Consider the following 57,671-nt stretch of genomic DNA (forward strand, 5'->3'; position numbering starts at 1 on the left):
TGCTCAACTCGGCCTAAAGGCATAATAAAAGAGCCTCACACCAATAAAAAAATTGGTGTGAGACTAACTTGGTTGACGGACGACCCAATCCGGGGTTATCTGTGCTAACAATGGGTTAAGGGAAGCGACGCCCCTAACACTTAATAATTACGACAACTTAATGGTATTTCATCCTTTCTGTGTGAAATTTTCAATTAATATGAATCGGCAATTGCATGTACGATCTCGTTTCTTATTTGTGTTACGGTGTTTTGATCATGGAACTGTTTCAAGTAGTCGTGCATACTAATGGGATGGGCAATGCTGGTGTCTACTGAAATGAATCGTTGTGGACCATCATAGTACCCAATGAATGTGAATTTATTTTTACCATTCCGTAAATCAGTTAAAAAGTCGATTGCATCGGCTTCAATAAAAACATCTATTATATGACCGTCAATGTCAAACCACGTTTTTAGGCAGAGAGGGTTGAGTTGTTCAATTTTTAAATCATTACAAAAATTTCCAATTTGAATTTCCATGTTATCACCTCAAAGCAATTATACGAACAAACGTTCGCATAATCAATGGGTAATTTCATTAATAGTTGGATATTAGGTGATTTTGTATTTATTCATGTAATTGTATATAAAGAAATGAATGGAATTTCTTCTATAAAAGTATAGTCAAAATTACCCCTAAAAAATGATGTGCACATTTTTTTCACCAACCCGTCTATTTCTATCGAAAACTAAAAACAGGGAACCTCGCTAAACGTTGATTTAGCGGGATTCCTTAATTTCTGAACGGTGACTAATACACCCATATATGTCACGTGTGAGACTTGAACTCACAACCCTCCGCTTAGAAGGCGGATGCTCTATCCAGTTGAGCTAACATGACAACAACAAGATTTATTATAGATAAGAACGGGGGTGGTGTCAATCTTATTTAGCGTCTAAGTAGCGCTGGCTCAACTCCCGCAAGTCCTTTTTTAATTTATCCGTATCACCACCGGTCAACGCGACGTACATATAAAGATCAATATACAGCCGGTTGCCTTTTTGTGAAACGGCTCGATCCAGCTTCCGTCCTTTTGGCACCCAATTTTCCCGTGGTGCGACCAGCTCAATGATTAAAATATCTTCATTATTACTAAGGCGCTTGATATTGCGCCACGGGATGCGCCTAAAATTACGGGTGATCATCGGAGTTGCGATGCCTTCCGCGTTCACGTTTAAAACTTGGCAATGGCCCTGAAAGAATCGAACTAACATCTGATAAGCCGCAAATAAGCCACCGAACCCGAAGAGGCAGATGCTCAGCCATCCAATAATGTCATTTTCCAGAACGGAGACGTCACCGTATCGAAAACTATGAAACGCCGTGCTGAGCAGCGGCGCACCCCACGAGTCGGTGAGTGAATCAACCGCAAACCACGTAAAACCGGCGGCAATTAATAAGATCAAAATCGTACGGTAGGGGGTGACACGATAAATTAGTGGCCGGGACATTTTGGAACCTCCAGAAAGTTATAGGGATAGATAAAATGGACACTCATATGATTAACGTGCTGTTATTGTTTAAGAAAGTTTAAAGAAGAAGGTAAAAATGCTTAAACTCAAACTTTTTTCTTGAAATATGTTTGTAACAAAACGATAATATAAACGTAACAGGGAAGGAGAATCACTTATGGGTCCAGTATTAGCAATTATCTTAATTTTAGCCATCGCGGGTGGCGTTCAGTACTACTCTAATTTTGTCACAAAAGAGAACGCGGCAAGCAAACATTTCACTGCGTCCCGTAATAACCGTTAGGCCTACGGGAGATTCTTATCAATGCACACATGTGCTTATACAATCAAACTATTAAAAAAGAACTGATCAACAATTGATCAGTTCTTTTTTAATTACTTGATTTTTGGAGTGTGTTCGATGGTTTCAGTCTTACCAGCGGCCCAACGTTGGATCGCTGCAGTTTGCTTTTCGCGACGAATGCGCTTTTGCTTGTCAGCAACTGGCCGACGTGAAGCCCAAGTGTTATATGGTTTTGCAACAACAGTCATAAGAGTATGTCCCTCCTTTGATTAGTCCAATAACGACTATATTAAAACAAGTATAGCGTAAATTGCAACCGAATTTTACGGAAAAGGTGCCTTTCCCTGAAAAAATTGCATTTTCATTATACCCAATCCAACCGAAAGTTGTCAAGGTATTATCCTTTACAGGAAAGCTAATTTAGATCCATTAAGCCCCAAATGATTAACCAAACCGAACGATTAATCACTGGTTATAGACGTTCGCAGTCAAATTGTCCGCCACACGCGGATTGTTAGACACTTTTGGGAAATGATGCTATATTACTTTTAGTTAGAAAGTAGGGAAGTTATCATGAGTCACGATGTTGACCCCCGTGTCGATAAGACGCGCCGGCGTTTACGCCAAGCATTAATTACATTATTACAAACTGAAACCGTTGAAAATATTTCCGTCCAAAAATTAACGAGTACCGCTGCGGTCACCCGCGGAACCTTTTATCTTCATTATAAAGATAAACCTGATTTTGTTGATCAAGCGTTGGAAGACCTTGTCACGGAATTATTTGACCAGGCCGTCGTTACAGTGGGCATCGGGGACATTATTACTAACCCGGTGGACCCCTTACGCCGCGTCCAAGTTCTGTCCTTATCACGGGCATTAGGCTACATTGACCAGCATGCCGATGCGTTTAAGACGCTGCTGCTGGAGCAACGCCAATTGGCCGTTAACCGCCGGATTAATCAGCAACTAACGAAGTGGATGGAAAACTTCTATCACGATTTTGAAGACCAGTTCACCGACCTAGAAGTGCCGGTCAGTATTCAAATCGCGTACTACGTTTCCGCTACCGTTGGCCTGATTACGGATTGGCTCGCCAATGACATGATTTACACGCCGCGTTACTTAACTAAGTGCATTAAAAAGATGCATCATTTGATGACGGCACGCAGCATTAGTTTTACAGATTTCTTTGTCCAATGAAACTCTTACTTGACTATTGCAAAGAAATTTGATAACATTTTCCTGTTGTATTTGTGGACTTCTACAGCTACAACCGCACGAGTTGAGTATTAAGTCCGGCTTACTGGCGCTTAACTTGGCGAGTCTAAGTGATTCATAATTTAAGGAGGTGCACAAACGTGTACGCAATTATTGTAACTGGTGGTAAACAATATAAAGTTGAAGCAGGTCAAGCAATCTATGTTGAAAAACTTGATGCTGCAGCTGGTGACAAGGTTACTTTTGATCAAGTAGTCTTTGTCGGCGGCGACACAACCAAGATTGGTACTCCTACTGTTGATGGTGCGACGGTTGAAGGTACTGTTGAAAAACAAGGCCGTGACCGTAAAGTGGTTACTTTCAAGTACAAGGCTAAAAAAGGCCAACATACTAAGAAGGGTCATCGCCAACCATACACTAAGGTAACGATCGACACAATTAATGCATAATTAAGAAAGTAGGCATTCTTCATGATTCAGGCAACCATTTCTCGTAATCACAACGGTCAGGTGACCGCTTTTAAATTAACGGGACATGCTGATTCAGGTGCTTATGGACAAGACATCGTCTGTGCGGCGGTTTCGGTGTTAGCAATTAGTACGATCAATGGGATCGAACAAGTTGCGCACCTCAAACCCACGGTTCAGAGTGATGAAACTAACGGGGGCCTTTTAATTGCGGATTTTACTAAGCTAGACTTAGGCAATCGACAATTACAAACGTTACTTGCGAGCTTCACACTCGGATTAAACGATGTTGAAGCGAATTATGGTGATTACATCCATGTTCGCGAACAAACACGATAACCACATTCGGAGGTGGACTTTACTATGTTAATGAACTTGCAATTCTTCAGTCACCATAAAGGTGGCGGTTCAACTGCCAACGGTCGTGATTCAGCTGGTCGGCGTTTAGGTGCCAAGCGTGCTGATGGCCAAACGGTTAAGAATGGTAACATTCTATATCGTCAACGCGGAACTCATATTTACCCAGGTGTAAACGTTGGTCGCGGTGGTGACGATACGTTATTTGCAATGGCAGACGGTGTCGTTCGTTTTGAACGTAAAGGTCGCGACAAGCGCCAAGTCTCTGTTTACCCAGCAGAATAATTTTTTGAAGAGCCTCTGCGGGGGCTCTTTTTTTTCGAGAGTGGTTCGGGTCACATTCCGTAGTTTAGCCCTATTTATAACCTCAATTCATCAGTTTTGATAAACTTTGGTATAATGGAGCCTGTAGTATGGATGGGAGTGATTCAGTGTCAAGTCGAATTGAACGATTACAACAAACCTTTGAACAGCTCAAAATTGATGCGTTCTTAGTTTCCAGTGAAGCCAACCTGCACTATTTAACGGGCATGGCTGACATGGCCGGTGATGGTTACTTGCTCGTATTAGCGGACGATGCGTACCTCATTACGGACGCGCGTTATCAGACGGCGTTTGCCGGACAGTATGATGCGGAACACTTAGTCATCACCCGGGACTATCTTGGGGCCGTTTGCACGTTAATTGCGCAAATGCACACCGACGTCATGGGCTTTGAAGATGACTTGCCGTACGCGGCTTACAGTTATCTGGATGAGAACCTTGTCAGTGACTTAGTCGCATTGCCCGCTGTCGTCGATACGTTACGTGTAACGAAGGACGCGAGTGAAATTGCTAAGTTGCGTGCGTCTGCACGACTAGCCGATGCGGGCTTTGAATACGTGACGAGTATCGTCCGTCCGGGCATGCGGGAAATTGATGTCAGCAACTTGCTAGATGCCTTTATGCGCAGCCACGGTGCCAGCAACGCGTCGTTTACAACAATCGTCGTTGGTGGTGCCCGCGCAGCGCTCCCACACGGCACGGCGTCAACAGCGTTACTTGAAGCTGGTCAAATGGTCACGTTGGATTTCGGCTATTTCTTGGATGAGTACACTTCCGATATGACCCGGAATTTTGCATTAGGAGAACCGGATGCTAAGCTAAAGGTGGCTTATGCAGCTGTCAAAACGGCCCAAGACATGGTCGTCTCGCAGGTGCGTCCCGGCGCGAATAGTGCGGAACTAGATGCGGTTGGCCGTGATTTTCTGACGCAAGCTGGTTATGGGGAAGCCTTTAACCACGGCATGGGTCACGGAATCGGGCTAGCCATTCATGAAGATCCGTTAATCTCCAAAAATACAAATAATCAATTAGTTGCTAACAGCGTGGTCACCGTTGAACCTGGGGTCTATTTCCCAGGGTTAGGTGGTATGCGGATCGAAGACGACGTGTTAGTAACACCAACGGGTCACGAACGCTTGACTAAAGCGACCCGTGAATTGCTTATTTTATAGTTAAGACAGTTGTCATGACGGCTCTGTCTTGTTATAGTAATAAAGATATCTTCTAGGAGGACTTAAAATATGATTTCGACTGCAGATTTTAAAAATGGTTTAACCATTGAAGTAGACAACGCAATTTGGCGCATCGTGGAATTCCAGCACGTTAAGCCAGGTAAGGGTGGCGCGTTTGTTCGTTCAAAGCTTAAGAACTTACGGACTGGTGCCGTTCAAGATAAGACTTTCCGTGCCGGTGCGCGGATGGAACAAGCCCCAATCGATAAGAGTACGATGCAGTACCTTTACGAAGATGGCGGTAGCTACGTTTTTATGAACACCGAAACTTACGAACAAATTGAAATTCCTGGGGACCACATTCAAACTGAATTGAAATTCTTGAAGGAAAACATGGAAGTTCAAGTTACGATGTATAACAACGAAGTGTTAGGTATTGATTTACCAAACACGGTTACCTTGGAAGTTTCTGAAACGGAACCCGGCATCAAGGGTGATACTGCTTCAGGTGGTTCAAAACCAGCTACCTTGGAAACTGGTGCGATTATTCAAGTGCCATTCTTCGTTAAAGCTGGCGACAAGTTGATCGTTAACACGGTTGACAGCACCTACGTTTCACGGGCTTAATTCAATAGCTTAGAACCGGCAAACATGGAATTGGAGGAATGTCGACATGGCTGACAGTAGCAATATTACGTTACAAAGTGAAGAACCCAGCTTAGGACAAATTCAAATTGCACCAGAAGTGCTTGAAATAATCGTTGGGATCGCGGTAAGCCAAATTGATGGCGTTAACCGGATGCAAGGAACGATTTCTTCCAGTGTAAATGAGTTGTTCGGTCGTAAGAAGAGTCTTGGTAAGGGTGTTAAGTTGACGATCGTTGACGACCAAATCAGTGTGGATGTCTATGCGTACTTGAACTACGGCGTGTCCGTACCAAAAGTGGCATTGGCCATTCAAGATAAGGTCAAACAACAGATTTTGTTCATGACCGATTTGGCGTTGAGCGAAGTTAACGTGCACATTACCGGGATCGTTACCGAAAAGACGGAGAGTGCCATTGATCCGAACAATCTTTTTGGCGATGAAGACCCCGAAGCTGATCAAAATGAAGATGGTGAAGAATCTTGAGTTTAACGCGTCATGAAATTCGGGAAAAAGCCTTTCAAGCTTTATTTGCCTTGAATGCTAACCCGGACGCTGATGAAAATCAGCTATTCCAACAGTTATTAAACCCGGACGAAGCGGATGAAATTGAAATCCCAGCTTACCTGAGTACGCTAGTAACTGGTGTTCGTGAACATCAAGCGGAATTGGACGCCCAGATTCAGTCATACCTAAGTAGCACGTGGTCGTTAGACCGGTTGGCAAAAACCGATTTAATTGTTCTACGTATTGCATTCTTCGAATTGAAGTACGTTGATGCCGTTCCTGCAAAGGTGGCCGTCAACGAAGCAATCGAATTAACCAAGGCTTTCAGCGATGATCGTTCACGGAAGTTCGTTAGCGGTGTGCTGGGTAAGACCGTTAAAAACGAATCTATTTAGTCTAAAACCGAACAATTATATGTTCAACCCTAAAAGTCTGGCGTTTTGCCAGACTTTTTTTAATAACTTATCATTCTACTGACTACTTTTTTTGCTGGGGATTATGCTAAAATAAAACCAGACAAAGAGAGGGAGCGTGGCACGCGTGACAAAGATTATTGATGGTAAGGCAGTCGCCAAGCAAGTCAACGAAGCAACTGCAAAGCAAGTTGCAGAACTCGTTGCCCAAGGCGTTCAGCCTGGAATTGCAGTTATTATCGTGGGGGAAGACCCTGCTAGTCAAATTTATGTGCGTAATAAGAACCGCAAGGCAACCAAATTAGGAATGCATTCGATTGTTCGTCAATTGCCAGCAACGACGACGCAAGAAGAATTATTAGCCATCATTGCTGATTACAACGCCGATGATCAGATTCACGGTATCTTAGTCCAGTCACCACTACCCAAACAAATTAACGAACCATTGATCACGATGGCGATTGACCCGCAAAAAGACGTGGATGGTTTTCACCCGGCCAATGTCGGCAAACTTGTCACTAATTTTCCCGGTCACTATCCAGTTGCCAACACGCCCCGCGGCATTATGACGATGCTCAAGGCCTATGATGTAAATCCTGCTGGTAAAACGGCGGTCGTGATTGGTCGGAGCACCATCGTTGGTAAGCCCATGGCGGCGTTGCTGACCAATGCGAATGCCACGGTCACGGTGGCCCATAGTCGGACGCGACATTTGAAAGACGTCGCTAAGACGGCGGACATTTTAGTCGTGGCGACGGGAATTACCCATCTGATCAGTGGTGAGGACATCAAGCCCGGCGCAACGGTTATTGACGTTGGTATGGACCGTGATGAAAATGGCAAGTTAACGGGTGACGTGGACTTTGATTCAGCGCAAGGCGTTGCCGGATTGATCACACCAGTACCTGGTGGGGTTGGTCCAATGACGATTGCAACCTTAATGCAAACCACGGTTGAACTCGCAAAATGGAGTGATCGTAAGTGAGTGACAGTCAACAATATTTGACAGTTTCCGCATTAACACAGTATTTAAAACGTAAATTTGAACTTGATCCCTATTTGGGCAAGGTGTTTCTGACCGGTGAAATTTCTAACTACCGGCCCCGACCAAATACGCACCAATACTTTAGCTTGAAGGATGACCACGCAAAGATTTCGGCGATTATGTTTAAATCAGCCTTTGCTAAGGTTAAATTTCGTCCCGAAGAGGGGATGAAAGTATTGGTCGTTGGTCGCATTGGGTTATACGAACCGAGTGGGAGCTACCAAATTTACGTTGAACGGATGGAACCGGACGGCGTAGGCGCGTTATACCAAGCCTACGAACAATTAAAAAAGAAGTTAGCGGCTGAGGGCTTATTTAATGCGCCCAAAAAGCCGCTTCCGCGTTTTCCAAAACGAATCGCCGTCGTGACGAGCCGTAGTGGGGCCGTTATTCGTGATATTATCACGACGGCCCGCCGCCGTTTCCCGATTGCACAAATTGCCCTATTTCCAGCACAAGTGCAAGGGGACGCTGCGGCACCTGAAATTGCGCGGCAAATTGAACGGGCGAACGCCGCCAATAACTTTGATACGTTGATTATTGGCCGTGGGGGTGGTTCGATCGAAGACCTTTGGCCATTCAATGAGGAAGTGGTCGCGCGGGCGATTGCGGCCAGCCAGCTCCCCGTTATTTCATCGGTTGGACATGAAACCGATACAACGATTGCTGACCTAGTCGCTGACGTGCGGGCTGCGACGCCGACTGCGGCCGCTGAATTAGCGGTACCGGTTTATAATGACGTGCTGTTGCAACTGAAGCAGGACCAAACGCGGGTATTAAACTCGTTTCAAAATCTTGTCCAGCGTGACCGTCAACGCTTGAACAAGCTCAGTACGTCGTACGTCTTTACGCAGCCTAACCGGTTATATGAGGGCTACTTGCAAAAATTAGACTTCTTGAATGAACGGCTCAAACAGGCCGGACAAGCCAACGTTAACCAAGCTGAGCAACAGTATCAGCGTTTAGCCCAACGTTTGGTGCAACGGACGCCAATTCACCAAGTCAATCAGGCGCAGACGCAACTGACGAACCTGACACAGCGGCTTCAACGCAGTACCCAACTCGTGATGCAGGGTAAGCGTCAACAGCTAACCCAAACGGTACAATCATTGGACTTATTGAGCCCATTGAAGATCATGGGGCGGGGATACGCGTTTGTGACGGCTGATGAACAAGTCGTGCACACGGTCAAGCAGTTAAAGCCGCAACAAGCCGTTGCCGTTCATTTTGCGGACGGCACCGCTCAAGCACAAATTACGAGTACGGAGGAAATCGATAATGGCTGAACAACCAACCTTTGAACAAAATTTAAATCAATTAGAAACCATCGTTAACCAATTGGAACAAGGCGACGTGCCGTTGGAACAAGCGTTAGATCAATTCCAAAAGGGCGTTGCTTTGAGCAAACAGCTGCAAACGACATTGGAAGGCGCTGAAAAAACGCTGACTAAGATGATGGATGAAAATGGTAATGAAGTCCCATTTGAACAAGCAAAGCCGGATGATCAAAATGACTAAGCAGCGGTTAGCTGATTTTGAAGCAACCTGGGTCCCACGGATCAATACCTACTTGGATGAAAATCTACGGGAGGGCAGTGACCGCGAGACTTTGACCGCTGCGATGCGCTACTCAGTACTAGCTGGGGGGAAACGGTTACGGCCACTCTTGACCTTAGCCGTCTTAACGACTTTTGAGCAAGCAATTACGGCTGCCCATTTGCGGTCAAGCGTTGCTGTTGAATTAATGCATACTTATTCGTTGATTCACGACGACCTTCCTGCCATGGACAACGATGCACTACGCCGTGGTGAACCAACGAGTCACGTTAAGTTTGGTGAAGACATCGCCATTTTAGCGGGTGATGCGTTGCAACCACTTAGTTTTCAATGGATTGCCGACAGTGGGTTAGCACCGGACGTGATTGCGCAACAAACGTTGGCCTTAGCGCAAGCGACGGGACCGCGTGGGATGGTTGCGGGACAAGTCGCCGATGTTCAGAATACGGGCCATCAGTTAGACTTACCCGCGTTACAACAGTTGCACCGGGAAAAGACCGGGGCGTTGATCCACTACGCTGTTCAAGCGGGCATTTTACAATCACCAGTCCCAGCTCCCGTTGCTAGCGAGTTATTAAAGTTTGCCGATGCGTTCGGATTAGCTTTTCAGATTTATGACGATATCTTAGATGTGACGAGTACCCCAGCACAGTTGGGTAAGGCGACGCATAAAGATGCCGGTGAACAGAAGAATACTTATCCGGAATTGCTCGGCTTAGCGGGTGCTAACGATGCCCTGAATACGGCGGTTAAAACGGCCCAGACGGCGTTACAAAAGGCGGCTGATCTCAGTCAACGCGACTTTGACCTGTTAGCTTCATTTTTGACGTACTTCACAAATTAGAGGAATTATTTAGATGGAAAAAGAACGAATTGACGTATTATTAGTACAACAGGGTTTATTTGATACCCGAGAAAAAGCGAAGCGCGCAGTCATGGCCGGTGAAATCTTAGGTGTGAATGAAGAACGCCTAGATAAACCTGGAATGAAGATCCCAGTGACAACTGAATTACACTTGAAGGGCAAACCAATGCCCTACGTTTCGCGTGGGGGACTTAAGCTCGAAAAGGCCTTAAAGAGTTTTGACATCGACGTCACGGACCGGACAGTTTTAGATATCGGTTCTTCGACCGGGGGCTTTACTGACGTGATGCTCCAAAGTGGCGCCAAAATGAGCTACGCACTGGACGTTGGTAGCAACCAATTAGTCTGGAAGTTGCGTCAAGATCCACGGGTCGTCGTGATGGAACACACGAATTTCCGCTACAGTAAGTTAGCAGATTTCAAGGAAGGCCAACCAAGTTTTGCTTCCATTGACGTGTCGTTTATTTCACTACACCTGATTCTGCCACCACTTCATGAAATCATTGAAAATGGTGGTGAGGTCGTGGCACTCATCAAGCCACAATTTGAAGCGGGCCGTGAAAACGTGGGTAAGCACGGCATCGTTCGTGATCACGCGGTCCATACGGCCGTTTTGACCGACATTGTCGATTTTGCGGTGGCTGCCGGTTATAACGTTTTAGGGTTAGATTATTCACCAATCAAAGGTGGCGAAGGGAACATCGAGTTCTTAATTCACCTGCAAGCAACTGACCAAACAGCGACAGTGGCACCAACCGTCTCCGTTGAACAGACGCAACAATCCGCATACGACCAATTGAATAAGTAGTGAATTTAAAATCCAGTCTTTCATATTTATGCAAAATGGCTTATGATGTGTTTAAATAGATGTGAATAAGACGCCGGGGGTGATCGGGTGAAAAAGCAAGAGCGCCAGCGCTACATTAAACGATTATTAAGTTCAAACGAAATTGAACGACAAGAAGACTTTGTCAGTTTACTACGTGCCGAAAATATTGAGGTGACCCAAGCAACCATCTCAAGAGACATTAAAGATATGCAACTGGTCAAGGTTCCCTCGGCGACGGGTGGCTACCATTATAGTATGCCGGTCCAAAAGCAAATGGACACAGAAAAAAAGCTCAAGCGGACGCTGAAGGATGCGTACGTTTCCTATGCGACGCAGGATAAGTTCGTCTTGATTAAGGTGTTACCCGGTAACGGTCCGGCGTTAGCGACTTTAATTGAAACGATGCACTATGACGAAGTATTCGGTACGATTGGTGATGACGCGACCGTGCTGATTATTTGTAAATCCTTGGCATTGACCCTCGATTTACAACAGAAAATTCAACGTCTCTTAAGCGATAACTAAGTTTAGTTATTGATCGACCTGTTCACGTTCGTGTCAGGTCGCTTTTTTTAGACGACGACGTAGATTGAACCAGTAGGAAAAACGTTTAATTGAGTTTCAGGAGGGTATCGGTGTGTTACAAGAATTATCAATTACAAATTTTGCTATCATCGAACATTTAGACATTGCATTTGAAAATGGTATGACCGTACTGACCGGGGAAACCGGGGCTGGTAAATCGATCATCATTGATGCGGTCGGTCTGTTAGCCGGCGGTCGCGGGTCCCAGGAATTCATTCGGACCGGCGCCGATAAAGCGGTGCTACAAGGGATGTTTATTTTACCGGCCGATGGCGTTACCGCTAAGATGTTGGACGAAGCCGGAATTGACCATACGGATAACACGGTCATCTTACAACGGGAAATTGCCAAAAGTGGGCGCAACACTTGCCGAATTAACGGGATGTTGGTCAACACGACGACGTTGAAACGGATTGGCGAGACCATCGTCGATATTCATGGCCAAAATGAACACCAAGAATTGATGCAACCGGAAAAGCACCTGGGGTTACTAGATGAATTTGCGACGGCTAAGATTCGTAAGCTCAAACGGCAATATACCGAACAATACCACGACTACCAGCAGTTAAATCAGGAACTCCGCCAAAAAAACGCCAACGAAAAAGAATGGGCGCAGCGCTTAGATATGCTGAATTTTCAGGTGGACGAGATTGCGGCGGCCCAAGTTAAAGTCGGTGAAGAAGCTGAGTTAACAGCCGAACGGGATCGGTTAGATAATTATCAGACCATTAACCAGGCTCTGCAGCAAAGCTATACCCTCCTTGCAGCCGGTGAGGAGACGCAGGGTGCGGTTGACATGGTCGGAACGGCCATGAACGCGTTGGAACCGATTGCGAATTTGGACCCCGCGTTTAATGAAATTGCCATGAACGTTAAGAATGCGTTTTATGGACTCCAGGATGCGTCTGGTCAAATTTCAAACCAATTGGATCTGCAAGAGTTCGACGAGGGGCGTTTAGATGAAATTGAGCAACGGTTAGACGTTCTCAGTCAGCTGAAGCGCAAATACGGTGATTCTGAGCAACAAATTTTGGACTACTATCAAAAAATTGCCGCGGAACTGGCCAAGATGACTGATTCTGAAGAGAACAGTGAAGGCTTGTCTCAGCGGGTTACTGAGCAAAAGCAAGCGTTGCTCAAGACCGGGGAGGCGTTGTCCGATCGCAGACGGACGGCGGCCAAGTCCCTTCAACGGCAAATTCATCAGGAATTAAAAGACCTGTATATGGATAAAGCCGTCTTTGAAGTTCGTTTTAAACCGACGAACGGACAGATTTTTCGGAGTGGCTTGGATAGTGTTGAATTTTATATTCAAACGAACCCCGGTGAAAAGATGCGGCCGCTGGCAAAGATTGCGTCTGGGGGAGAACTTTCCCGGATGATGCTGGCGTTAAAGACGATTTTTTCCGAATCACAGGGGATTACAAGTATTATCTTTGATGAAGTTGATACGGGGGTCAGTGGCCGGGTGGCACAAGCCATTGCTGAAAAAATCAGTGGCATTGCCCGGTTCTCGCAAGTGCTATGTATTACGCACTTACCGCAAGTGGCGGCGATGAGTGACCACCATTACTTTATTGCCAAAAAAATCACGGGTAACCGAACTAAGACGAGTGTGACTAAGTTGACCGACCACCGTCGGGTCCAAGAATTGGCCCGGATGTTAGCCGGAACAAAGGTCACTAAACTATCAGTGGAACACGCTGAAGAACTGTTGCGGTTAGCCAGTGAAGCTAAAGTCGAGTAATTATCCAAAAGAGTGGGGCAAAAGGCGGTCAGTTTGTGAGCATTAACGTAAAATCAGCGATTATTCCTGGGCTTGGAATGGTCGCTGATTTTGGGTTAAGCGGAACAAATTGCCTTTTGTCCCACGTTTCGACCATAGTAATAAGGAAAGCCATTCTGAAATAGTTGATATTTCTGAATGGCTTTTTGCGTTTTGTCTCCCACTCTTTAGTGATTGTGAATATTAGCGCATAAAAAGCAGTTCTGTGCCCGAAATTCCGCATTTACATGGCATGTTGTTTGCAATTTACTTTTAATATACGTTATGCTAATTAGGGTACAGTTTATTAAGTGAACTGAATAAGCAGAAAAATGATTGGAGTGATGAGGTTGTTTCTGACAATGGAACATTTGAACAAGACGTATCCTGGTGGCAAAGTCGCCGTTGAAGATTTTAATCTGGAAATCGAAAAAGGTGAGTTTGTTTGTTTCATCGGGACTTCTGGTTCAGGTAAAACGACGACCATGCGGATGATCAATCGGATGTTAAGTCAGACTTCCGGCACTATCAAGTTAAATGGCGAAGATATCAGTAAGATGGACCCAGTGAAATTACGCCGCCAAATTGGCTACGTGATTCAAAACATCGGGCTGATGCCACACATGACGATTAGAGATAATATCACCTTAGTGCCGCGTTTACTTAAATGGCCACAAGATAAGATGGACGAACGGGCCAAAGAAATGATTAAGCTGGTTGAATTACCAGAAGATTACTTAGACCGCTATCCATCCCAGTTATCAGGTGGGCAACAGCAACGGATCGGGGTTGTTCGGGCGTTAGCTGCGGACCAAGACTTAGTTTTAATGGATGAACCTTTTGGGGCTTTGGACCCAATTACTCGTGAAGCCTTACAAGACTTGGTCAAAGATTTACAGGAACGCTTGGGTAAGACCTTCGTATTTGTGACCCATGATATGGATGAAGCGTTGAAGCTATCAACCCGGATCGTCATCATGGACGGTGGCGAAATCATGCAAGTTGATACGCCAGACGGTATTTTACGCCATCCTGCTAACGAATTCGTTGAGAATTTGATTGGGAAAGACCGGTTGATTCAAGCGCGGCCAAGTATAACGACCGTTGGGCAAGTGATGCTCAAAGACCCAATCGCAACGACCCCGGGCAAGTCTTTGACCGATGCGTTGCGGTTAATGCATGATAAGCGAGTTGACTCACTGTTAGTGACTGACGAAGCGGGCATCTTAAAAGGTGTGATTGGCATTGAAGACGTGGATTATAACTTTAATTCCGCAACCAGTGTCAGTGACATCATGAAGAAGGACCTGTTCTATGTTCAGTCCAATTCATTGATTCGTGATACCGTTGAGCGGATTTTGAAACGGGGCTTGAAAAACATCCCCGTCGTTGATGACAATCACCGGCTAGTCGGAATCGTGACACGGGCAACCTTGGTTGATATCGTGTACGATGCGCTCTGGGGCGATGAAGAGGCAGATGAAGAAACGAACAACATTCACCACGGGGAGGACGAAGACGCCGACTCCGCGCGTGCCAAGGGCGGTGAAGCCTAATGATGAGTTTCTTACAAACTTACGGGGCTCAGCTGCTAGTTAAAACCTGGCAACACCTGTACATCTCGGCTTTTGCGCTGTTACTCGGCGTGATCGTTGCGGTGCCCATCGGGGTCTTATTGACCCGTGCGAATGGGACCGTGGCCAACGTGGTAATGTCGATTGCCAGTATGTTACAAACGATTCCCGCAATGGCGCTATTAGCGTTGATGATTCCGTTCTTTGGGATTGGGAAGATTCCGGCAATCGTGGCGCTGTTCATTTATTCGCTATTGCCGATTTTACGTAATACCTATTTAGGGATGAAAGACGTCGAGCCGGCGTTGATTGATGCCGCTAAAGGGATGGGCATGACGAGTGGTCAGTCGATCATTAAAGTCGAAGTACCCATGGCTGCACCGGTCATCATGTCTGGGATTCGGTTATCAGCAACGTACGTGATTGCTTGGGCCGCATTAGCTTCCTATATTGGTGCTGGTGGCCTTGGGGACTTTATTTTCAATGGTTTAAACCTTTACCGAACTGACCTGATTTTAGGTGGGTCAATTCCAGTTATCATCCTGGCCCTCGTTGTGGATTGGTTACTCGGCAAGCTCGAAGCCGCTGTTACCCCACGGACAACACAGGCGTAAGGGGGATAACGAGATGAGAAAATTTAAAAAATGGATTTTAGGCGTTATCGCGACGATTGCGAGTGGTGTCTTACTTGCTGGTTGCGGTTTCCCTGGTTTGTCGGGGACGTCTTCTGACACGGTTCGAATTGCCTCACAAAATACGACGGAACAACAAATTATGGCGTACGTGATTCAGGATATGATTCAGCACTATTCTAAACTGAACACGACAATCATTAATAACTTGGGTTCTGGGACGGTTAGTTTCAACGCTTTGAAAAATAACCAGGCCGATATTTCATCGATTCGTTTTACCGGGACCGATTTAACGACGATTTTAGGTGAAACCGCCGATCGGGGCAATGTGAAGGCGACTGATGACAAAGTTCGTTCACAGTTTAATTCGAAGTACCACATGACGTACTTCCCATCCTATGGGTTCGCCGATACGTACGCGTTTATGGTGACCCAAAAGACGGCTAAGAAGTACCATTTGAATTCGATTAGTGATATGAAAAAAGTCGCTTCTAAGTTAACGGTCGGGTTGGACCAAACTTGGCTGGAACGGAAGGGTGACGGTTACGACGACTTCCAGAAGTTGTACGGCTATAAATTTGGGAATACTTACCCGATGCAAATTGGGTTAGTTTACGACGCGTTGGAATCTGGTAAGATGGATGCCATCTTAGGTTATTCGACGGATGGTCGGATTGGTAGTTACGATCTTAAGATTTTGAAAGATGATCGTAACTTCTTCCCCCCATATAATGCCAGTGCCGTTGCAACGAACAAAGTCTTAAAAGAACATCCACAATTGAAGCCAATTTTGAGTCGTTTGAACGGTAAAATCGATTTGAAGACGATGCAAAACTTAAACTACAAGGTGGATAACAACTTAGTTGAACCAGAAGTGGTTGCTAAGCAATTCCTAGAACAACATAACTACTTTGAAGGGAGTGACAAGTAATGGCACACATGAATTTGCTGCAGCAATTGGGTTATTACTACCAACAAAACGGTGCGTACGTGCTTAGCCAATTTACCCGTCATTTTCTAATTTCAATTTATGGGGTGTTGTTTGCGGCCATTATCGGGATTCCAATTGGGATCTTTATTGCGCATCACAGTAAGTTAAGTGCGGCGGTCATTGCGATTGCCAACGTGATTCAGACGGTACCGTCGTTAGCGATGCTGTCGATCATCATGATTGGGTTAGGCTTAGGTGTGAACACCGTGATTGTCACGGTCTTCCTATACGCCTTACTCCCAATTATCAAGAACACTTACACGGGGATGCGCAACGTTAGCCCTAGCATTCTTGATTCTGGTAAGGGGATGGGGATGACTCGCTGGCAGATTTTACGCATGGTCGAGTTACCACTCTCACTATCAGTGATCATGGCCGGGTTGCGGAACGCGCTCGTGCTAGCAATTGGGATTACAGCGATTGGGACCTTCGTTGGTGCCGGTGGCTTAGGAGACATCATTATTCGGGGAACTAACGCCACGAATGGTGGGGCCATCATCTTAGCCGGGGCATTACCAACGGCCTTAATGGCGATTATTTCCGATACGGTCTTAGCTTGGATTGAAAAGCGGGCCGATCCAACTCAAAAGTAAGGTAAACAAAAAGATTGATTTACAGGTCACCCACCGTACTCATTCAGGGAAGTAGGGTCGGGCTGTAACATCAATCTTTTTAATTTGCGGTTAAAACACTTCAACCAATATGCAAGGTTGTATTAGCTGAAATTTCATCTTTAACCGCAAGTCATATCATTTTAATTAAGTGGTGCGCGTTTAATATAGCGAATCATCGTTGGTTCAATCAGGTGCGTGACGTGTTGGTGACGGTTGACCAAGACTAACTGGCCACTCGCCAGCGTTTTGAGCACCCCGTGAATATCATAGGGATGAGTCTCCGTTAGGCTGGGTTGCATTTGTAACATGATCCGGTAGTGTTGCGTTTGAGCTTGCTTTAAGAACAAATCCCGCTGGAAAGCCGGCATCGTTGGCAGTAACGGCGCAACGATGGTCGGGGCAGCGATGAAGTCGTCCATAAATTGACGGTAGGAAGCTTGTAAATTTTTGGAAATTAATTTTAAATTAGATTGTTGATTTTGCATGTTGGCCACCTCGAACATTTGTTTGTGTTTTCATTATACGAACAAGCGTTCTAAAATGCAAGTCATAAATGACCAAAAATTTAGATTGGCAGATGTTAATCCGCGCAATCGCTTGATAAAACTTGCAATCTAGGCTCAAAAAGTGCAAAATAATCTTTAAAACATATTTAATAAGGGGAATTTGCGATCATGGCGAAACAAGGCATGTTAATCGTCTTATCAGGTCCTTCGGGCGTTGGCAAGGGTACCGTCCGGAAGGAAATCTTTGACTCAGATGATAACGATTTTCAATATTCAGTCTCGATGACGACTCGGAAAATGCGTCCGGGTGAAGTTGATGGAAAGGACTACTATTTTGTCTCCAAAGATGAATTCGAGGATGAAATTAACAGCGGCGGTATGCTTGAATATGCCAAGTATGTTGACAATTACTATGGAACGCCCTTAAAATATATCAAGCAGTCTTTGGCCGCCGGTAAGGACGTTTTCCTAGAAATCGAAGTTAACGGTGCCATGCAAGTTCGCGAAAAAATGCCTGACGGTGTCTTTATTTTCTTGACACCACCCGATTTAATGGAACTCAAACACCGGATTATTGGCCGGGGCACGGATGACATGAGTGTCATCAATAAGCGGATGGCCAAAGCCGTCGATGAAATCAAGATGATGCGCAACTATGATTACGCGGTAATCAACGACGAAGTGCCGTTGGCTGCAGCGCGGATCAAAGCGATTATCAAGAGCGAACGTTACAGTGTGAAGCGGGTCATGCCCGAGTATGAAGAAATGTTAGGAGATGCGGAATCATGATCTTATATCCATCAGTTGATGACTTATTGAAACAGGTTAATTCACGTTACTCATTGATTATGCTAGCTAGCAAGCGGGCCCATGAATTAGATGCTGGGGCAACCCCAATGCTTAACGAATACAAATCCGTTAAGACGATTGGTCGGGCCTTAGAAGAAATCGCTGCCGGCGATTTAATGATCGACCCCGACGAAACTGACGAAAACTAGTTCCGCTAAATTAGCTGCGTAACCGGTATGGTTATTGTGGCGAGTGTCATAAAGAAATCCCTAGTTGGTCTGCAAAATGGCCAGCTAGGGATTTTTAGTTTGACTACAGGCGGCTTTGAACTACAACTCTGATGTAATTCTTGATACAATTAAACCATGTGTAGTTGCGACCATTAACGTTGTAACGAAAAACGGTTTTATAAATTTGAAAGTTTGGCTGGGAGTTTCGAGTTCGGCCACAAAGGACGTGAAATAGTGGATATTTGGAATAAACGGCACGTAACGGTGGTCATCAGTGGCGGGATTGCTAGTTACAAGGCGTTGCTATTGATTCGGCAATTGATGAAACGGGGGGCGACGGTGCGCGTCGCCATGACGGCCCACGCGGCAGAGTTTGTGACGCCACTGACGTTTCAAACCCTCACGCAACAACCAGTCGTATTAGATGAATTCACCACCACCGATCCTAAACACGTGGTCCACGTCGAGTTAGCTGATTGGACGGAGACCATGATTATGGTACCAGCGACAGCTAATCTAATTGCCAAAGTCGCTAATGGGATTGCAGATGACGCCGCAACGACGACGATTCTTGCAACCACCGCACCTAAGTTTGTGATTCCAGCGATGAATTCGCACATGTACGCCAACCCAGCAACGCAACGGAATTTAAACCAGTTAGTTGCGGACGGTCTGCACGTTTTGACGCCGGCGACGGGGATGCTTGCAGAGGGCTACAGTGGCAAAGGGCGGCTGCCTGAACCAGAAGTCATTATTGATTGGCTAACGGATCAGTTGATCCAATTAACGCCTAACTTACCGTTAGCCCACCAGCGCGTGCTGGTGACAGCGGGTGGCACGCGTGAAGCCATCGATCCGGTTCGATACATTTCAAATCGTTCTTCCGGTAAGATGGGATACGCGGTTGCTCAGGTTGCCCGTGAAATGGGTGCCGATGTGACCTTGATTAGTGCGACGGATCAGCTCGCCGTTCCAATGGGGGTTCACTTGGTTAAAGTCGCTTCGGCTGCTGAGTTGTTGACGGCCGTGAACACGGCGTTTCCGACGACGAACCTGTTAGTCATGGCGGCGGCTGTTTCTGATTATCGTCCGGTTCAGTCCGCCAATCAAAAGATCAAAAAACCAGCTGATCACGGTGACCTGACGCTCCAATTAACGGAAACACCCGATATTTTGAAACAACTAGCGCCGCAAAAAACGAGCCAGTACGTGGTCGGGTTTGCAGCTGAAACCCAGCACTTGCTAACCAATGCGCAACGTAAATTAACGCGTAAACAGTTAGATCTGTTGGTCGCTAATGATGTTTCGAAACCCGGGGTTGGGTTTAACGGTGATACGAACCAAGTCACGTTATTACGCCCAAACCAAGAACCCGTGAAAACGGCGTTATTATCAAAAATTGAAATTGCCCGGACCATTTTGACGACCGCGGTGGCCGATGGTGCGGTGAAAGCATAGCTATTAAGAGAGGAAGACGAGTGTGGCACAAATTGCCCAAGTTTTAGTCGATGTGCCGACAATGCAGACGAATCGGCCGTATAGTTATCAGATCCCGGTGGCTTGGCAATCGCAAGTCACACCGGGAATGCGGGTCGTTGTGCCTTTTGGCCGTGGTAAGCGCCGGGTCCAAGGGTTCGTTTTGAAATTGGATGAAGCGACGAACTACGACGGTGACTTAAAGGCCATCGATACGGTGGTGGACCTTGCGCCAGTCTTAAATCAGGAAGCCTTAGAAATGACGGAGTGGTTAGCGGAAAGTACGTTTTCATTCCGAATCACTTGTGCTCAGACAATGCTCCCGGCCGTAATGCGTGCAAAGTATGAAAAGCAGTTGCGCGTGACCGCTCAAACGACGAGTACCGTTCAGCAGACGGTCTTCAAAGACCAAACGGAAGTGCCGTTTGACGATGTTGCGACGACGCCTAAAGCGGTGAGTGACCTATTGCGGTTACAAGCTGAAGGACAAGTTGACGTTTATTATCACGTTAAAAATCAGGCCCGTCGCAAAACGCAGCTGGCCGTTAAACCGCTTCTGACACCTAGTGAGCTCACGGAAGCTGAAGCTGATGTCCGGGCGGGGGCGACCCAACAATTGGCGTTACTGAAAGGCTTAGCGACGTTAAACGGGGAAGTGCTCGCACAGAAGGCCTTTACCGAACGTTTTGGTGTCAGTGAAGCCACCATTCGTGCGGGGGCTAAAAAGGGTTGGTTAGAAAAAATTGCCGTGGAGGTCTACCGGGACCCTTACGCAACAAGCGATATTAAGCCAACTAAACCGTTAAAATTAAACGATGAACAACAAGTTGCCGTCGATCAGATCGTCACGGCGATTGAGGCACCGAAAACGACGACTTTTCTATTAGAAGGTGTCACGGGTAGCGGGAAGACCGAGGTTTACTTGCAATCCATGGCGGCCGCCCTAGCACAAGGCAAGACGGCCTTAATGCTGGTGCCAGAAATTTCGCTAACGCCGCAGATGGTCAACCGTGTGAAGGGGCGTTTCGGTAAAGCCGTTGCGGTATTGCACAGTGGTTTGTCCAGTGGCGAAAAGTACGACGAGTGGCGCCGCATTCAGCGTGGCGAAGCGCAAGTCGTTGTGGGCGCTCGCTCAGCGGTATTTGCCCCACTTAAAAACCTGGGCTTGATCGTAATGGATGAGGAACACGAAAGTACTTATAAACAAGACGATGCGCCACGTTATCATGCGCGCCAAGTCGCATTGTGGCGGAGCCGGTACCATAATTGCCCGGTCGTTTTAGGCTCAGCGACCCCGTCCCTTGAGACCCGGGCACGGGCCGAAAAGGGCGTTTATCAGCGGTTACTACTAGCTGACCGGGTCAATCGGCGGCCCATGCCAAGTGTGTCGATCATTGATATGAAAAAGGAAATGCAGCAACACGCTGAGAGTAACTTTTCAGCGCCATTACTAGTTGCATTACAGGACCGCTTGGACCGCCACGAACAGAGTGTGTTAATGTTAAATCGACGGGGTTACTCGTCATTTGTGCTCTGCCGTGACTGTGGGTTTGTCTTAAAGTGTCCAAATTGTGATATCTCATTGACACTGCACATGGACACGCACACGATGAAGTGTCACTATTGTGGGCATGAAGAAGCCATTCCCCGGGTATGTCCGAACTGTCACAGCCGACAAATTCGGTATTACGGGACCGGGACTGAAAAGGTTGAAGAAGAATTACGCGACTTGTTACCGGACGCCCGTATTATTCGAATGGATAATGATACGACCCGTAAAAAGGGTGCGCACGCTAAGTTGTTAGCGCAATTTGGGAGTGGCGAGGCTGATATTTTAATTGGGACGCAAATGATTGCGAAGGGCTTAGATTTTCCTAACGTGACCCTCGTTGGCGTGCTCAACGCGGATACCGCCCTCGGCTTGCCTGACTTTCGGGCGAGTGAACGAACCTTTCAGCTGTTAACGCAAGTCAGTGGTCGGGCTGGCAGGGCCGAAAAGACGGGGCACGTCTATATTCAGACGTTCAACCCGGACCATTATGCGATTCGATTTGCCAAGCACCACGATTACGAAGGCTTTTTCAAGTATGAAATGCGGATGCGGCACCAGGGGGGGTACCCGCCGTACTACTTCACGGTCCAAATTACGGCGAGTGATTTAGACGAAGCGGTCGCCGCTAAGCGAATGTACCAGCTATTACAGTGGTTACGGCCACGGTTAGCACCCAATACGATTATTTTGGGGCCGACGCCTAAGCCGATTGCCCGTGTCAACCGGCGCTATTATTATCAAATTGTGATTAAATATAAACAGGAACCTAATTTAAAGCAGACCTTGACGACCCTGTTGCACGAAACGCAAGTTCAGCAGCGTCAAGGTCTCCAGATTGGCATCGACGTGGAGCCATTACACTTCATGTAACGGTGCCGTTATTTTGGAACGTACGGAGGAATAATTTAATGACATCAATCGTATTTATGGGGACCCCGCAGTTTGCGGCCCCAATTCTAGAAAGTCTCATCAAGGAAAAATATCAGGTCTTAGCCGTTGTGACCCAACCGGATCGCAAGGTGGGGCGTAAGCACATCTTGACCGCGTCCCCCGTTAAACAGGTGGCTGTGGCGCATGATATTGAAGTCTTACAACCCGAAAAAATCGGTGGCAGTCCTGAAATGCAACACATTATTGATTTGCAACCGGATCTAATCGTGACCGCAGCGTTTGGACAATTCTTACCAACCAAGCTTTTAAAAGCTGCTAAAGTTGGCGCCATCAACGTTCACGGGTCCTTGCTACCGAAGTATCGTGGCGGTGCGCCGGTTCAATACTCAATCATTAACGGCGAAGCTGAAACTGGGATTACCATTATTTACATGGTTAAAAAGATGGACGCTGGGGACATGTTAGCCCAACAAGCGATTCCAATCGAAAAGACCGATGATACCGGAACGATGTTTGAAAAACTCAGCGTTGTCGGGCGTGACTTACTGTTAGCAACGCTACCAAAATTGTTAGCTGGCGAGTTGACGGCGACCCCTCAGGACGAGGAGCAAGTCACTTTTTCACCAACCATCAAACCAGAACAGGAAGAACTGGATTTCTTTAACCAAACGGCGACTCAGATCGACGACCAAGTTAGAGGGATGCGTCCCGCCCCAATCGCCTACGCGATGCTCGATGGTAAACGGACCAAGTTCTGGGACGTGACACCACTTGACGAGCAGGTGACGCAAGCGGCTGGACAAGTGGTCCGCAAGACCAAGCATGAGCTCGTTTTAGCGGCAGCTAGCGGAACGGCCTTAGCGGTTAACACGATTCAACCGGCAGGAAAACCAAAAATGACAATTACGGACTTTTTAAATGGGTCAGCGGATAAATTCGCGACCGGAGAGCAGGTTATTAGTAAATGAGTACAGTAGACAACACACCCCGCTGGTTAGCAGTGGCAGCCTTAGCAAAAATTAAAGATGGCGCTTATTCCAATTTGCAATTGAACCAGATGATCAATAATCACACGATGGATCGTCGTGATATCAATCTGCTGACGAACATGGTTTACGGGGTCATCCAACACCGCATGACCCTCGAATACTGGTTGAAGCCCTTCGTACGCCACCCTAATCAGATCGATCCTTGGGTCAAAGAATTACTATTGAGTGCGGTCTACCAGTGGCAGTATTTGGACAAGATTCCACAACGAGCCGTCTTTAACGAAACGATTGAAATCGCCAAGGTCAAGGGGCATCCCGGAATTCGGCGGTTTGTGACCGGTGTGTTACACCAAATGGATCGTAGCGGGTTACCTAGTTTTGACGATATTAAAGACCCCGACGAACGTTTGAGTGTGATGTACAGCATGCCAGTTTGGTTAATTGATGAACTTCGAGATCAACTCGGTGCCGATAAGATGGTCAGCATCTTGAAGTCACTCAACCAGCCCGCTAAACAGTCCCTGCGCGTTAACCCAACCGTTTCGACCGTTGAAGACGTGCAGAGCGCCTTGGAAAATGATGGCCTGACCGTTGAAGCCAGCGAAGTGTCACCACTAGGCTTGATCGTCACTGAGGGGCAAGCCATTAACACCGAAGCCATGCGTTACGGGATGTTTACGGTTCAAGATGAAAGTGCCCAGCTAGTGGTTCCCGCATTAGACGTTCAACCAGGCGATAAAGTCTTGGATGCTTGTGCTGCGCCGGGTGGGAAAACGACCCAGATTGCGGCTGAACTGGATGCGGATCAGGGCGGTGAAGTTGTTGCCTTAGATATTCACGCTAATAAAGTAAAATTAATCGGCGAAAATGCCGCTCGCATGCACGTTGCGGACCGCGTCGCGGCAACGGAACTCGATGCCCGTAAAGTTGGCACTGAATTTGGTGACGAACACTTTGACCGGATTCTCGTTGATGCGCCTTGTTCAGGATTAGGCCTTATTCGGCGGAAACCTGAAATTCGTTATGAAAAGCAGCTCAGCGATAGTATGAATCTGCAAAAGATTCAGTTGGCGATTTTATCAGCGGCAGCCCCAACCTTAAAAAAAGGTGGTATCATGACGTATAGCACTTGTACGATTTTGCGGCAAGAAAATCAGGATGTGATTGAGCAATTCTTGGCAGCACACCCCGATTTTGAGTTGCAGATGACGCCAACGAAACAAGCTTTAAAAGTGGATCGGGATGTTAAAACATTGTCGATTTATCCGGACGATTACATGTCAGACGGCTTTTTCATTGCTTGTTTGCAAAAAAAATAACGGTGGAGTGGTGAACAGTGGATTTTGCATACCGGTCGGATATTGGCCAACAACGTGAAGAAAATGAAGACTACGTCGGCGTTTTTAAGAATAAAGCGGGGATAAACTTCGCCATCGTCGCGGACGGTATTGGCGGACACCAAGGTGGTGACGTGGCCTCTGAAATGGCCGTGTCACACATGGGGTATCGCTTTGAAAATACGACTTTTGATCAGCCAACTGATGCAGTTAAGTGGCTTGCAAATGAAGTTCAGGACGAAAACCAGCACATCATTGAAAAGGCCCGTGAGTTTTCGGACTTAAAAGGGATGGGGACGACCATGGTGGCGGCCTTACTCTTTGATGACGAATTCTTAATGGCCAACCTCGGTGACAGTCGGGGCTACCTGTTCCGTGAAGGTGAGTTACACCAGTTAACGGAAGACCATTCCTTAGTGAATGAACTCGTTAAACGGGGCGAAATCTCAGCTGAACAAGCTCGCAAACACCCGCAAAAAAATATTATTACCCGGACACTCGGTATTTCGCCAGATGCGGATATCGATACCAACTTATTTGAAATGGCCGCCGGGGACCAGTTGCTACTCTGTTCTGACGGTTTAACCAACATGGTGCCGGATGATCAGTTAGCAAGCGTTTTGAAAGCGACTGATCAAACGGCAGCTCAGAAGTGCGAAACTTTAATCAAAATGGCCAATGCGGCTGGGGGACTAGACAATATTACCGCCTTGATCGTTGCGGTAGATGGTGAGGTGGCCGGTAAATGACACCCAACTATACCCTTAGCGGACGATATCGAATCGTTCGGTCATTAGGTGAAGGTGGGATGGCCAACGTTTACTTGGCACACGACTTAATCTTAGATCGCGATGTTGCGGTCAAGCTCTTGCGTTTAGACTTGCGCGATGATCCAAAAACCATTAAACGGTTTCAACGCGAGGCCTTAGCGACAACGGAATTAGTGCATCCGCACATCGTTAGTCTGTACGATGTCGGTGAAGAAAACGGTATGCAGTACCTTGTTATGGAGTATGTTAAGGGAATGGACCTGAAGAACTACATTAAGGAAAATTTCCCGCTGCCGTTACAACAAGTCATTGATATCATGGAGCAGATCTTAAGTGCTGTGGCCACCGCCCACGCGCATAATATAATTCATCGGGACCTCAAGCCCCAAAATATTTTGATTGATGAACAGGGCAACGCCAAGATTACCGATTTTGGGATCGCGGTGGCGTTGTCCGAACACTCGATGACCCAAACGAATACGATTTTAGGCTCCGTCCACTACCTCTCGCCAGAACAGGCTCGCGGTAGTATGGCCACGAAACAGTCTGATATCTATTCGTTAGGCATCATTTTGTATGAAATGTTGACGGGATCGGTCCCGTTCAAAGGTGAAACGGCGGTTTCAATCGCGTTGAAGCATTTCCAAAATGCGATTCCGTCCGTTCGTGATTTTGATGCTGACATTCCGCAGGCCTTAGAAAACGTTGTTTTACAAGCGACGGCTAAGGACCCGCGGGATCGCTATACCACGGTTGAAGACATGGCCTCGGATTTACTGACCACGTTATCAACGACGCGAACGGGTGAAAAACGGTTTATTCCAGCTGATTTGAATAATGATGAAACACGGATTATGCCGAGTGCGGATATCCAGGCCGCCATTAAGGCGAATCAGGATGGTAAAACCCAGGTCATGCCGCGTAATCCAGTGTCAAAGTCGGCCGAAGTTCAGCCAAAGACGCCTGAATCTAAACCGGCGCCAGATGATGACGAGCCGTTACCGACCCGGTCGTGGTCTAAACGACACCCGTTACGCCGGCGCATCATTATTTTTGGGAGTATCTTCGTGTTACTCGTGGTCGCCATTGTCATTGGCTTAGAGTTGAGTCGGCCTCAGTCGACGACGGTTCCTAAGGTCACTGGCATGTCACAGGCCGCGGCAACGAAAGTGTTGGCCAAGCATAATTTGTCAGTCGGCAAGGTGAAACGTATTAAGAGTAACCGCGTTCGCACGGGACAAGTCATTAAGTCCGACCCGGGCAGTAAGACGATTATTTCTCAGCACGCGCGGGTTAACTTGACCGTTAGTAACGGGGCTAAAAAGATGAGCTTTGGCAACTACGTCAACGAAAGTTACCGAGACGTTCGGCAAACGTTGAAGTCAGCTGGTTTTAATGTCCAGGAACGGTTCAGTACTTCGGACGTTGCGGAAGGCCAGATTATTAGCCAGGACGTGGTCGCTGGAAGTACCGTATTGCCAACCGCCACGACGGTCACTTTTACGGTCAGCGCGGGGAGTCGCTACGTTGAGTTGAAAGATTTAACGGGTGAGAGCCGGACTGACATCGTGAACTATGCACAGTCAAATGATTTAAACGTGAACTTTAAACGGGGCTACTCGTCTGACCAAAAGGCGGGGTATTCTTATGATCAAACGCCGGATGGTGGCAACAACGTTCGGGCCGGATCAACGATTACCGTAACCATGTCACGTGGGAGTCAGCCCAGTGGTCAGGGGACCCCGGCAAACTTTTACGTGAAGTTGACCTTGCCGTACAAGTCATTGACCACAACGGCGACACCCGCAAATGATGTCAAAATTTATTTGCAGGATGACAATCACGTATTGGGAACGCTGTACCGAGACGTCGCAATTATGCACGATACCCGGGTCAGTTTGCCGTTTGAACTGAGTGGTAACACAAAGGGGCGTTATCGCATCGTTCGCAACGGGGTCACCATTAGTGATAAAGCCAACATTACCAGTAAAGATGCAACAAATTAAAATAGTAAGTCATGCGCAGGCATGACTTTTTTTGGTACAATAGGGACAGTTATTTAGAAGTGGACCGTACCAAATCAAGAATAAGGTGGTGCTAATTTGAAAATTGGACAAATTCGACAGTCATTAAGTGGGTTTTATGACATTTATTCAGACGGTCAAACGTATCGAACCCGTGCGCGCGGAAACTTCCGTAAGCGTAAAATTACCCCGTTGGTTGGGGATCAAGTAGAATTTGAGAGTACGACGTTACAAGAAGGCTACCTTTTGAAAGTATTGGACCGGCAGACACAGCTGGTACGGCCACCAGTGGCCAATGTCAACTTAGCGGTCGTTGTAACCGCGACAACGAAGCAGGAATTTTCGACGAACTTGTTGGATCGTCAACTAGTGGCGTTAGAAGTGGCGGGAATTCAAGCCGTCGTTTACTTCGCCAAGACGGACTTGCTAGACGATGAGACCTACGCGCAACGGGAACAATTGGCACAACGGTATCGCCAAATCGGCTACCCGGTCATTATTGATCGAACGGCTTTTTCAGAAGCGTCATTAACGGCGATTAAACAGGAGATAGCTGGGCACGTTGCGGTTGTCATGGGTCAAACGGGGGCCGGTAAATCGACCTTGTTAAATCACTTACAACCAGGTCTAGATTTAGCGACTGGTGAAATTTCTCAAGCCTTGAATCGTGGGAAACATACGACAAGAAAGGTCAGTCTGATTCCTATCGCTGACGGGTTGGTCGCTGATACACCTGGATTTTCGTCGTATGAAGTCTTTGACATCGCTGCTAACGAACTCACGCATTATTTTCCAGAGTTCGTTCAGCTTGGACAAGACTGTAAGTACCGGGGTTGCGTGCACATTAACGAACCGCACTGTGCGGTCAAGAAAGCGTTAGCCGACGGTGACGTTTTGCAGAGTCGTTACGATAATTACCTCCAATTTTACGAAACAATCAAGAATAAAAAAGTAATCTATAATAAGAAAAAATAAAACGAAAAGTGAGTGAGACTGATGATTAAAGTTGCCCCTTCAATTTTAAGCGCGGATTTTGCTAATTTACAACGCGACGTTCAACTGGCAGAAAAGGCCGGTGCGGATTCGATCCATATTGATGTGATGGACGGTCAGTTTGTCCCCAACCTATCTTTTGGGATGAAGACGGTCGCTGATTTACGTCCGGTGACGTCATTAACGTTAGATTGTCACCTGATGATTGTTGAACCAGAGCACTTTGTTGAGCAATTTGCGAAGGCCGGTGCGGACCTGATTGGGGTCCACGTTGAGAGTACGCGGCACATTTACCACGTTCTCCGATTGATCAAACAGGCGGGTGCCAAAGCCGAAGTCGTTGTTAATCCTGGAACGCCATTGAGCATGATTAGTGAAGTTTTACCCTTAGTTGATCAGGTCTTGATCATGACGGTTAACCCTGGTTTTGGTGGGCAGCATTTCTTAGAACCGATGCTCACAAAAATCAAAGCACTTGCAGCAATCAAGCAAGAACACGGCTATGATTTTGATATCCAAGTCGACGGTGGTATCAATGCCACTACTGCTAAGCAGTGTTATGACGCGGGTGCCACGGTTGCCGTCGCGGGCTCATTTGTTTTTGATAGTGCGGATCCAGCAGCTCGGATTCAAGATATCAAAGTGGCGACGAACTAATGACAACAACGATAAACCTACTAGTGGGTGGGCCAATGGCAAATTGGCCGGATCACTTAGAACGGATTCCTGGTCCCTGGGTCGGTGCCGACCGGGGAGCGTTACGACTAGTTAAGCTGGGGATTAAACCAGTGATGGTCGTTGGGGATTTTGACTCGATTACCGCGTCAGAATTGGCGACGGTCAAGGCTGCTTTGGCCGGTGCGGTCATTGTGAAGCCTGACCAAGACCATACGGATACGCAGTTAGCACTAAAATCGATTTTCGAACAGTTAAACCCAGATGAAGTTCACGTCTATGGCGCGACCGGTGGACGACTGGATCATTTATTAGCTAACGTTTGGTTAGTCTTAGATCCATTCTTCCGTCAATGGGCTCCCAAGGTCAAACTGATAGATCGTCAAAACACTGTCGAATACTTTTTACCAGGGGACTATCAAATTCATAAGGAACCAGATAAAAAGTACTTGGCCTTCGTTCCGTTGATGCCAATGCACCTAACACTTCCCGATGAGAAGTACCAGTTGCAAGCCGACCATAACGACTATCCAATTTCGTGGGCCAGCAATGAGTTCGTCGGGACGAGTGGTCGTTTCAGCTTTGATCAGGGTGTCTTAGCCGTCATCCAAAGCCGGGATGAAGCCTCTGCTCGGCACGAATAGGTAAACGTGAGGTGCTTCACCGCTGCGGCGGACAGAACTGGCGTGCTATGGGGGACGGTTTCAGCCAGAGTGCGGTCTGAAACCTCAATTCAGAGCCGACAGACCACGTCTCTGAATCGCCCCACAATATCAGTCGGCAAGAAACCGCCGACTAATATTGCCGACACAGCACACCAATTCTGTCCGCCTGCGCTAAAATAGCGTTACGATTGTTAGTGCTTCAAAAAATATTGAATGATCGGAGGCTGTCACTGATAGCATCGGTCGTGAAGGTGGCCTAAAACCGGTGTTTTTCCGGTTTTAGGCCACGGACGGTCCGGGATAATTGTGGTTTTTGCAATGAGTCCGGGCGAGGGGCAAGACGTTTCTCAGGCTTGGCCCGGTCCCGCGAGCGCATGTTATCAGTGGCAACCGGATTAGATTAATCAATCTGAATACATCAGTACTTTTTAGATAAATGCAAAAAAAGATGGCCCCCAAGAAATGAATTCTTAAGGGCCATCTTTTTTGGATGGAATGCTCAATTATAAAGTTTATAAAAAAGTATGCCGTCAAACGTGATTTTAGGTAACAAAAAACGCCAGGCACAAAAAATTGTGGTGGCGATTTGTTGCGCTAAACGCGCGTTACTTTACCTGATTTCAAAGTCCGAGCTGAAACCCAAACCTTCTTTGGTTTACCATCAACTAAAATGCGAACTTTTTGCAAGTTAGCTTTCCAGCTGCGGCGGCTGTGGTTTAAGGCGTGAGAACGCGTGTTACCAAAGTGCGTCCGCTTACCCGTAACGAAGTCTTTTGCCATGTTGATCTGCCTCCTTCGGTAATCATTGATAAAAGGTCGTTGCTTTATCATTCACTTGAATAATTTATCATAGTTTAATACAGGTTGCAATACATTTCTATCAAGTAATTTTACTTTACTGCTAAATTCCTACGCTGCGGGCTTTCAATAGCACGGTCGCTTGATTTTTCTTTCATGGGTTGTTGTGCTATGATAAACTATCGTAAATGAGCGCGTTAAAACAAGGAGGCTATTTTCATGGCTGTCAAAATCAAAACGCAATTTGGAACAATCGATATCGATAATGATGTTATTGCGACGGTCGTCGGCGGTGCCGCGACGGATAATTACGGGGTTGTCGGCATGGCTAGTCGTAATCAAATTCGTGATAATTTAAATGAAATTTTACGCCGCGAAAATTATGCGCGGGGTGTCGTCGTTCGTCAAGAAGACAACGGTGTCGCCATTGATGTCAATGTCATTGTTAGTTATGGCACTAAAATTTCAGAAGTTTCACGCAATGTCCAAGCCAAGGTCAAATATAATTTGCAAAACATGCTTGGCGTTACGGCCAATTCGGTCAACGTCATTGTCCAAGGTGTGCGGGTAATGAACGACTAAATTGAAGTTGGTGTAAGCCAAGGAGGAATTTTGAAATTGAAAATCACCACGATTACTAACCTTGAATTTGGCAAAATGGTGCAAGCTGCTTCTCAAAAGCTAAACCAACGTGCTGAGTTCATTAATTCTTTGAATGTCTTTCCGGTACCAGATGGTGATACCGGGACTAATATGAGTTTGTCCATGGCCAGTGGGGCGAAATACGAACGTGAAGAGACCAGTACCCAGGTGGGTGACTTGGCTTCAGCCCTTGCTAAAGGTCTATTAATGGGTGCGCGCGGGAACTCCGGCGTGATCTTGTCACAAATTTTCCGAGGCTTTTCTAAAAATGTTGCCGGTAAAGCAACGTTAGACGCCAATGATTTGGCGGAAGCCTTCGCAGCTGGCGCTCAGACGGCTTATAAGGCCGTTATGAAACCAACTGAGGGAACTATTCTGACTGTCATCCGGGAAGCTGCTGGCGCCGGTAAAAAGGCCGCTAAGAGCACTGACGATATTTGTGAGGTTATGGTCAAGGTCGTTGAAGCAGCGGAAGCCGCATTGAAGTCAACGCCTGATTTGTTACCCGTTTTGAAACAAGTCGGGGTTGTGGACTCTGGTGGTCAGGGCCTAACTTTTGTGTTGGAAGCTTTTAGTGACGCCTTAAGTGGTAAAGTCGATGAATCTAAAGACTACGTCCCAGCCGACGCTGAAATGGATTCCATGATCGACGCTGCCCATCACCAAAGTGTTCAAGGTAAATTAGATCCTAATGATATCAAGTATGGTTACTGTACTGAAATCATGGTTCGAATCGGCGACGGTAAGCTTGTCGATCATGAATTTGACTATGACACTTTCTACGACTACTTAGCAAAATTAGGTGATTCGTTACTCGTCATTAACGATGATGAAATTGTTAAGGTGCACGTGCACACTGAACATCCTGGCGATGTGATGACTTGGGGCCAACGCTTCGGTGCGTTGATCAAAGTTAAAGTGGACAACATGCGTTTACAACAAGAAACTATCATGGAACATGACCAAGAAGAAACGAGTGCTGAAAACAAAGTGGCCGCAGCGGAATCCGCACAGCCACAAATTGACATGCACGGGTATGCCATTATTTCCGTTTCATCTGGTGATGGGATTGCCAAACTCTTTACGGGCTTAGGTGTGACTCACATTATCGCTGGCGGTCAGACGATGAACCCAAGTACGGCGGATATCGTCAAAGCGGTCAACGACAGTGGTGCCAAACAAGCGCTCGTCTTGCCAAACAACAAGAACATCTTCTTAGCTGCTGAACAGGCGGCGGAAGTGGCTGACGTTCCGGTTAAAATCGTCCACAGTAAGACGATTTCGCAAGGGATGACGGCGATGTTGGCGTTTAATCCAGAAGCCGACTTGGAAGATAACCAGGCCGAAATGGAAGACACGCTTGATACGGTTATCAGTGGTCAAGTGACCCACGCGGTTCGGGACACGACCATCGACGGCTTGGAAATCAAGAAGGCTGACTATATGGGCTTAGTGGACGGTAAAATCGTGATCACGAACCCTGACCGTGAAACGGCAACGTTAGATATGGTGAAAGCCATGCTTGATGAAGACAGCGAACTCGTCACGATTATTTATGGTGCGGATGCCACTAAGGCGGATGCGGATAAATTGGCGAAAGCTGTTCAAGCGTTAGATAGTGAACTTGAAATTGAAATTCACGAAGGTGACCAACCGGTTTACCCATTCTTGATTTCAGTCGAATAAAGTTAGCTTAATTAAATAGATCATGCAGATTGGGGTTGGGCTTGTTAAGGTGCCAGTCCCTTTTTGTGTTTTAATTAACGCAAATGAGTTAGTCCGGTTGCCACTGATGACATGCGGTCGTGGGACCGGGCCTCAGAGCACACTAAGGCTACCCGACGGAGCGGTAACTAGGTGCTTGGTCAGTCATTAAAGTCTTTGGTATAATTGACACATAATCTTTCGGAAAGGGTGTGCGGAGATGGCACAACAATTAAGTGACGCCGTGGGAACGCTGAGCGGTGTTGGTCCAGCGCGACAAAAAGCGTTAGCGGAACTAGGAATTAATACGGTCGCCGACCTTTTAACGTACTATCCCTTTCGCTACGATGATCTTCAAGTCAAAGATGTTAATGAAATTGCTGATCAGGAAAAAGTGACTTTAAAAGGAACCGTTGCGTCGGAACCGGTTCTCGCGCGGTTTGGCCGTAAAAAGAACCGCCTAAACTTTCGGCTGTTGATCGAACACGACGTTTACATGGTGACTTTTTTTAACCAGCCGTATTTGATGAAACAAATTGAGACGGGCCAACCGATTGCCGTTTACGGTAAGTGGGACGCCAAGCGTAGCAGTTTGACCGGGATGAAAATCATTAATCCCAATAATGCCGACGAAGCGTTTGGGTCGATTTATCCCGCTAGTAAATCGGTTCGGCAAACGACGCTTCAAAAGTTGATTAAACAAGCGTATGACAGTTACGCCGATTTGTTGGTCGACATCGTGCCACCGGCCTTAAAGACGAAGTACCGGTTGCTATCACGGCGCCAGATGGTCCATGATATGCATTTTCCAGCTAGTCAGGATGCGTCTGCGGCGGCACGCCGATCCGCTACTTACGAAGAGTTCTTATTATTTCAAATGCAGATGCAGGCGCTCAAGAAAAATGATGCGACGACCAACGGGATTGCGATTCACTATGACAATGACCGGTTAAAGGCGTTCATCAAGACGTTGCCGTTTGAATTGACCCACGCGCAAAAACGGGTGGTCAATGAAATCTGTCTGGATTTAAAATCACCACAACACATGAACCGGTTGTTACAAGGGGACGTGGGTTCTGGTAAAACAATCGTGGCGGCCATTGTGATGTATGCGGCCATTACCGCTGGTTATCAGGCGGCCTTAATGGCACCAACTGAAATTTTGGCGGAACAACACGCCAATAACTTGGCCAGGGTGTTTGCGGATACCGGTGTCAACGTTGCGTTGCTGACGGGTTCAACGAAGCCCGCGGCCCGCAAGACGTTGTTAGCGGCTTTAGCTGCTGGTGAAATCAATCTCTTGATTGGGACGCACGCCCTAATTCAAGACGGGGTTGAATACGCCAACTTAGGATTGGTCATTACGGATGAGCAACACCGTTTTGGGGTCAACCAACGAGCGGCTTTCCGACAAAAGGGCGGTCAGCCCGATGCGTTGGCCATGACGGCAACGCCGATTCCCCGAACCTTAGCGATTACCGCGTATGGTGAAATGGACGTGTCAGAAATTGATGAATTGCCCGCGGGTCGTCAACCGATTCAGACGACGTGGGTGCGTAGTAATCAGGCCAATTCGGCACTGAGCTTTGTGCGGCAACAAATCGATGCTGGTTCACAAGCCTACGTGGTGACCCCGCTGATTGAAGAATCGGAAACGCTGGACGTTAAAAATGCCGAAGCGTTATCCGCTAATTTGCAAGATTACTTTGGTCCGTCGATTAAAGTTGGCCTGTTACACGGTCGGTTAAAACCGGAAGAAAAGGAAGCCGTCATGGCTGAATTTAAAGCGGGCGACCTGCAAGTGTTAGTCTCCACGACGGTCATTGAAGTGGGGGTTGACGTTAAGAACGCCACCATCATGATGATCTACGATGCTGACCGGTTTGGTTTGGCTCAGCTCCATCAATTGCGGGGCCGGGTTGGTCGGGGAAGCAAAGCGTCGTTCTGTATTTTAGTGGCTGATCCTAAAAATCAACAAGGAATTGAACGAATGAAGACTATGACCGAAACGACCAACGGCTTCGTGCTTGCCCAAAAGGACTTAGAATTACGGGGTGCTGGGGACGTGTTGGGCGTCAAACAATCGGGGATGCCGGCTTTTAAAGTTGGTGATCCGATTGCGGACTTAAACGTTTTACAAGTTGCGCAGCAGGACGCACATGCCATTGTGCAACAGCCAGATTGGCAAGACCAACCGGACAACCGGGCACTGGCCCAATATTTAAAAGTGAAATTAGCGGCGGTCGGCACCTTAGACTAGCTGGTGAATACGAGAGGAAATGGTGACAAGATGATCAAAATTGCGATCGATGCCATGGGTGGCGACTACGCCCCTAACGCAGTAATTGAAGGGGTCGAACAGGCCCGCGACTTATTTGAGGACACGGTCTTTTTACTTTACGGTCAACGGGACGTCATTACTGCCCAGTTAAAGAACCGGGAACGCATCCAAATTATTAATGCTGACGAAGTGATCACGATGGAAGACGAACCGGTACGGGCCGTGCGCCGCAAAAAGAATTCATCGATCGTGATGGCTGCCCAAGCCGTGAAAGACGGTCAGGCCGATGCCTTTTTTTCTGCCGGTAATTCGGGTGCGGTACTGGCAGCCGGGTTATTTATTGTTGGCCGGATCAAAGGAATCGATCGTCCCGGATTAGTTACGGCTTTACCCGTCGTCCGCAATGCGAACCAATCGAACTTTGTGATGATGGACATTGGGGCTAACGCCGACAGTAAGCCGTTGAACTTGCAACAATACGGTGTGTTAGGCACTTATTACGCGGAACGCATGATGCACGCGAAGAATCCGCGGGTCGCTTTACTTAATAATGGGACGGAAGACGATAAGGGCAATAAGGTGCATAAGGCGGCCTTTGAATTACTTTCCCAGACGGCTGACATTAACTTTGTTGGTAACGTTGAATCTCGTGATTTATTGAACGGAGTTGCGGACGTCGTCGTTACTGACGGTTTTACTGGTAACGCCGTTTTGAAGAGTATCGAAGGAACCGCCCGTTCGATGCTGGGATTAGTTAAGGACGCCGTTTATAATACCGGGGTCGGTGGTAAGCTAGGTGGTTTACTGCTAAAGAACGGCTTCAATCAGATTCGCTCACAAATGGACTATTCACAGTACGGCGGGGCCGTCTTATTAGGTTTGCAGGCGCCCGTTGTGAAGGCGCACGGTTCCAGTAAAGCACCAACCATCGTTAACACGATTCGTCAAATTCGTCAGATGGTTAGCACGGATCTTGTGCCCGGTGTGGCGGAGTACTTTGCCACCCAACAAGCTAATCAGCAAGCAAGTGTAGACAAGCCTGCGGAAAACGATTAGAATACTTTAGTGAATTCAAGTTAGTGAGGAGTTTCTACATGACTAAAGAAGAAATTTTTAACAAGATTGCGGCCATCATTGCCGATCGTTTTGAAATTGATCAAAGTAAAGTTACCAATGAAATGAATTTGCAAAAAGATTTGGACGCTGACTCCATTGATTTTGTCGAATTTGTATTGGAACTTGAAGATACCTTTGGAAGTGAAATTTCCGACGAAGACGCCGAAAAGCTTTCAACGGTTGGTGAAGTTGTCGATTACGTCGCTGCTCACCAAGCAAAATAATGGTCTTCAAAAAGCAGGTCTCCCAATTGGGACCTGCTTTTTGATTATTAGGGGGCTCACACCTAATAAAATTGTTATTAAACACCCAATCATAGTATAATATTTAATTGTATCGGTATTTTATTTAAGGAAGGAAGCACAATATGATTACAGAATTAGCCGCGATGCTCAAAGACCGTTTTGGGATCGTTTTTAACAACCCTGATTTATTAGCAGAAGCCTTCACGCAGGCCTCGTACGTCAATGAACATCAGGATCAAAACTTAAAGTTTTATGAACGGGTCGAATTTTTGGGGGATGCCGTCTTGGAATTAGCCGTATCCGAGTATTTATACAAACGCTATAAAGACATGCCCCAAGGCAAGTTGACTCGCCTCCGAGCTGCGATGGTGTGCGAAGATAGTTTCGCCAGTTTCGCGCGGGAGTGCGGGTTTCCACAATATATCCGCTTAGGTAAAGGGGAACAAAAAGCACGGGCGTGGGAACGTGATTCCCTCCTCTGTGATATTTTTGAATCCTTCGTGGGGGCCTTGTACCTAGATCAAGGCCGGGAACCAGTTTTGAAATTCGTTCGCCAAGTCATCTTTCCTAAGTTGGACGAAGGTCGCTTTGACGGGGTCTTTGATTATAAGACCACGTTGCAAGAATATTTACAACGGGATGGCGATGTTGCCATCGACTATCAACTCGTTGAACAAGATGGTCCTGCCAACGAACGGTCTTACGAAATTGCCGTCTTAGCTGATGGTAAAAAGATTGGCCAAGGCTGGGGGCATTCCAAGAAGGAAGCCGAACAAAGCGCGGCTCACCAAGCTTACACCCAAGCACAACAGCAGGATTAGTCTTTGTCCGGTTGTCCAGCAGTAATAACGATTACTGGGGTTATGGCATTAATGAGTACAAGTATTAGATATTTTAACGTTGTCAGTAAGTAACGATTAATAATTACAGGAAGTTTGTGTCGAATGCAACTTAAATCATTAGAAATCAGCGGCTTTAAATCCTTTGCCGATAAAACCAAAATTGATTTTCAAGCCGGAATGACTGGCATTGTCGGCCCAAACGGTAGTGGTAAGAGTAACATTATCGAAGCCATTCGCTGGGTCCTGGGCGAGCAAGCCGTCAAAAGCTTACGCGGAACAAAAATGACCGACGTTATCTTTGCCGGTTCCGCAAACCGTAAGCCGCTCAACATGGCAAAAGTCACGATTACGTTTGATAATAGTGACCACTTTTTACCACTCGACTATGCGGAAGTCAGCATTACCCGTAAATTGTTCCGGAATGGTGACAGTGATTATTTAATCAATAACCAAAGTTGTCGGCTAAAAGACATCACCAACTTAATGATTGATACGGGGCTGGGAAAAGATTCCTTCTCCGTTATTTCACAAGGCCGGGTCGAAGCAGTCTTTAACGCCAAACCGGAAGATCGTCGGAGCATCATCGAAGACGTTGCGGGTGTTTTAAAGTACAAAAAGGATAAAAGTACCACGGAGGCTAAACTAGCAGAAACGACCGATTATTTAGACCGGGTCAATGACATCATTGCGGAACTTGCACAACAAAAAGGACCGCTGGAGCAACAAGCTAGTTTAGCTCGGGATTATCAGGATCAAAAACAAAAGTATGACGATTTAGACCGTTCACGCTTAGTCAAAAAGATTACAATTGCGCACGACCAATTAGTCACGGTCAACCAGAAGCTGACCGGTGCCAAGACACTCGTTACCCAGTACCAACAACAAGTTGATGCCGGTGCAACCAAGTTGGCGACGTTGACAGCCCAACAGGCTGAACAACGGCAGCTAAAAGATCAATTGGCAGCCAAAAACTTGGAATTAACGAAAACGATTGAAAATACGCAGGGGCAACAAGGGGTCGACGCCGAGCGCCGTCAAAATCAGCAGGCCACGCAAAGTCGGTTACAAGCGGAACTGACCAACGCCACGGATCAGCTGGCTAGTTTGGGTGAACAACGAGCCCAACTAACCGCCCAGCTGAGCCAACAGCGTGAGCAGATCAAACAATTAAAAGCGACGGTAGCCGAGCTGACGACGGCAACTAGTGAAGCGGGACGTAAACAATTAGCTGATCAATTAACCGCGTTGCGCAATGCGTACGTGGATGAGAAGCAGGTTCAAGCTGAACTGAACAACGAAGCTAAGAACCTAGTCAAACAGCATCAACAAGCGGGTAACCAAACGGATGCGTTGGCCCAACGGTTAGCGACAGCCCAAGCTAATCTTAAGCGGGCGCAAACCACGGTCGATGTTCATAACCGTGATCAGAGTACCTTACAAAACCAAGTGACGCAGCAACAAGCCGCGTTAACGCAGCAACGGGAACAGTTTAAAGCCAATGCCGTTAAGATTGATCAGCAACAGCAACGGTGGTTAGACGCAGCTGGGATGATGCAACGCGAAAAGTCACGGTTAGAGGCGTTACAATCGGTTCAAGAACGTTACACGAATTTTTACGCCGGTGTGCGGATGGTCTTACAACATCGGCAACAGTTTGCCGGTGTTGCTGGCGCGGTCTCGGAACTGTTAACGGTCCCGAGTTCATATACGAAAGCCGTAGAAGTTGCACTTGGTGGGCAATTGCAAAACATCGTTTGTGATACTCAGCAAACGGCCAAGGTCGTGGTTAACTTCTTAAAGCAGAACCATGCCGGTCGGGCGACCTTTTTACCAGTCGACCGGATTCAAGCCCGGCAACTTGCCGTCAATACTGAACATGAGTTGCAACAACAACCCGGTGTTTTGGGCATTGCCAGTGAACTGGTCGATTGTGAACCCCAGTTACTAGCGATTAAACGCTATTTACTAGGCACAACGGTCATTGTTGACACGCTAGATCACGCCATGGCCATTTCACGTACCCGCCGTTTCCGTTGCAAATTAGTCACGGTCGGTGGTGAAACGATTGCAGCCAGTGGTGCGATTACGGGTGGTGCGACCCGTCACGATGACAACGGACTGTTACAACAGCAACAGTCCGCTGAAAAGATTGCGGCGAACGTTGACCAGATGCAAGGCGAATTAATCACCTATGAGAAGGACTTGGCTGACGCTAAGAAAGCTAATCAGGACCTCTCTTCGCAGATTGAGACGAATCAACAACGGCTGAGTGACTTAAAGGATCAATTGAACCAGGTCCAAGCCCAGTTGCAGGCGGCTCAAAGTGAACAGACCCAATTGGCGCGTCAGGTTAAAGCCCTTGATTATGAACAACGCCAGCGTAGTCAGGCCGATGATAGTTATGAAGATCAGGTTGCGCGAAACGAGCAAGCTAAGGCCGATAACGACGCTAAGCTGAAAGACTACCAAGCCCAAATGGCAACGGTTGAACAGCAGCAAAACGACTACGAAGCCTATCAAAAGGCGCAAAGTAGTCGGTTGCAAGAGCAACGTGAACAACTCGTTACGTTGCAGGAACGGTGTAAACAAACGCAGGTCCAGGTCGAACAGTGTGACCAACAGGCCCAGCAGCAGACCCAGGCGCAAACGCAAGCGCGTGCTAGTTTGGAAGAAATCAAGACGGACCTTGCGAGTCAACAGATGTCGGTACAGGAACGGGCATCGGTCCTTAAAACGGCCAAAGCTAGTCAAGCCGAAGTACTGCAGGCCCGTAAAGACTGTGATCAACGCTTAGGCGACCTCAACGATACCGTTGAAGATCTTTCAGATCAACAGGTCCGCAATCAGCAACTAGCTGCCGCTGCAACTGACGATTACCGGCGTCTTGAATTAAGTCAAACCAAGCTAACTGGTGAGGTCGATCACGCAACGGCGGATTTGGCTGAAAAGTATAGTTTGACGGTTGAAGCAGCTCAAAATGATGTCAGTGACTTAGAACTGCCTGCCATTAATGAACAGTTGAAGCTGTTAAAACGTGGGTTGGATGAAATTGGGACGGTTAACCTAGGCGCGATTGAAGAGTTCGACCGCGTGAAGGAACGTTACGACTTCTTAAGTTTGCAAGCTAGCGATTTGAAAGAATCCAAAGCCCACTTATTGCAAACGATGGCCGATTTAGATACGACCGTTGCGACCCGCTTTAAGACGGCCTTTGACAAAGTTGCCGAACAGTTTAGTACGATTTTTGTGCAAATGTTTGGTGGCGGGAAGGCCGAATTGATTTTAACCGATCCAGAGCACTTGCTGACGAGCGGGGTCGATATCATGGCCCAGCCACCTGGCAAGAAGTTCCAACGATTAAGCCTATTATCTGGTGGGGAACGAGCCTTGACTGCCATCACCTTGCTATTTGCAATCTTGGCGGTTCGTCCAGTACCGTTTAGTATTTTGGATGAAGCTGAGGCCGCGTTGGACGATGCCAACGTTGACCGTTTCAGCCAATATCTAAATGATTTCCAAACGGGGACGCAGTTTGTCATCATCACGCACCGTAAGGGAACAATGATGCACGCCGATGTTTTATACGGTGTCACCATGGAAGAATCCGGTGTCTCCAAAATGGTATCGGTATCCTTAGCAGATCTTAAAAATGAACAAAACTAATTCAAATAAGAAAAGGAAGTGTTCAATATGGGACTGTTTAGTCGCCTGAAAAAAGCATTCAGTTTACCTGAATCTGAAGAATCCCAAGCAAGCGCGGCGGCGAGTGAAGCCGTTGACAGTGAAACTAGTCAGGCGAGTGCTGGCACTAGTGACGTTGAAAGCGCCGCTGCTAGCAGTGCGCCAGTTGAGAGTCCAGTAGCTAGTAGTGAAGCCCCAGTTTCTGAGGCGCCCGTTTCGGCTCAAGTCCTTTCCGAAGCACCCGGCGTAGAATCAGTCGCAGCTGAATCAGCAACGGCGTCACAAGCACCTGACAGTGAAGTAGCCTCAACAGAAGCTGAATCTTCAGCAGCACCCCAATTAACGGCTAGTGAAGCCGTTGCTAAGTCAATTGCAGCTTTAAAAGCAGCGGTTGCGAGTCAAAGTGCGGCCGAAGCGGCGCCTGCTAGTGAAGAAGTGGCCACTGTAGATGAGACGAGTGAAGCACCGGCAGAAGTCTCAGCAGCAACCAGTGAGGCTGTAGCTGAATCTGAGGCTCCAGCTGACAGCGAAGCAGAACCAACGGAAGCTGAACGTTACGACGAAGGCTTGAAGAAGTCCCGGAAAACCTTTGGCGATCGCATCAACGCCTTTTTGGCCAACTTCCGGCACGTTGATGAGAGTTTCTTCGATGATCTGGAAGACACGTTGATCGAATCCGATGTCGGTTATGAAACGGCGATGCGGATCAGCGACGAGTTACGTGATGAAGTGAAGCTTCAAAACGTTAAGAGTAAGAAAGAAATTTCTAGCGTTATCGTTGAAAAGTTAGTCGATATGTACGGTGAAGCCGGTAAAGGCGAAGATAATTCGATTCACATGGCAAAAAGCGGTCCAACCGTGATCCTGTTTGTTGGGGTCAACGGGGCCGGCAAGACGACGACCATCGGTAAAATGGCAAACATGTATAAACAGCAGGGCAAAAAAGTTCTGTTGGCTGCCTGTGACACGTTCCGGGCGGGTGCCATTCAACAATTACAAGTTTGGGGCGAACGGGACGGCGTTGACGTTGTCGCTGGTCCTGAAAAGAGTGATCCAGCCTCGGTTTGTTTTGACGCGGTCAAAAAGGCTAAGGCGGAAGATTATGACGTGTTATTCGTTGATACCGCCGGTCGGTTGCAAAACAAAGTCAACTTGATGAATGAGTTGGAAAAGATCAAACGGGTCATCACGCGTGAAATTCCAGACGCACCGCACGAAGTCTTACTAGTGCTGGATGCGACGACCGGGCAGAATGCGTTGAACCAAGCGAAGTTGTTCAAACAGTCTACGGACGTGAGCGGCATCGTTTTGACGAAACTCGACGGGACGGCTCGTGGTGGGATCGTGTTAGCGATTCGAAACGAACTGCACCTCGCTGTGAAATACGTTGGTCTAGGTGAAAAAGTGACTGATTTACGGCCATTTAACGCCAACGACTTTGTCTACGGGCTATTTAAAGATGTCATCACAGCCTAAATGAATAATCAAGATGGTGCTTAGGACTCGCTCTTAAGGGCCATCTTTTGTATTTGAGTCTAAGAAAAATGGCAAACGCTATAATTTGTTCCGGTTGGCGCTGATGATATGCGGTCGTGGGACCGGGTCAAGCCTGAGAAACGTCTTGCCCCTCGCCCGGAACAGTTGCAAAAAACGCAATTGTCCCGGACCGTCCGTGGCCTAAGACCGGAAAATCACCGGTCAAGGCCACCTTCACGACCGATGTCATCAGTGCCAACCTCCGATCATCCAACAGATTATTGATATCATAATTAATCGTAAAGTTGTCCGACGGAACGGCCAATTTGAAAATAACAATTACGGTTACTGTGTTGACGCTAATTTTAGATTGAGTGATTTTTTAGTCCAGGTAGCTGACGATTATTGAAACTAAAACTAGACACAAATGAGCGCCCTTTCATTTTTTATATGAAAATGGCGGCTGAGAGTTGACGAATCCTACTAAAATCGGTAATCTTAACTAGTATGTAGTCTGAGAATATCGCGCGAGGAGTCACCGCATGGAAATTGAAAAAAATTATCGGATTAACTCGTTATTTGAGTTTTATGAACCGTTATTAACGACTAAACAAAAAGAATATATTCAACTGTACTACGGCGATGACTATTCCTTAGGTGAAATTGCGGCCGAGTTTTCGGTCTCACGCCAAGCGGTCTATGATAATATCAAACGGACCGAAAAGATTTTAGAAGGTTATGAAGCCAAACTTAGCTTGTACCATGATTTTGTGGAACGTAACCACGAAGTCGACGCTATTTCTGACTATATCAAAGCGCATTACCACGGTGATGCAACGTTAATTAAGATGATTCAACAACTAGTTAGCTTAGAAGCTGACTCAGAATAATATAAAGGTTAGGTGACACTGATGGCATTTGAAGGCCTAACAGAACGTTTACAAAAAGCAATGACCAATCTCCGACGTAAGGGGAAGGTCTCAGAAAGCGACTTACGGCAAACGATGCGCGAAATTCGCCTCGCGTTGCTGGAAGCCGACGTTAACTTTTCAGTCGTTAAGGACTTTGTTAAAACGGTCCGCGACCGCGCCCTCGGGGCAAAAGTACTTGAAGGTTTAAATCCAGCGCAACAAATCGTTAAGATCGTTAATGAAGAATTAACGAAGACGATGGGTGAAACGGCCGTACCGCTGAACAAATCGGATAAAATTCCAACCGTTATTATGATGGCCGGGCTTCAAGGGGCCGGGAAAACGACGACCGTTGGGAAGTTAGCACTCAAACTCAAAAATGAAGAAAACGCGCGGCCATTAATGATTGCGGCCGACGTTTACCGTCCCGCTGCGATCCAACAATTACAACAAGTTGGGGACCAAATTGGCGTACCGGTCTTTGAAATGGGAACGGACGTTGATCCAGTTGAAATCGTGCGTCAAGGGATGGCTCACGCAAAAGAAAACCATAATGACTACGTCTTCATTGATACGGCTGGTCGTTTACAAATTGACGAACAGTTAATGAATGAATTGGCTAACATCAAGGATTTAGTCCATCCTGACGAAATCCTGTTAGTGATCGATGCCATGACTGGGCAAAATGCCGTTAACACGGCCGAAGGGTTTAACGGTAAGTTAGACGTGACCGGGGTTGTTTTGACCAAGTTAGACGGGGATACCCGTGGTGGTGCCGCGCTTTCTATTCGTGCTGTGACGGGCAAACCTATCAAGTTCGTTGGTCAAGGTGAAAAGATGACCGACCTCGACGTCTTCCATCCAGACCGGATGGCGGATCGAATTCTTGGTATGGGTGACATGCTGACGCTGATTGAAAAGGCGCAAAAACAGTATGATGAAAAAGAAGCCGAAAAAATGAACCTGAAGATTCAGGAGAATAGTTTCGACTTTAACGATTTTCTTGCGCAACTAGACCAAGTTGACAAGATGGGGAGCATGGAAGACATCATGAAGATGATCCCCGGAATGGCCAACAATCCGGCCATGAAGAACGTTAACATGGATCCTAAAGACATCGCACACGTGCGTGCCATTGTTTATTCGATGACTAAACAGGAAAAAGCCGATCCCGACTTATTGAATCCTTCGCGTCGGCGGCGGATCGCAGCTGGTTCTGGGCGCCCAATCCACGAAGTTAACCGGATGATCAAACAATTTAACCAAACCAAAAAGATGATGAACCAAATGTCCAAGGGTAACTTTGCCGGCATGGAAGGTCTGATGGGCGGTAATGGCGGCGGTATCGGTGGTAAGATGCAGCAAATGGCCATGAAGCGCATGGTGCGGCAAACCAAGAAGACAAAACAAAAGCGTTTAGCTAAGGCAATGCGCCGTCGGAAACGCTAGTTTAAAAGATTTTTTAGCCTGTCAAGAAAAAGTCCTTTACAAGCTATTGATTTACTGGTATATTATTACCTGTTAAAGAATTCGGGAGGTGTTTAAATGTCAGTCAAGATTCGTCTAAAGCGGATGGGTTCAAAGAAAAATCCATTTTACCGGATTGTCGTAGCAGACTCACGGTCACCACGTGATGGTCGTTTTATCGCCCAAGTCGGCACATACAACCCACTTACTGAACCAGCCCAAGTTAAGCTTGAAGAGGAAGATATCCTCGGTTGGTTGAACAACGGTGCGCAACCTTCAGATACGGTTAAGAATATTTTATCCAAAGCCGGTATCATGAAGAAGTACCACGAAGCAAAGTACACTAAATAATAAAGCGGTAATAGATCATGGCAGATATTAAAGCTTTAATCACCACGGTTGTCACGCCTTTGGTCCAACATCCTGATGATATCCAAGTTACTTTTAAGGAAACCCAACGGTACCTTGAATATAACTTAACGGTTAACCCCGAAGATATTGGACGGGTGATTGGTCGCCAGGGACGGGTTGCTTCTGCAATTCGGACGATTGTGTATAGTGTCCGCGTTTCAGGACCTAAACGTGTCCGGCTTACGATCGAAGACGGACAACAAAAAAACTCTTGAGCAAGCAGCGATGTTTTGTTTAAGAGCTTTTTTATTACTTTAATAAAGTTAGTAGATAGATTTTTTTGAAAACTTACATGGTATAATTAAATGTTCAAAGATTCAGGAGGATTCAAAAATGGGATTAATTAAGGCCTTTTCTGGTTCGATAAGTGGTACTTTAGCTGATCAATGGCGAGATATTATCACTACGGGGCAGTTTCAAGAACACACAGCGATTATGCCAGGAGTAAAAGTACTTTCAAATAATGGCCATGGATCAAATTTAAATAGTTCTGCGGGTGTAATTACACAGGGCTCTAAAGTATATGTACCTGAAAATACAGCGTTAGTTCTTTTTAAGCAAGGTAAAATTGATGAAGTAGTAACTGAGCCTGGTGGGTATGAGTATCAAGATGGTCAGGATACTATTTTTGAGCGCGGACATGGTCTTGGCGGATTAATAAATGAAGCGTCTCGAAGAATGCAATTTGGTGGTCAACCTGACGATTTTATTCGGCCAGTGTTTGTTAATTTACGTGAAATTCGCGGAATAAAATTTGGTACAAAAGGTCCACAAGTATATCACGATCATTATTACGACACTGATTTGGAAGTGATGGCATATGGGAACCTTTCCCTCCGGATTGTAAATCCAGTGACCTTTTTACAAACATTTGTACCCGCAAATCAAAATTCTTATTCGTTTGATAACCGGACTGCGCATGAGCAACTACTTGCAGAGTTCTTGCAATTCTTTAATGTGGCCTTAAATGGGTTGTCTGAACAATATCGAATTTCACAATTACCTTCACAAGGTAGCAATATTGCTATGAAAATTATGGCGACTCAAACGAAAAATGGCAATTGGGAAGAACGCTTTGGTATGAGAATTGATTCTGTTGGAATAGAAAACATTCAATTTTCTGAAGATTCTAGAAAACTAGTTGAACAGTTTTCTGCAAATCGGATGGAAGTAAATGCGTACAAAGGCATTTCAGCGAATGTAGCAAAAATTGCCGCACAACAAAAGATAGCAAAAGGTATTCAAGAGAATGGTTTAGGGGATGGAGCTGGAGCTATTTTGGGAGTGAATATGACACAAGGGTTCATTAATAATGAAAATAGTAATGAGACTGCTACTGTTGATAATCAAATTAAACTTGTTAAAGAGCTAAAAGCTTTGTTAGATGCTGGTGTCTTGACTGAATCTGAGTTTGCAGCAAAAAAGGCAGAGGTTTTAGGTTTGAAGTAAATTAATTTGGGGTTGTGAGGAGTTATGGAAGAATATAAGTGTAATAAATGTGGTGCGAGTGACTTCGCAAAGGTTTCAGGGCAATTAGTTTGTAATTACTGTGGTTCAGTTTATATGACTAAGAATACAGAACAAGATAGCAGTGAAGCGGATATTTCTTTAAATAGTGATATTGCAATGTTGTTAAAAAAGATTCAGAATGACCCAAATAATGCTCAACTATACGCTAATTTAATATTAGACATTGATCCGACTAATCAGGAAGTTTTCAACTATTTTGATTAGTATTTGAATTAAAGGGGAAAATACATATGAAAACAAAAGAGATTGCACGTAATAATAACTTGTCAGTAGATGAACTGGATGACTTTATTGAGGAAAACACAAAGTATGAAAGTTCTAGGACAGCATTTGGTAGTCTTGTGGTAAAAGAAGATGATGTTTCCGTAATTATTGAAGATTTTAATAATATGCAAGCACAAAATATTGCTGCAGCAAAAATGGCACAAGAGGAAGCTGAACGTAAGGCGAGGGAAAAAGCAGAGGCTGCTGCACGTAAACAAAAAGCATTGAGAGAGATGTTGATTACATCAGGGTTCAATTTTGATGGTTATAATGTTGTGAAATATTCTGGATATATATCTGGTGATGATGCAGTCCAAGTAAATCGTGGTCATGAGGGAGTTTTTGCCTCTGCAACGAATGTTGGTGATGCACTGATGGAAAATTTAACAGTAATCCGTCGTAACGCGCTTGCAGAATTGAAAGAACAAGCGTATGCACTTGGATGTAATGCAATTATTGGTGTTGATTTTGACTACCTTACGTTGGATCCCGAAACGGTAAACTCTCGTGGGGGTACAGTATATATGCCATATGTTTTTGGTGTTACGGCAAATGGAAATGCAGTTATTATTGAAAAAAGTTAAGTTAGAGAGGTATAAACATGGATTATTATCGGATTGGGACGTTGGTCAACACGCACGGTATTCGTGGTGAAGTGAAGGTCGTGGTGATTACTGATTTTCCTAAAAAGCGGTTTAAAGTGGGTCAGCAAGTGACTTTGTTTAAATCACCAGACCAGACCACGAACGGTGTCACGTTAACGATTGCCACGTCACGTCAACAAAAGGGGCTCTTTTTCCTGACATTTAAAGGGCTTGGTAACATTAATGATGTTGAGCAGTACAAAGGCTGGACCATCATGGTAAAGGCTGAGGAATTACACAAGTTACCAGCTGGTGAATATTACTATCATCAAATCATCGGGTTGTCCGTTGTCACGACGGATGGCGAAACCCTAGGTAAAATTAAAGAAATTTTGTCACCGGGTGCCAACGACGTTTGGGTCGTTCAACGTGACCATGGTCAAAACGACGTCCTTTTACCAAAGATTCCGCAAGTGATTAAAACGGTTGATTTAGACGCTGGCGTGGTCACAGTTGAACTAATGGAAGGGCTGATCGACTAATGCAAATCGATATCTTAAGCCTGTTTCCAGGAATGTTTGAAGGGCCGTTGCACGAATCGATGATTGGTAACGCCATCGAAAACGACGTTATCAACGTGGACGTGACGAACTTTCGTGATTACACGACTGACAAGCACAACCACGTCGATGACTATCCGTATGGTGGCGGGGCGGGGATGCTACTACAGCCCCAGCCCATCTTTGACGCCTTAGACGACGTTCAAAAGAAACATCCGTCCAAGGGGCGGGTCATCTTGTTAGATCCTGCGGGTGTGCAGTTTAACCAGCACGTGGCGGAGGACTTTGCAAAAGAAGACCACCTCACGTTCATCTGTGGCCACTACGAGGGCTATGACGAACGTATTCGGTCACTTGTGACGGATGAGGTCTCACTTGGCGACTACGTCTTAACAGGCGGTGAATTAGGCGCCATGGTGATGATTGACGCGACCGTGCGACTGATTCCAGGTGTTTTGGGTAATGCTGAATCAGCCCCTGGTGATTCGTTTTCTAGCGGCCTGCTAGAATATCCCCAATACACGCGTCCGGCTGATTTTCGCGGGATGCCCGTGCCAGACATCTTACTTAGTGGGGATCATGGTAAAATCGACGACTGGCGTTTAGCACAAGCCCTCAAGCGGACTTATGAGCGTCGGCCCGATATGTTAAAAGATTTGAAACTGTCTGGAAAGGCCCGCCAAATGCTGGCGGACATCCAGGCTGACGAGTTAGATAATTAAATTTAGCTTGCATTCTTTAGAATGAATATGTTATTCTATTTATTGGCTATTATGCCCATTAACGATGTTCCGCTGACCAGGCTGTCACGAATGTCGGCGAAAGGAAGATACAAATTATGCGTCAAAACCAATTGATCGAAAAGATCACCAATGACCAACTCCGGACAGATATCCCTGATTTCCGTGCCGGTGATACGGTTCGTATTCACGCCCGTGTTGTTGAAGGCACTCGTGAACGGATCCAATTATTCGAAGGTGTCGTAATCAAGCGTCACGGTTCAGGAATCAGCGAAACTTATACTGTTCGTAAGATCAGTAACGGTGTCGGTGTTGAACGGACTTTCCCATTACACACACCTCGGGTTGCTGCCATTGACGTTGTACGTCAAGGTCGTGTACGTCGTGCTAAGTTATACTACTTACGTGACTTACATGGTAAAGCTGCACGTATCCCAGAACGTCGCCGCAACTAAATTACAATGTAATCAGTTTGAATTAGTGGCGTAAGCCTTGATTCAAATGCAGAAACGACTAACTGAATTTTCAGTTAGTCGTTTTTTGTTATCTATAATTTGAAATTGAAAACGTCAGGATAGTTTGTCCAATTTTTGATTTGGATTCTTAATGAAAGGGTGGGAAAAAGAATTGTAATTAAAGATGAAACCGTTTTAAAAATGGCTTTAGTCGGATATTAGCTAAAGGGGTCGTAATTAAGTTAGCAATCTGTTAGATTATGATTAAAATATAATTAGAAAAATGAATGACCAACTAATTATAAATAATTCTATGGAGTGTGATGCTTATGGCTGCAATTATTGCGCTAATGACTGTTATGGGTTTTATCATGGTAGGTGAATGGGTTTCAACCCGTTCTCGGGCCTTCATCCCGTCAGTTTTCATTACGGCTGTGCTATTTTTGATTGGATTCTGGACGATCGTACCGAAAAACGTTGTTCCCCAAGCTTCCTTTGGGACTCAGTTCATCGCAATTACGCAAGCAGTTTTGTTAGTCCACATGGGGACTCTCATGGACTTGAAACTATTACTTAAACAATGGCGGGCCGTGACCATCGCCTTAGCCGGTGTAATTGGCACCGTAGTCCTCGCGATGGGTGTTGGGAGCCTGCTATTTAGTTGGCATACCGTTGTCGCAAGTGTACCACCGTTGACCGGTGGCTTGGTTGCTGCCTTCTTAATGACTTCTGGGTTAAAAGCTCAGGGGATTACCGCCTTAGTTGCTTATCCGGTCGCAATGTTCGTTGTACATAGTATGCTCGGCTACCCACTGACGTCATGGATGTTAAAGCGCGAAAGCAAACGCCTCCTCGTGAAATATCACGCCAATCCAGTACCAGTTGTCGCCGTTGACGATGCCAAAGTTGCCCGGGCGACGAACAACACGACCGCCCAAGTGACGGACAGTGCGCGTGACAACGAAACGGCAATTGCACCAAGCAAAGCATTTTCTCGGTTTAAGTTACGGCGCTGGCAAATTTCCGATGCCTACGATACACCAGCCTTTATGTTATTTAAGGTCGCCATCGTCACGGCATTGGCAGAATGGGTCGCAAGTTTATTACACGGCACCATCAATGCATTTATCGTCTGCTTGGTCTTCGGTGTTGTTGCTCACCAATTTGGTTTCCTAGAAGATTCCGTTCTTGAAAAAGCGGGCGTATTCCATTGGTTAATGTACGGCCTATTAGCCTACATCTTCTCAAACTTAAGCATTGTTAAAGTCAGCATGTTATCAGGAATCTTGGTTCCAATCGTTACCTTGATCATCTTAGGTGTTCTCGGCATGTTCTTAGCTTCCGCCGTATTAGCAAAGCCATTAGGATTCAGTCGTGAAATGGCTTTTGCTAGCGCGCTGACCGCGTTGTTTGGCTTTCCAGCCGACTACATTGTGACCCACGAAGTTGTTAGTATCATGGGTTCCACTGACAAAGAGAAGAAGTACTTACTCGATAACATGCTACCAAAGATGTTAGTTGGTGGGTTTGCGACCGTGTCAGTCGCGTCGGTAATTATTGCATCGGTATTCTTGAAGATTTTGTAGGGGGCATTTTTATGACAACAACTGATTTAACGACTTGGATGACGGGGTTACGTCATCAGATTCACTCATATCCGGAACTTGCACTACACGAAGTGAAAACGACCGCGCTAATTAAGAAAACGTTGACGGATCTAGGCGTTCGCGTTTTACCCTATCCCGGGGCGACCGGGGTGGTGGCTGAAATCGGTCACGGTGAACCAACCGTCGCGTTACGGGCGGATATTGACGGGTTACCCGTCTTGGAAAAATCCGCGTTGCCATTTGCTTCCACGGTAAAGGGCCATATGCACGCTTGTGGGCACGATTTCCATACCGCAGCGTTATTAGGTGGCGCACGGTTACTAAAAGCGCACGAGGCCGAATTAAACGGCACCGTCCGATTGATTTTTCAACCGGGTGAAGAAGGACACGTCGGGGCGAAGCTCATGATCAAAAATGGCGTGTTAAACGGCGTCCAAGCCATTGCGGGGTTCCATAATCAGCCAGATATTCCGGTAGGGACGCTGGCACTGAAGACCGGGCCGATGATGGCTAGCAATGATAACTTTGACGTCACCATTAAGGGCCACGGTTCCCACGCGGCGATGCCGGAAGCGAGTCACGACCCCATTGTTACACTGGGGGAATTGATTACGGCGTTGCAGACGATTCGTAGTCGTAACATTGCGCCGGATGCGCCGTTAGTGTTGACGTTGGCATCAGTTCAAGCCGGGACGACGTTTAACGTCATTCCCGATTCAGCGGAGTTCAAGGGGACCATTCGGACGTTCAGCGCGGCTAACCGGCAATTGGCCAAGGAACGGTTCTACGACATTGTTGAGGGCGTGACCAAGATGAATGGTCAGACGACGGAAATCAAATGGGACCGCGGCCCAAGCTGTGTCAATAACGATGAAACGTTAACGGACGTGCTGGCGAAAGCGTTGGCTGACACCGTGACCATCGTACCGGCGCATCCTTGCAATGCGGACGATGATTTCGCGTTGTACCAAGAACGGGTCCCTGGCTTTTACGGCTTCCTTGGTTCGGGCGGGACCGGTGTTTTACATCAGTCCAACTACAGTTGCGACGATGCCGGCCTGATTTACGGGGCGAAGTTCCACTTGATGGCTGCAAAGGCAATGTTAGCAGCCGTTTCAGCGGGGGTATTAAATCCGGTTGACCAGGCGGTTTAAAAAATAGATCACGATGCAAAAGACGTTTCACTGGCAAAGTGGGACGTCTTTTGCATCGTTGTAGAGTCAAACCTGAGCGGGGACGCATGTTATAATAAGAGGCATTAAAGGGGTGACCATCATTGAAAGAAAAACAAGTTTTTCATATTAATGGGTACATTGGATTAGTCCTAGCAGTCTTATTCGTGCTGGTCGGAGGATGGCTCGTTTGGCTTGGCGCGACTGGGGATCAGTTTTTTAACGTGATTTTAGGGGCGTTGCTGATCATTATCGCGGCGTTTGGGGCAAGTTCGCTTACGATCGTGGGCCCAAATGAAGCACGGGTGTTAACGTTTTTTGGGAAATACATTGGGACGATTCGTGATTCGGGGCTATTTATGACCGTGCCACTAACTAATAAATTTGCAATTTCACTGCGGGTGCGTAACTTTAATAGTGCCATTTTGAAGGTGAACGATTTACGCGGGAACCCGGTCGAGATTGCCGCAGTTATCGTGTTTAAAGTGGTCGATACGAGTATGGCGCTGTTTGCGGTGGATGACTACGAACAATTTGTGGAAATTCAGAGTGAATCGGCTATTCGGCACGTGGCGTCTGAGTATCCTTACGATACGTTTGATGATAAGGAAAAGGTCACGCTGCGGAGTAACCCAACGGAAGTTTCGGACCGCTTGACGGAAGAGCTACAGGAACGCCTGAACGTAGCCGGGGTGGAAATCGTGGAAACTCGTTTGACCCACTTGGCTTACGCGACGGAAATTGCGAGTGCGATGTTGCAACGGCAACAGTCATCCGCTATCTTATCTGCACGGAAGGTGATCGTCGAAGGGGCCGTATCGATTACTGAGGAGACGATTCAGCGGTTAGAAGAGGATACTGGCATGACGTTATCAGATGAAAAAAAGATCCAGTTAATTAATAATTTGATGGTCACGATTGTATCGGAACGTGGGTCACAGCCGGTGATTAATACGTCGAATGTGAATTAATATCATTTGAATAACATAAACATTGCAGGACTGGGCTAGTTTTAGTGGCCCAGTTTTTTTGTATATCACATGTTTAGGATAAAAATGAATAATCGAGGGATTGTGTAAGCGCTATTATAGTATAATAATTTATATATAAATATAGAGGGTGTTTGCATGAAATCAGAACAATTTTTGACACAAAAACTGAGCTCATTACAAAATGAGTTTGAGTTAGCCGGGATAAAAGCATATGACTCAGAACAGTTGCAAGGTAAAAAGAAGAAGCAGTTGACCAACGCAGCTAAAGTAATTGGTGCGGGAATCAATCAAAATTTAATTACCGCTGTTTTGGATTCGACAATATTTGGTAGTGGTAAAGAAGGCGCTGTATTTACGGGAAAATGGTGCATGATTAGAGGAACATTTGGTGACCCTAGCGGAAAAATTGATTTAGCGCGCCTGCAAAGTACTGATTATGTGATTAATACGTCGACAAATGATAAAGGAAAAGAAGTTAAAGAATATCGGCTTGAATGGAAATACCAAGATGATGATGAGGAAGCTGAAGCACACTATTTATCAACGAGTACAAAGACTGATGGTGACGTACTAGCGTGTGTTGATAAGGTTTTAAATGATTTTAATGAAAATGCTGATAGTGAAAACATTCAAGAAACGGATCACGGTCAGACTTTGACGGATTTAGGGGAGGACGCTGTATTTCAGTACCTAAAGATAATTTACCTTTATTTAGTTGGCCCAGAAAATAATTTTGGCGATCATGAATTACGCAACTACACAATGTTACAGAGCCAATTAAATGTATCGAGCGAAATGGACCAGCGGTTAAGAGTATATAGAATGGGATCAGAACATGAAACGCTTGAAACTCAAGTAGAGGCTTTAAAAACATTTATTCCAGAAGGTAGTCAACCCACAATTTTTCAATCTTTAGTCAATGATATTTTATCAACATTTAGTGATGATGATCTTGCTGGCTGGGAAGAAGAGCCCAAGTTGGCAACTGTCTTGCAAGTAACAAATGTAAGTTCAGACCAAGCCAAGTTTTTTGCCCGTAACCAGCAATTAACTAGACGACAATTAAATGAAAAGTTAACTGACAATGAGGTCAAAGAACTAACTAAAAAGTTAGCAGCCTCTGGTGCCTCTGTCGGAGCGTCACTTCTGGCATTAGCAGTGACTGGTGCCAGTGTAGGTGCATTTGGTGAAGCGGGGATTGGAACCCTTGCATTTATGACGATGAGTACGGGGGGCTTAGGGCTTGCCGTCGTAGGAATTGGTGCTGCTAGTGTAGCGGCGTACAAGGGTGTTGAATACTTAACAAATTCGCAGAAGTCGAAATATGCATATCGAAATGAACTTTTACAGGCAGAAGTTATTAAGCTATCTAATTCTCAACAAATTATTATGAAAGATATTAATTATTTGACCGATAAGATTGCTGATGAAATGAGTAAGAATGAAAGTAATGAAGTTAAGCTGGAAAGAGCAGAACGTTGGATTGCTAGTGTTAGAAATCGTTCAAAAGTAGGAACAAAGATGGATCAAGAGCGTATTTCGGCTAATCGTGAACAACTCATTTCAGAAATACCAGTACAAATTGATCGTGAAAAATTACATGATTTGGTACAGTCACATACGTTTGGTAACGAAATTGAAACTCAAATTTTAGGACTTTATGACGATGAGGATAATTTACAAGCTAACTTATCGGTACGTAGCCTAAGTATGTTGTTAAATCGTTTAAATAGTATTGAATACACTAAAGCAGTTACAATGGCCAATACTAAGGTTGCCGGTAAAAAAGTTAAAGGAATGGCAAATACATTTATGAAGAGGTACACGGATGACAAATCAGAACAACAAGATGACGAATCTGAACAGCAACCTGAATAAAACAGCAGAAGTATTGTCAGTAAACCAGGATGAATCTGAAAAGGCACTGCATCGGACACAAGAATTGACGTCGATGGTTGATGAATTATCAGAAAAAAATGATAATCAAGCTGAACGTTTGGATGATTTATTGGATTCATTAGATGATATAGATATTGATGATTTAAATCTTAATGATCTTGAGGATTACGATGAAGAGATTCCGGTGCTTAATGAAAAAGTTGATTTGAAACCATTAACGTACATGCAAACGAGTCATGATTTTGATACTTTAATTGAGCAAAGCGAAGAATACGCCGAAAAATGCAATTTAGACCTAAGTAATCCGTACTTATCTGGGCTGAGTGAAGTTGAAATCAATCAATTAAGCACGAGATTGAGTGAAAAATATGAGTTGACGAGACTGGATAAATGGGACTATGCGTTTGCTGGTGTTGTTGGCATTATCGGTGGCTTAATGGATGCCTTCTTAGTAGGGTCAGTAACTGATGGCAATAATCCAAAAACAGTTGATGAGCAAGGCCGACTGAGCAAAGGTGTCGATAACGTTTATCAAACATTTGTTAAAAAGTATGCTTCGTTTGAATCCGGTAAAGAAATGGATTCTCCAAGTCAAGCAATCCGGTGGTTGGAAAAGCACCATAAAGTGTCATATGATGCCTCGAACAACGGCAAAGTAATTGAGGGCGTCGTTAAAAATATGAACCCCGCTAACCATCATTTATTATCAATGGCTCATGATCCTGGTCCTTTGGGGCTAATTTCTGGTATTTTGGATCAAATGGATGGTAAGAGTACTTTTCTGAGTGGTGGACAACTGGTTCGCGTCGTCACAGACTCTGCAGAGTCAAGAGCTGTGACTAGCCAAACAGGTCCAACAAAAGTAATTGCAGCGGCGCAAAATTGGTTTGGCCATGTTTGTTCGGATGTTTCGGGTGCAAGTGGTAGTAAAGGGCGTGGTGCAGGGTTACCCGCACCTTTCTATGAACTGACACAAAAATTGAATTTTGGTAGTGTAAATATTAAGGGTGACAATAAAAGTTTTGCGGAGGTTTTTGAATGGCTCTACAAACAAGGTTTGGATTGTCGGGCCTTTACTGCCCAAGCGATACCCGTTATCATAATGGAAACACTGGTACGTTTATATTGGGTTTATAAGAATCATTTTTACTATGGAAAGACTTGGAAAGAAAGTATACCAATCGCAAACAAAATGGATTTACAGAAATTAATATTAACTGCAACGGCAACTTTTGAAACGGTTGACATAGCAGATAGCATTATTCAAAATGGGGCCGGTGTCCAAGCTTTACTGCGTATTAATTTTGTTGGAATTGTAGATATGTCGTTCAGATCGTTTCAGGTATTGCGTAGCACTGTCTCAAAAGGTAAGCGTATTCAAAAATTAGATAGTGACTTGCAAGTTGAATGGACGCGTATTTACCAAACAATTTAAGCGTGGTTGAGCCTCATTATTAGGTTATTGTTCTGTTATGAGTGCTTTTTAAGAATAGCCGATTCGTTATCACCACGTATAAGAGATTCTGTTTTTAAGACGTTTAGTCATGGTAAATTAGTCAGTATGACTAAATCACAGATTCAGAAAGTTTTGTAAAGGTGATGAATTTAAGGACTTATTGCGCTAGAAGAAAATTAATTAAAGTTGAGAAAAAACAAGTAAAGCCGCAACCTGCAATCGATTGATTGTGTGGTTACGGCTTCATTTGTTTTTTAAGTCCTGAAAATTAAATTTACTGGAAAGGTGTGACAATCCGATTTAAATCTCATCTACATTTAAGCGGTTTAAAAATCTGATTATTCACTGACTTTAGCAAGTGCATTTTTAACAGCACTCTTTAGTGCTCGACTTGAAGCGGAGGCACCTGAAATACCGTCGACATCATAGGTGTTATTAGCCACCATATTTTTAGGTAGTTCCTCAACAGCTTTTAACCCAAAGTCTTCACTTTCGTTTTGTTCAATAACTTCGACATCTTTGATCTTACCATCGTCGTAGGTGACCCGAACAACAACGCGACCGCCAATTCCTTGGTCGC

Annotated in this window: 61 protein-coding genes, 1 tRNA gene and 1 other annotated feature (1 of these 63 running past the window's edge); of the genes, 54 read left to right on the forward strand and 8 right to left on the reverse strand. The window is 46.0% G+C overall.

Annotation, left to right across the window (positions count from 1 at the left end; genetic code table 11):
- Positions 1-194: 194 nt before the first annotated feature.
- From AAA939_RS06625 to AAA939_RS06635, 3 genes are all read right to left on the reverse strand, one after another.
- Positions 195-521, reverse strand: coding sequence for a hypothetical protein (locus AAA939_RS06625; protein WP_338230643.1), 327 nt, complete (start codon positions 519-521; stop codon positions 195-197).
- Positions 522-808: 287 nt separating this feature from the next.
- Positions 809-882: transfer RNA gene (locus tag AAA939_RS06630), tRNA-Arg, on the reverse strand.
- Positions 883-926: 44 nt separating this feature from the next.
- Positions 927-1,493 (reverse strand): hypothetical protein, encoded by a 567-nt coding sequence (locus tag AAA939_RS06635; protein ID WP_338210966.1) that lies wholly within the window; start codon positions 1,491-1,493, stop codon positions 927-929.
- Between the two features lie 178 nt (positions 1,494-1,671).
- Between AAA939_RS06635 and AAA939_RS06640 the strand changes: the two genes are divergently transcribed.
- Entirely contained in the window at positions 1,672-1,797 is a 126-nt protein-coding gene (locus AAA939_RS06640) for a hypothetical protein (protein WP_272946843.1), read from the forward strand.
- Positions 1,798-1,889: 92 nt separating this feature from the next.
- On the opposite strand, the gene AAA939_RS06645 is transcribed toward AAA939_RS06640, so the two are convergent.
- Positions 1,890-2,045, reverse strand: coding sequence for a hypothetical protein (locus tag AAA939_RS06645; protein ID WP_157061125.1), 156 nt, complete (start codon positions 2,043-2,045; stop codon positions 1,890-1,892).
- A gap of 325 nt (positions 2,046-2,370) precedes the next feature.
- Between AAA939_RS06645 and AAA939_RS06650 the strand changes: the two genes are divergently transcribed.
- The 19 genes from AAA939_RS06650 (at position 2,371) to AAA939_RS06740 (ending at position 17,340) form a co-directional block, all read left to right on the forward strand.
- A complete protein-coding gene (locus AAA939_RS06650) occupies positions 2,371-3,000 on the forward strand; it encodes a TetR/AcrR family transcriptional regulator (protein ID WP_338210963.1) in 630 nt (209 codons plus the stop codon).
- Between the two features lie 61 nt (positions 3,001-3,061).
- Positions 3,062-3,136 (forward strand) — a sequence feature (ribosomal protein L21 leader region).
- 22 nt (positions 3,137-3,158) lie between these two features.
- Positions 3,159-3,467, forward strand: coding sequence for a 50S ribosomal protein L21 (rplU, locus tag AAA939_RS06655; protein ID WP_057707009.1), 309 nt, complete (start codon positions 3,159-3,161; stop codon positions 3,465-3,467).
- Positions 3,468-3,488: 21 nt separating this feature from the next.
- Positions 3,489-3,824 carry a ribosomal-processing cysteine protease Prp gene (locus tag AAA939_RS06660; protein WP_338210959.1) on the forward strand — a complete coding sequence of 112 codons (336 nt, stop codon included), beginning with the start codon at positions 3,489-3,491 and terminating at the stop codon, positions 3,822-3,824.
- A 24-nt stretch (positions 3,825-3,848) separates the two neighbouring features.
- Positions 3,849-4,127: a 50S ribosomal protein L27 gene (rpmA, locus tag AAA939_RS06665; protein WP_057707011.1), complete on the forward strand. Its 279-nt coding sequence runs from the start codon at positions 3,849-3,851 to the stop codon at positions 4,125-4,127.
- A gap of 128 nt (positions 4,128-4,255) precedes the next feature.
- Entirely contained in the window at positions 4,256-5,338 is a 1,083-nt protein-coding gene (locus AAA939_RS06670) for a M24 family metallopeptidase (protein WP_338230646.1), read from the forward strand.
- Between the two features lie 69 nt (positions 5,339-5,407).
- Complete coding sequence (gene efp, locus AAA939_RS06675) at positions 5,408-5,965, forward strand: elongation factor P (protein WP_338210955.1); 558 nt, start codon at positions 5,408-5,410, stop codon at positions 5,963-5,965.
- Positions 5,966-6,011: 46 nt separating this feature from the next.
- The gene (locus AAA939_RS06680; RefSeq protein ID WP_057707014.1) at positions 6,012-6,470 is read left to right on the forward strand and encodes an Asp23/Gls24 family envelope stress response protein; all 459 of its coding nucleotides are present in this window, start codon (positions 6,012-6,014) and stop codon (positions 6,468-6,470) included.
- Positions 6,467-6,886, forward strand: a complete 420-nt coding sequence (nusB, locus tag AAA939_RS06685) for a transcription antitermination factor NusB (RefSeq protein WP_338210952.1) — start codon at positions 6,467-6,469, stop codon at positions 6,884-6,886. The genes AAA939_RS06680 and nusB overlap by 4 nt, the downstream gene beginning before the upstream one ends.
- Positions 6,887-7,031: 145 nt before the next feature.
- Complete coding sequence (locus AAA939_RS06690; RefSeq protein WP_338210950.1) at positions 7,032-7,889, forward strand: bifunctional 5,10-methylenetetrahydrofolate dehydrogenase/5,10-methenyltetrahydrofolate cyclohydrolase; 858 nt, start codon at positions 7,032-7,034, stop codon at positions 7,887-7,889.
- A complete protein-coding gene (gene xseA, locus AAA939_RS06695) occupies positions 7,886-9,235 on the forward strand; it encodes an exodeoxyribonuclease VII large subunit (protein WP_338230648.1) in 1,350 nt (449 codons plus the stop codon). Before AAA939_RS06690 ends, xseA begins: the two co-directional genes overlap by 4 nt.
- Positions 9,228-9,467 (forward strand): exodeoxyribonuclease VII small subunit, encoded by a 240-nt coding sequence (locus AAA939_RS06700; RefSeq protein WP_338210945.1) that lies wholly within the window; start codon positions 9,228-9,230, stop codon positions 9,465-9,467. Before xseA ends, AAA939_RS06700 begins: the two co-directional genes overlap by 8 nt.
- Positions 9,460-10,350 carry a polyprenyl synthetase family protein gene (locus AAA939_RS06705; RefSeq protein WP_338210987.1) on the forward strand — a complete coding sequence of 297 codons (891 nt, stop codon included), beginning with the start codon at positions 9,460-9,462 and terminating at the stop codon, positions 10,348-10,350. The genes AAA939_RS06700 and AAA939_RS06705 overlap by 8 nt, the downstream gene beginning before the upstream one ends.
- Positions 10,351-10,363: 13 nt before the next feature.
- Positions 10,364-11,179, forward strand: a complete 816-nt coding sequence (locus AAA939_RS06710) for a TlyA family RNA methyltransferase (protein WP_338210943.1) — start codon at positions 10,364-10,366, stop codon at positions 11,177-11,179.
- A gap of 87 nt (positions 11,180-11,266) precedes the next feature.
- Entirely contained in the window at positions 11,267-11,725 is a 459-nt protein-coding gene (locus AAA939_RS06715; RefSeq protein WP_057707021.1) for an arginine repressor, read from the forward strand.
- A gap of 112 nt (positions 11,726-11,837) precedes the next feature.
- Positions 11,838-13,532: a DNA repair protein RecN gene (gene recN / locus AAA939_RS06720; protein WP_338210941.1), complete on the forward strand. Its 1,695-nt coding sequence runs from the start codon at positions 11,838-11,840 to the stop codon at positions 13,530-13,532.
- Between the two features lie 380 nt (positions 13,533-13,912).
- Positions 13,913-15,106: a betaine/proline/choline family ABC transporter ATP-binding protein gene (locus AAA939_RS06725; protein ID WP_338230657.1), complete on the forward strand. Its 1,194-nt coding sequence runs from the start codon at positions 13,913-13,915 to the stop codon at positions 15,104-15,106.
- The gene (locus AAA939_RS06730; protein WP_057707024.1) at positions 15,106-15,738 is read left to right on the forward strand and encodes an ABC transporter permease; all 633 of its coding nucleotides are present in this window, start codon (positions 15,106-15,108) and stop codon (positions 15,736-15,738) included. Before AAA939_RS06725 ends, AAA939_RS06730 begins: the two co-directional genes overlap by 1 nt.
- Before the next feature lie 13 nt (positions 15,739-15,751).
- Positions 15,752-16,687, forward strand: coding sequence for an osmoprotectant ABC transporter substrate-binding protein (locus AAA939_RS06735; protein ID WP_338210938.1), 936 nt, complete (start codon positions 15,752-15,754; stop codon positions 16,685-16,687).
- A complete protein-coding gene (locus AAA939_RS06740; protein ID WP_338210936.1) occupies positions 16,687-17,340 on the forward strand; it encodes an ABC transporter permease in 654 nt (217 codons plus the stop codon). Before AAA939_RS06735 ends, AAA939_RS06740 begins: the two co-directional genes overlap by 1 nt.
- Before the next feature lie 161 nt (positions 17,341-17,501).
- Here the strand turns inward: AAA939_RS06740 and AAA939_RS06745 are convergent, their stop codons facing one another.
- On the reverse strand, positions 17,502-17,846 hold the full coding sequence (locus AAA939_RS06745; RefSeq protein WP_338210934.1) for a hypothetical protein: 345 nt from the start codon (positions 17,844-17,846) through the stop codon (positions 17,502-17,504).
- Between the two features lie 189 nt (positions 17,847-18,035).
- Here AAA939_RS06745 and gmk point away from each other — a divergent pair, with 189 nt between their 5' ends.
- The 11 genes from gmk to AAA939_RS06800 all read left to right on the forward strand — a co-directional run bounded on the left by gmk (position 18,036) and on the right by AAA939_RS06800 (position 30,237).
- A complete protein-coding gene (gmk, locus tag AAA939_RS06750; RefSeq protein ID WP_057707028.1) occupies positions 18,036-18,656 on the forward strand; it encodes a guanylate kinase in 621 nt (206 codons plus the stop codon).
- A complete protein-coding gene (gene rpoZ / locus AAA939_RS06755; RefSeq protein WP_057707029.1) occupies positions 18,653-18,865 on the forward strand; it encodes a DNA-directed RNA polymerase subunit omega in 213 nt (70 codons plus the stop codon). Before gmk ends, rpoZ begins: the two co-directional genes overlap by 4 nt.
- 255 nt (positions 18,866-19,120) lie before the next feature.
- On the forward strand, positions 19,121-20,344 hold the full coding sequence (coaBC, locus tag AAA939_RS06760) for a bifunctional phosphopantothenoylcysteine decarboxylase/phosphopantothenate--cysteine ligase CoaBC (protein ID WP_338210931.1): 1,224 nt from the start codon (positions 19,121-19,123) through the stop codon (positions 20,342-20,344).
- Between the two features lie 22 nt (positions 20,345-20,366).
- Complete coding sequence (gene priA / locus AAA939_RS06765) at positions 20,367-22,784, forward strand: primosomal protein N' (RefSeq protein WP_338210929.1); 2,418 nt, start codon at positions 20,367-20,369, stop codon at positions 22,782-22,784.
- Between the two features lie 38 nt (positions 22,785-22,822).
- A complete protein-coding gene (gene fmt / locus AAA939_RS06770; protein ID WP_338210927.1) occupies positions 22,823-23,773 on the forward strand; it encodes a methionyl-tRNA formyltransferase in 951 nt (316 codons plus the stop codon).
- On the forward strand, positions 23,770-25,113 hold the full coding sequence (rsmB, locus tag AAA939_RS06775) for a 16S rRNA (cytosine(967)-C(5))-methyltransferase RsmB (RefSeq protein WP_338210925.1): 1,344 nt from the start codon (positions 23,770-23,772) through the stop codon (positions 25,111-25,113). The genes fmt and rsmB overlap by 4 nt, the downstream gene beginning before the upstream one ends.
- A 17-nt stretch (positions 25,114-25,130) precedes the next feature.
- The gene (locus tag AAA939_RS06780; RefSeq protein ID WP_338210924.1) at positions 25,131-25,880 is read left to right on the forward strand and encodes a Stp1/IreP family PP2C-type Ser/Thr phosphatase; all 750 of its coding nucleotides are present in this window, start codon (positions 25,131-25,133) and stop codon (positions 25,878-25,880) included.
- Entirely contained in the window at positions 25,877-27,907 is a 2,031-nt protein-coding gene (gene pknB, locus AAA939_RS06785; RefSeq protein ID WP_338210922.1) for a Stk1 family PASTA domain-containing Ser/Thr kinase, read from the forward strand. The genes AAA939_RS06780 and pknB overlap by 4 nt, the downstream gene beginning before the upstream one ends.
- A gap of 96 nt (positions 27,908-28,003) precedes the next feature.
- On the forward strand, positions 28,004-28,900 hold the full coding sequence (gene rsgA / locus AAA939_RS06790) for a ribosome small subunit-dependent GTPase A (protein WP_338210921.1): 897 nt from the start codon (positions 28,004-28,006) through the stop codon (positions 28,898-28,900).
- Between the two features lie 21 nt (positions 28,901-28,921).
- On the forward strand, positions 28,922-29,575 hold the full coding sequence (gene rpe / locus AAA939_RS06795) for a ribulose-phosphate 3-epimerase (protein ID WP_338210919.1): 654 nt from the start codon (positions 28,922-28,924) through the stop codon (positions 29,573-29,575).
- The gene (locus tag AAA939_RS06800; protein WP_338210917.1) at positions 29,575-30,237 is read left to right on the forward strand and encodes a thiamine diphosphokinase; all 663 of its coding nucleotides are present in this window, start codon (positions 29,575-29,577) and stop codon (positions 30,235-30,237) included. The genes rpe and AAA939_RS06800 overlap by 1 nt, the downstream gene beginning before the upstream one ends.
- A gap of 615 nt (positions 30,238-30,852) precedes the next feature.
- Here AAA939_RS06800 and rpmB read toward each other — a convergent pair.
- Positions 30,853-31,038, reverse strand: coding sequence for a 50S ribosomal protein L28 (gene rpmB / locus AAA939_RS06805; protein ID WP_057707039.1), 186 nt, complete (start codon positions 31,036-31,038; stop codon positions 30,853-30,855).
- Positions 31,039-31,275: 237 nt separating this feature from the next.
- Here rpmB and AAA939_RS06810 point away from each other — a divergent pair, with 237 nt between their 5' ends.
- The 8 genes from AAA939_RS06810 (at position 31,276) to ftsY (ending at position 43,043) form a co-directional block, all read left to right on the forward strand.
- Positions 31,276-31,638 (forward strand): Asp23/Gls24 family envelope stress response protein, encoded by a 363-nt coding sequence (locus AAA939_RS06810; RefSeq protein WP_057707040.1) that lies wholly within the window; start codon positions 31,276-31,278, stop codon positions 31,636-31,638.
- A gap of 36 nt (positions 31,639-31,674) precedes the next feature.
- Positions 31,675-33,384, forward strand: a complete 1,710-nt coding sequence (locus AAA939_RS06815) for a DAK2 domain-containing protein (protein WP_338210913.1) — start codon at positions 31,675-31,677, stop codon at positions 33,382-33,384.
- A gap of 238 nt (positions 33,385-33,622) precedes the next feature.
- Complete coding sequence (gene recG / locus AAA939_RS06820; RefSeq protein WP_338210912.1) at positions 33,623-35,662, forward strand: ATP-dependent DNA helicase RecG; 2,040 nt, start codon at positions 33,623-33,625, stop codon at positions 35,660-35,662.
- A 30-nt stretch (positions 35,663-35,692) separates the two neighbouring features.
- Entirely contained in the window at positions 35,693-36,739 is a 1,047-nt protein-coding gene (gene plsX, locus AAA939_RS06825) for a phosphate acyltransferase PlsX (RefSeq protein WP_083491634.1), read from the forward strand.
- Positions 36,740-36,777: 38 nt separating this feature from the next.
- A complete protein-coding gene (gene acpP, locus AAA939_RS06830; protein ID WP_057707043.1) occupies positions 36,778-37,023 on the forward strand; it encodes an acyl carrier protein in 246 nt (81 codons plus the stop codon).
- Between the two features lie 143 nt (positions 37,024-37,166).
- Positions 37,167-37,865: a ribonuclease III gene (gene rnc / locus AAA939_RS06835; protein WP_338210908.1), complete on the forward strand. Its 699-nt coding sequence runs from the start codon at positions 37,167-37,169 to the stop codon at positions 37,863-37,865.
- A gap of 123 nt (positions 37,866-37,988) precedes the next feature.
- The gene (gene smc, locus AAA939_RS06840; RefSeq protein WP_338210906.1) at positions 37,989-41,549 is read left to right on the forward strand and encodes a chromosome segregation protein SMC; all 3,561 of its coding nucleotides are present in this window, start codon (positions 37,989-37,991) and stop codon (positions 41,547-41,549) included.
- 27 nt (positions 41,550-41,576) lie between these two features.
- A complete protein-coding gene (gene ftsY / locus AAA939_RS06845) occupies positions 41,577-43,043 on the forward strand; it encodes a signal recognition particle-docking protein FtsY (protein ID WP_338210904.1) in 1,467 nt (488 codons plus the stop codon).
- 127 nt (positions 43,044-43,170) lie between these two features.
- Here ftsY and AAA939_RS06850 read toward each other — a convergent pair whose 3' ends face one another.
- Positions 43,171-43,293, reverse strand: coding sequence for a hypothetical protein (locus AAA939_RS06850; protein ID WP_338210902.1), 123 nt, complete (start codon positions 43,291-43,293; stop codon positions 43,171-43,173).
- A gap of 292 nt (positions 43,294-43,585) precedes the next feature.
- Here AAA939_RS06850 and AAA939_RS06855 point away from each other — a divergent pair, with 292 nt between their 5' ends.
- The 15 genes from AAA939_RS06855 to AAA939_RS06925 all read left to right on the forward strand — a co-directional run bounded on the left by AAA939_RS06855 (position 43,586) and on the right by AAA939_RS06925 (position 57,070).
- Positions 43,586-43,933, forward strand: coding sequence for a putative DNA-binding protein (locus tag AAA939_RS06855; RefSeq protein WP_057707047.1), 348 nt, complete (start codon positions 43,586-43,588; stop codon positions 43,931-43,933).
- Positions 43,934-43,954: 21 nt separating this feature from the next.
- Positions 43,955-45,403, forward strand: coding sequence for a signal recognition particle protein (gene ffh / locus AAA939_RS06860; protein WP_338210899.1), 1,449 nt, complete (start codon positions 43,955-43,957; stop codon positions 45,401-45,403).
- Between the two features lie 96 nt (positions 45,404-45,499).
- Positions 45,500-45,772, forward strand: a complete 273-nt coding sequence (gene rpsP, locus AAA939_RS06865; RefSeq protein WP_057707049.1) for a 30S ribosomal protein S16 — start codon at positions 45,500-45,502, stop codon at positions 45,770-45,772.
- Between the two features lie 17 nt (positions 45,773-45,789).
- Entirely contained in the window at positions 45,790-46,047 is a 258-nt protein-coding gene (khpA, locus tag AAA939_RS06870) for an RNA-binding protein KhpA (RefSeq protein ID WP_057707050.1), read from the forward strand.
- Between the two features lie 118 nt (positions 46,048-46,165).
- Positions 46,166-47,281: an SPFH domain-containing protein gene (locus AAA939_RS06875; protein WP_338208178.1), complete on the forward strand. Its 1,116-nt coding sequence runs from the start codon at positions 46,166-46,168 to the stop codon at positions 47,279-47,281.
- Positions 47,282-47,305: 24 nt separating this feature from the next.
- On the forward strand, positions 47,306-47,566 hold the full coding sequence (locus tag AAA939_RS06880) for a TFIIB-type zinc ribbon-containing protein (RefSeq protein ID WP_338208179.1): 261 nt from the start codon (positions 47,306-47,308) through the stop codon (positions 47,564-47,566).
- A gap of 26 nt (positions 47,567-47,592) precedes the next feature.
- Complete coding sequence (locus AAA939_RS06885; RefSeq protein ID WP_338208180.1) at positions 47,593-48,210, forward strand: heavy metal-binding domain-containing protein; 618 nt, start codon at positions 47,593-47,595, stop codon at positions 48,208-48,210.
- 17 nt (positions 48,211-48,227) lie between these two features.
- Complete coding sequence (gene rimM / locus AAA939_RS06890; RefSeq protein WP_338208181.1) at positions 48,228-48,752, forward strand: ribosome maturation factor RimM; 525 nt, start codon at positions 48,228-48,230, stop codon at positions 48,750-48,752.
- Positions 48,752-49,492 carry a tRNA (guanosine(37)-N1)-methyltransferase TrmD gene (gene trmD, locus AAA939_RS06895; RefSeq protein ID WP_338208182.1) on the forward strand — a complete coding sequence of 247 codons (741 nt, stop codon included), beginning with the start codon at positions 48,752-48,754 and terminating at the stop codon, positions 49,490-49,492. Before rimM ends, trmD begins: the two co-directional genes overlap by 1 nt.
- 116 nt (positions 49,493-49,608) lie before the next feature.
- On the forward strand, positions 49,609-49,965 hold the full coding sequence (gene rplS, locus AAA939_RS06900; RefSeq protein WP_338208183.1) for a 50S ribosomal protein L19: 357 nt from the start codon (positions 49,609-49,611) through the stop codon (positions 49,963-49,965).
- A 329-nt stretch (positions 49,966-50,294) separates the two neighbouring features.
- Positions 50,295-51,551 carry a hypothetical protein gene (locus AAA939_RS06905; protein WP_338208184.1) on the forward strand — a complete coding sequence of 419 codons (1,257 nt, stop codon included), beginning with the start codon at positions 50,295-50,297 and terminating at the stop codon, positions 51,549-51,551.
- A gap of 11 nt (positions 51,552-51,562) precedes the next feature.
- A complete protein-coding gene (locus AAA939_RS06910; protein ID WP_338208185.1) occupies positions 51,563-52,726 on the forward strand; it encodes an amidohydrolase in 1,164 nt (387 codons plus the stop codon).
- A gap of 122 nt (positions 52,727-52,848) precedes the next feature.
- Complete coding sequence (locus AAA939_RS06915; protein ID WP_338208186.1) at positions 52,849-53,715, forward strand: SPFH domain-containing protein; 867 nt, start codon at positions 52,849-52,851, stop codon at positions 53,713-53,715.
- Positions 53,716-53,871: 156 nt separating this feature from the next.
- Entirely contained in the window at positions 53,872-55,614 is a 1,743-nt protein-coding gene (locus AAA939_RS06920; protein WP_338208187.1) for a hypothetical protein, read from the forward strand.
- A complete protein-coding gene (locus AAA939_RS06925) occupies positions 55,565-57,070 on the forward strand; it encodes a hypothetical protein (RefSeq protein ID WP_338208188.1) in 1,506 nt (501 codons plus the stop codon). The genes AAA939_RS06920 and AAA939_RS06925 overlap by 50 nt, the downstream gene beginning before the upstream one ends.
- Positions 57,071-57,429: 359 nt before the next feature.
- Here AAA939_RS06925 and AAA939_RS06930 read toward each other — a convergent pair whose 3' ends face one another.
- Positions 57,430-57,671 carry the 3' end of an NAD(P)H-dependent oxidoreductase gene (locus AAA939_RS06930; RefSeq protein ID WP_338208189.1) on the reverse strand. 2,149 nt of this gene lie beyond the right edge of the window, so 242 of the gene's 2,391 nt are visible here — the last part of the coding sequence; the start codon falls outside the window, past its right edge; it ends in the stop codon at positions 57,430-57,432.

Source organism: Lactiplantibacillus paraxiangfangensis, from assembly GCF_036246185.1.
GTDB classification, from domain to species: domain Bacteria; phylum Bacillota; class Bacilli; order Lactobacillales; family Lactobacillaceae; genus Lactiplantibacillus; species Lactiplantibacillus paraxiangfangensis.

What these genes read in the sequence shown, in the direction of transcription:
- AAA939_RS06625 (WP_338230643.1), bottom strand. Translation starts at nt 521, where the DNA reads ATGGAAATTCAAATTGGAAATTTTTGTAATGATTTAAAAATTGAACAA.
- AAA939_RS06635 (WP_338210966.1), bottom strand. Translation starts at nt 1,493, where the DNA reads ATGTCCCGGCCACTAATTTATCGTGTCACCCCCTACCGTACGATTTTG.
- AAA939_RS06640 (WP_272946843.1), top strand. Translation starts at nt 1,672, where the DNA reads ATGGGTCCAGTATTAGCAATTATCTTAATTTTAGCCATCGCGGGTGGC.
- AAA939_RS06645 (WP_157061125.1), bottom strand. Translation starts at nt 2,045, where the DNA reads ATGACTGTTGTTGCAAAACCATATAACACTTGGGCTTCACGTCGGCCA.
- AAA939_RS06650 (WP_338210963.1), top strand. Translation starts at nt 2,371, where the DNA reads ATGAGTCACGATGTTGACCCCCGTGTCGATAAGACGCGCCGGCGTTTA.
- AAA939_RS06660 (WP_338210959.1), top strand. Translation starts at nt 3,489, where the DNA reads ATGATTCAGGCAACCATTTCTCGTAATCACAACGGTCAGGTGACCGCT.
- rpmA (WP_057707011.1), top strand. Translation starts at nt 3,849, where the DNA reads ATGTTAATGAACTTGCAATTCTTCAGTCACCATAAAGGTGGCGGTTCA.
- AAA939_RS06670 (WP_338230646.1), top strand. Translation starts at nt 4,256, where the DNA reads ATGGATGGGAGTGATTCAGTGTCAAGTCGAATTGAACGATTACAACAA.
- efp (WP_338210955.1), top strand. Translation starts at nt 5,408, where the DNA reads ATGATTTCGACTGCAGATTTTAAAAATGGTTTAACCATTGAAGTAGAC.
- AAA939_RS06680 (WP_057707014.1), top strand. Translation starts at nt 6,012, where the DNA reads ATGGCTGACAGTAGCAATATTACGTTACAAAGTGAAGAACCCAGCTTA.
- AAA939_RS06700 (WP_338210945.1), top strand. Translation starts at nt 9,228, where the DNA reads ATGGCTGAACAACCAACCTTTGAACAAAATTTAAATCAATTAGAAACC.
- AAA939_RS06705 (WP_338210987.1), top strand. Translation starts at nt 9,460, where the DNA reads ATGACTAAGCAGCGGTTAGCTGATTTTGAAGCAACCTGGGTCCCACGG.
- AAA939_RS06710 (WP_338210943.1), top strand. Translation starts at nt 10,364, where the DNA reads ATGGAAAAAGAACGAATTGACGTATTATTAGTACAACAGGGTTTATTT.
- AAA939_RS06725 (WP_338230657.1), top strand. Translation starts at nt 13,913, where the DNA reads ATGGAACATTTGAACAAGACGTATCCTGGTGGCAAAGTCGCCGTTGAA.
- AAA939_RS06730 (WP_057707024.1), top strand. Translation starts at nt 15,106, where the DNA reads ATGATGAGTTTCTTACAAACTTACGGGGCTCAGCTGCTAGTTAAAACC.
- AAA939_RS06735 (WP_338210938.1), top strand. Translation starts at nt 15,752, where the DNA reads ATGAGAAAATTTAAAAAATGGATTTTAGGCGTTATCGCGACGATTGCG.
- AAA939_RS06740 (WP_338210936.1), top strand. Translation starts at nt 16,687, where the DNA reads ATGGCACACATGAATTTGCTGCAGCAATTGGGTTATTACTACCAACAA.
- AAA939_RS06745 (WP_338210934.1), bottom strand. Translation starts at nt 17,846, where the DNA reads ATGCAAAATCAACAATCTAATTTAAAATTAATTTCCAAAAATTTACAA.
- gmk (WP_057707028.1), top strand. Translation starts at nt 18,036, where the DNA reads ATGGCGAAACAAGGCATGTTAATCGTCTTATCAGGTCCTTCGGGCGTT.
- rpoZ (WP_057707029.1), top strand. Translation starts at nt 18,653, where the DNA reads ATGATCTTATATCCATCAGTTGATGACTTATTGAAACAGGTTAATTCA.
- fmt (WP_338210927.1), top strand. Translation starts at nt 22,823, where the DNA reads ATGACATCAATCGTATTTATGGGGACCCCGCAGTTTGCGGCCCCAATT.
- rsmB (WP_338210925.1), top strand. Translation starts at nt 23,770, where the DNA reads ATGAGTACAGTAGACAACACACCCCGCTGGTTAGCAGTGGCAGCCTTA.
- pknB (WP_338210922.1), top strand. Translation starts at nt 25,877, where the DNA reads ATGACACCCAACTATACCCTTAGCGGACGATATCGAATCGTTCGGTCA.
- rpe (WP_338210919.1), top strand. Translation starts at nt 28,922, where the DNA reads ATGATTAAAGTTGCCCCTTCAATTTTAAGCGCGGATTTTGCTAATTTA.
- AAA939_RS06800 (WP_338210917.1), top strand. Translation starts at nt 29,575, where the DNA reads ATGACAACAACGATAAACCTACTAGTGGGTGGGCCAATGGCAAATTGG.
- rpmB (WP_057707039.1), bottom strand. Translation starts at nt 31,038, where the DNA reads ATGGCAAAAGACTTCGTTACGGGTAAGCGGACGCACTTTGGTAACACG.
- AAA939_RS06810 (WP_057707040.1), top strand. Translation starts at nt 31,276, where the DNA reads ATGGCTGTCAAAATCAAAACGCAATTTGGAACAATCGATATCGATAAT.
- recG (WP_338210912.1), top strand. Translation starts at nt 33,623, where the DNA reads ATGGCACAACAATTAAGTGACGCCGTGGGAACGCTGAGCGGTGTTGGT.
- plsX (WP_083491634.1), top strand. Translation starts at nt 35,693, where the DNA reads ATGATCAAAATTGCGATCGATGCCATGGGTGGCGACTACGCCCCTAAC.
- acpP (WP_057707043.1), top strand. Translation starts at nt 36,778, where the DNA reads ATGACTAAAGAAGAAATTTTTAACAAGATTGCGGCCATCATTGCCGAT.
- rnc (WP_338210908.1), top strand. Translation starts at nt 37,167, where the DNA reads ATGATTACAGAATTAGCCGCGATGCTCAAAGACCGTTTTGGGATCGTT.
- smc (WP_338210906.1), top strand. Translation starts at nt 37,989, where the DNA reads ATGCAACTTAAATCATTAGAAATCAGCGGCTTTAAATCCTTTGCCGAT.
- ftsY (WP_338210904.1), top strand. Translation starts at nt 41,577, where the DNA reads ATGGGACTGTTTAGTCGCCTGAAAAAAGCATTCAGTTTACCTGAATCT.
- AAA939_RS06850 (WP_338210902.1), bottom strand. Translation starts at nt 43,293, where the DNA reads ATGACATCGGTCGTGAAGGTGGCCTTGACCGGTGATTTTCCGGTCTTA.
- AAA939_RS06855 (WP_057707047.1), top strand. Translation starts at nt 43,586, where the DNA reads ATGGAAATTGAAAAAAATTATCGGATTAACTCGTTATTTGAGTTTTAT.
- ffh (WP_338210899.1), top strand. Translation starts at nt 43,955, where the DNA reads ATGGCATTTGAAGGCCTAACAGAACGTTTACAAAAAGCAATGACCAAT.
- rpsP (WP_057707049.1), top strand. Translation starts at nt 45,500, where the DNA reads ATGTCAGTCAAGATTCGTCTAAAGCGGATGGGTTCAAAGAAAAATCCA.
- khpA (WP_057707050.1), top strand. Translation starts at nt 45,790, where the DNA reads ATGGCAGATATTAAAGCTTTAATCACCACGGTTGTCACGCCTTTGGTC.
- AAA939_RS06875 (WP_338208178.1), top strand. Translation starts at nt 46,166, where the DNA reads ATGGGATTAATTAAGGCCTTTTCTGGTTCGATAAGTGGTACTTTAGCT.
- AAA939_RS06880 (WP_338208179.1), top strand. Translation starts at nt 47,306, where the DNA reads ATGGAAGAATATAAGTGTAATAAATGTGGTGCGAGTGACTTCGCAAAG.
- AAA939_RS06885 (WP_338208180.1), top strand. Translation starts at nt 47,593, where the DNA reads ATGAAAACAAAAGAGATTGCACGTAATAATAACTTGTCAGTAGATGAA.
- rimM (WP_338208181.1), top strand. Translation starts at nt 48,228, where the DNA reads ATGGATTATTATCGGATTGGGACGTTGGTCAACACGCACGGTATTCGT.
- trmD (WP_338208182.1), top strand. Translation starts at nt 48,752, where the DNA reads ATGCAAATCGATATCTTAAGCCTGTTTCCAGGAATGTTTGAAGGGCCG.
- rplS (WP_338208183.1), top strand. Translation starts at nt 49,609, where the DNA reads ATGCGTCAAAACCAATTGATCGAAAAGATCACCAATGACCAACTCCGG.
- AAA939_RS06905 (WP_338208184.1), top strand. Translation starts at nt 50,295, where the DNA reads ATGGCTGCAATTATTGCGCTAATGACTGTTATGGGTTTTATCATGGTA.
- AAA939_RS06910 (WP_338208185.1), top strand. Translation starts at nt 51,563, where the DNA reads ATGACAACAACTGATTTAACGACTTGGATGACGGGGTTACGTCATCAG.
- AAA939_RS06920 (WP_338208187.1), top strand. Translation starts at nt 53,872, where the DNA reads ATGAAATCAGAACAATTTTTGACACAAAAACTGAGCTCATTACAAAAT.
- AAA939_RS06925 (WP_338208188.1), top strand. Translation starts at nt 55,565, where the DNA reads ATGACAAATCAGAACAACAAGATGACGAATCTGAACAGCAACCTGAAT.